Origin of the sequence: Buttiauxella warmboldiae (genome assembly GCF_003818135.1) — a bacterium.
GTDB lineage: Bacteria > Pseudomonadota > Gammaproteobacteria > Enterobacterales > Enterobacteriaceae > Buttiauxella > Buttiauxella warmboldiae.
This window is the reverse complement of the sequence record NZ_RPOH01000063.1, coordinates 1-46237: the sequence shown is the minus strand read 5'-3', so window position 1 is coordinate 46237 and position 46237 is coordinate 1. Positions and strand designations below refer to the sequence as shown.

At 56.6% G+C, this 46237-nt stretch carries 33 protein-coding genes; 7 read left to right on the top strand and 26 right to left on the bottom strand.

Annotation, left to right across the window (positions count from 1 at the left end; translation table 11 throughout):
- From EHN07_RS14695 to EHN07_RS14665, 7 genes are all read right to left on the bottom strand, one after another.
- Window positions 1-495 (bottom strand): flagellin N-terminal helical domain-containing protein (locus EHN07_RS14695; RefSeq protein ID WP_482764106.1); only part of this gene is annotated, 495 nt, incomplete at its 3' end.
- Between the two features lie 683 nt (window positions 496-1178).
- Complete coding sequence (locus tag EHN07_RS14690; RefSeq protein WP_244202412.1) at window positions 1179-3284, bottom strand: site-2 protease family protein; 2106 nt, start codon at window positions 3282-3284, stop codon at window positions 1179-1181.
- Complete coding sequence (locus EHN07_RS14685; protein WP_244202411.1) at window positions 3281-4633, bottom strand: efflux RND transporter periplasmic adaptor subunit; 1353 nt, start codon at window positions 4631-4633, stop codon at window positions 3281-3283. The genes EHN07_RS14690 and EHN07_RS14685 overlap by 4 nt, the downstream gene beginning before the upstream one ends.
- Window positions 4630-5457, bottom strand: coding sequence for an efflux RND transporter periplasmic adaptor subunit (locus tag EHN07_RS14680; RefSeq protein WP_244202410.1), 828 nt, complete (start codon window positions 5455-5457; stop codon window positions 4630-4632). The genes EHN07_RS14685 and EHN07_RS14680 overlap by 4 nt, the downstream gene beginning before the upstream one ends.
- Window positions 5458-5465: 8 nt before the next feature.
- Window positions 5466-7373, bottom strand: a complete 1908-nt coding sequence (locus tag EHN07_RS14675; protein ID WP_124024840.1) for a TolC family protein — start codon at window positions 7371-7373, stop codon at window positions 5466-5468.
- Window positions 7374-7410: 37 nt separating this feature from the next.
- Entirely contained in the window at window positions 7411-19500 is a 12090-nt protein-coding gene (locus EHN07_RS14670) for an Ig-like domain-containing protein (protein ID WP_124024839.1), read from the bottom strand.
- Between the two features lie 477 nt (window positions 19501-19977).
- Window positions 19978-21756 carry a sodium:solute symporter family protein gene (locus EHN07_RS14665; RefSeq protein ID WP_124024838.1) on the bottom strand — a complete coding sequence of 593 codons (1779 nt, stop codon included), beginning with the start codon at window positions 21754-21756 and terminating at the stop codon, window positions 19978-19980.
- 347 nt (window positions 21757-22103) lie between these two features.
- Here EHN07_RS14665 and yjdP point away from each other — a divergent pair, with 347 nt between their 5' ends.
- Complete coding sequence (gene yjdP, locus EHN07_RS14660) at window positions 22104-22448, top strand: DDRRRQL repeat protein YjdP (protein WP_124024837.1); 345 nt, start codon at window positions 22104-22106, stop codon at window positions 22446-22448.
- Between the two features lie 86 nt (window positions 22449-22534).
- On the opposite strand, the gene phnP is transcribed toward yjdP, so the two are convergent.
- The 14 genes from phnP to phnC all read right to left on the bottom strand — a co-directional run bounded on the left by phnP (window position 22535) and on the right by phnC (window position 33277).
- Window positions 22535-23293, bottom strand: coding sequence for a phosphonate metabolism protein PhnP (gene phnP, locus EHN07_RS14655; protein WP_124024836.1), 759 nt, complete (start codon window positions 23291-23293; stop codon window positions 22535-22537).
- Window positions 23271-23738, bottom strand: coding sequence for an aminoalkylphosphonate N-acetyltransferase (gene phnO, locus EHN07_RS14650; protein WP_124024835.1), 468 nt, complete (start codon window positions 23736-23738; stop codon window positions 23271-23273). Before phnO ends, phnP begins: the two co-directional genes overlap by 23 nt.
- The gene (gene phnN / locus EHN07_RS14645) at window positions 23731-24318 is read right to left on the bottom strand and encodes a ribose 1,5-bisphosphokinase (RefSeq protein ID WP_124024834.1); all 588 of its coding nucleotides are present in this window, start codon (window positions 24316-24318) and stop codon (window positions 23731-23733) included. The genes phnO and phnN overlap by 8 nt, the downstream gene beginning before the upstream one ends.
- Window positions 24318-25454 carry an alpha-D-ribose 1-methylphosphonate 5-triphosphate diphosphatase gene (gene phnM / locus EHN07_RS14640; RefSeq protein WP_124024833.1) on the bottom strand — a complete coding sequence of 379 codons (1137 nt, stop codon included), beginning with the start codon at window positions 25452-25454 and terminating at the stop codon, window positions 24318-24320. The genes phnN and phnM overlap by 1 nt, the downstream gene beginning before the upstream one ends.
- Complete coding sequence (gene phnL, locus EHN07_RS14635) at window positions 25444-26145, bottom strand: phosphonate C-P lyase system protein PhnL (protein WP_124024832.1); 702 nt, start codon at window positions 26143-26145, stop codon at window positions 25444-25446. Before phnL ends, phnM begins: the two co-directional genes overlap by 11 nt.
- Before the next feature lie 9 nt (window positions 26146-26154).
- Window positions 26155-26913: a phosphonate C-P lyase system protein PhnK gene (gene phnK / locus EHN07_RS14630; protein WP_124024831.1), complete on the bottom strand. Its 759-nt coding sequence runs from the start codon at window positions 26911-26913 to the stop codon at window positions 26155-26157.
- On the bottom strand, window positions 26910-27758 hold the full coding sequence (locus EHN07_RS14625) for an alpha-D-ribose 1-methylphosphonate 5-phosphate C-P-lyase PhnJ (protein ID WP_124024830.1): 849 nt from the start codon (window positions 27756-27758) through the stop codon (window positions 26910-26912). Before EHN07_RS14625 ends, phnK begins: the two co-directional genes overlap by 4 nt.
- Complete coding sequence (locus EHN07_RS14620; protein WP_124024829.1) at window positions 27751-28815, bottom strand: carbon-phosphorus lyase complex subunit; 1065 nt, start codon at window positions 28813-28815, stop codon at window positions 27751-27753. The genes EHN07_RS14625 and EHN07_RS14620 overlap by 8 nt, the downstream gene beginning before the upstream one ends.
- Complete coding sequence (gene phnH, locus EHN07_RS14615) at window positions 28815-29399, bottom strand: phosphonate C-P lyase system protein PhnH (protein WP_124024828.1); 585 nt, start codon at window positions 29397-29399, stop codon at window positions 28815-28817. Before phnH ends, EHN07_RS14620 begins: the two co-directional genes overlap by 1 nt.
- Entirely contained in the window at window positions 29396-29857 is a 462-nt protein-coding gene (phnG, locus tag EHN07_RS14610; RefSeq protein ID WP_124024827.1) for a phosphonate C-P lyase system protein PhnG, read from the bottom strand. Before phnG ends, phnH begins: the two co-directional genes overlap by 4 nt.
- Window positions 29858-30583 carry a phosphonate metabolism transcriptional regulator PhnF gene (phnF, locus tag EHN07_RS14605; RefSeq protein ID WP_124024826.1) on the bottom strand — a complete coding sequence of 242 codons (726 nt, stop codon included), beginning with the start codon at window positions 30581-30583 and terminating at the stop codon, window positions 29858-29860.
- 16 nt (window positions 30584-30599) lie between these two features.
- Window positions 30600-31382, bottom strand: coding sequence for a phosphonate ABC transporter, permease protein PhnE (gene phnE / locus EHN07_RS14600; RefSeq protein WP_124024825.1), 783 nt, complete (start codon window positions 31380-31382; stop codon window positions 30600-30602).
- Between the two features lie 65 nt (window positions 31383-31447).
- On the bottom strand, window positions 31448-32464 hold the full coding sequence (phnD, locus tag EHN07_RS14595) for a phosphonate ABC transporter substrate-binding protein (protein WP_124024824.1): 1017 nt from the start codon (window positions 32462-32464) through the stop codon (window positions 31448-31450).
- A gap of 30 nt (window positions 32465-32494) precedes the next feature.
- On the bottom strand, window positions 32495-33277 hold the full coding sequence (gene phnC, locus EHN07_RS14590; RefSeq protein ID WP_124024823.1) for a phosphonate ABC transporter ATP-binding protein: 783 nt from the start codon (window positions 33275-33277) through the stop codon (window positions 32495-32497).
- A 332-nt stretch (window positions 33278-33609) separates the two neighbouring features.
- On the opposite strand from phnC, the gene EHN07_RS14585 reads away from it, so the two are divergent.
- Window positions 33610-33945, top strand: coding sequence for a zinc ribbon domain-containing protein YjdM (locus tag EHN07_RS14585; RefSeq protein ID WP_124024822.1), 336 nt, complete (start codon window positions 33610-33612; stop codon window positions 33943-33945).
- Between the two features lie 74 nt (window positions 33946-34019).
- On the opposite strand, the gene soxS is transcribed toward EHN07_RS14585, so the two are convergent.
- Window positions 34020-34343: a superoxide response transcriptional regulator SoxS gene (soxS, locus tag EHN07_RS14580; RefSeq protein WP_124024821.1), complete on the bottom strand. Its 324-nt coding sequence runs from the start codon at window positions 34341-34343 to the stop codon at window positions 34020-34022.
- Window positions 34344-34429: 86 nt separating this feature from the next.
- Between soxS and soxR the strand changes: the two genes are divergently transcribed.
- The 5 genes from soxR to yjdN all read left to right on the top strand — a co-directional run bounded on the left by soxR (window position 34430) and on the right by yjdN (window position 39996).
- The gene (gene soxR, locus EHN07_RS14575; RefSeq protein WP_124024820.1) at window positions 34430-34888 is read left to right on the top strand and encodes a redox-sensitive transcriptional activator SoxR; all 459 of its coding nucleotides are present in this window, start codon (window positions 34430-34432) and stop codon (window positions 34886-34888) included.
- A gap of 270 nt (window positions 34889-35158) precedes the next feature.
- The gene (locus EHN07_RS14570; protein WP_124024819.1) at window positions 35159-35821 is read left to right on the top strand and encodes a glutathione S-transferase family protein; all 663 of its coding nucleotides are present in this window, start codon (window positions 35159-35161) and stop codon (window positions 35819-35821) included.
- A gap of 364 nt (window positions 35822-36185) precedes the next feature.
- Window positions 36186-37535 carry an NCS2 family permease gene (locus tag EHN07_RS14565; protein ID WP_124024818.1) on the top strand — a complete coding sequence of 450 codons (1350 nt, stop codon included), beginning with the start codon at window positions 36186-36188 and terminating at the stop codon, window positions 37533-37535.
- A gap of 198 nt (window positions 37536-37733) precedes the next feature.
- Window positions 37734-39380 carry a Na+/H+ antiporter gene (locus EHN07_RS14560; protein ID WP_124024817.1) on the top strand — a complete coding sequence of 549 codons (1647 nt, stop codon included), beginning with the start codon at window positions 37734-37736 and terminating at the stop codon, window positions 39378-39380.
- 175 nt (window positions 39381-39555) lie between these two features.
- Entirely contained in the window at window positions 39556-39996 is a 441-nt protein-coding gene (gene yjdN / locus EHN07_RS14555; RefSeq protein WP_124024816.1) for a VOC family metalloprotein YjdN, read from the top strand.
- 48 nt (window positions 39997-40044) lie between these two features.
- Here yjdN and EHN07_RS14550 read toward each other — a convergent pair whose 3' ends face one another.
- The 4 genes from EHN07_RS14550 to hflK are packed head-to-tail and all read right to left on the bottom strand — an operon-like array spanning window position 40045 to window position 45839.
- Complete coding sequence (locus EHN07_RS14550; RefSeq protein ID WP_124024815.1) at window positions 40045-41940, bottom strand: heavy metal translocating P-type ATPase; 1896 nt, start codon at window positions 41938-41940, stop codon at window positions 40045-40047.
- On the bottom strand, window positions 41937-42989 hold the full coding sequence (locus EHN07_RS14545) for an SPFH domain-containing protein (protein WP_124024814.1): 1053 nt from the start codon (window positions 42987-42989) through the stop codon (window positions 41937-41939). Before EHN07_RS14545 ends, EHN07_RS14550 begins: the two co-directional genes overlap by 4 nt.
- Window positions 42982-43962, bottom strand: a complete 981-nt coding sequence (gene hflC / locus EHN07_RS14540; protein WP_124024813.1) for a protease modulator HflC — start codon at window positions 43960-43962, stop codon at window positions 42982-42984. Before hflC ends, EHN07_RS14545 begins: the two co-directional genes overlap by 8 nt.
- A complete protein-coding gene (gene hflK / locus EHN07_RS14535; protein WP_244202409.1) occupies window positions 43959-45839 on the bottom strand; it encodes a protease modulator HflK in 1881 nt (626 codons plus the stop codon). The genes hflC and hflK overlap by 4 nt, the downstream gene beginning before the upstream one ends.
- Window positions 45840-46237 lie beyond the last annotated feature (398 nt).

Sequence of the window (46237 nt, the reverse complement as noted above, 5' to 3'; positions counted from 1 at the left end):
GGCATCCATTTTGTTCAGTTTGATACCGATGCTCTGGCCATCATTGGCACCAACCTGAATATCCAGGGTCTGGTCGGAGCTCAGCACCTTCACGCCGTTAAACTCCGTCTGTTCAGAGATACGGTTGATTTCCGCCATGCGCGCGTCAATTTCAGACTGAATGGACTCGCGGTCAGTTGTAGAGTTGGTGCCGTTCTGAGCCTGCACGGTCAGACGACGGATATTCTGCAGGTTGTCGTTGACTTCGTTCAGCGCGCCTTCGGTGGTCTGCGCAATAGAAATCCCGTCGTTGGCGTTACGGGATGACTGAGTCAGGCCGTTAATATTGGCGGTAAAGCGGTTGCTGATGGCCTGGCCCGCCGCATCGTCTTTGGCGCTATTGATACGAACGCCGGATGACAAACGTTGAATTGCCGTTCCCAGGGAAGACTGGGATTTGTTCAGATTATTCTGGGCCAGCAGGCTCAGTGCGTTAGTATTAATAACTTGTGACATGGGAAGTTCCTCAGATATTTATAATGCAACGTCCAGGCTTTTAATAAAGCGCCTGAAACAGAGTGATGTAATATGTTATTCACCTATCTAAATATCGGTGGAACTTAAAATGGCTAAAATATTTTTTATATTTTTTTAAATATTCACGCTTAGTTAATAAAATAGCGTCAGTTCTGTCGCCTTTTCATAGAATACAGGCTCAGAAACATCGTCCTAAGGCGCTACGAGGATAAACGGCGGGATATAAAGTGAGGTCCATAGGTACGTCTGGCACCCTAAGCAATTCTTTTTCGCAGATCATAACCAGCAAACTCAGGTCATATCGGCAGTCCCGAGCCGCTGTAAACGTGCCTGGCCTACAAAAACTGACGCAAATGTTACCTCGTGCACATCATTGGTCATATTTTTGGGCAGGTTTGCAAATCAGTGAAAAGGTCATCGGCAAACAATTGACTCGGCGTACAGAAGCAGACATTAATAGCAAGACCCCTTCCAGTCTCCCGGGAGGAAGTGGGTGGGTTCAGGAATACAACTTAGCCGCCTCATCAATTGATATGCACCTCATTGATCATCCTGTAGCAAGGACTTAGCCCCTCTGCAAAGAGGGGCTAAGATTACTGGCCTATTTTTTTGCGAAAACGTTTTGCGAAAACACCAGCTTTATCATTAGCCAGGCGCTGACCTTACCCCTCTTTCCCCATCCCCGTCTGCTGAATCAACATCAATGAAATGCTATTAAACCAGCGGTGGGCAAAGCTCTGACGCTCGCTGGCAACCGAGATATCCGCAAGATTTTCCCGGCCGACCGTCGCCGCATTGCCTGCACCTTCAATCGATACGCGATACCAGACGCCCTGCGGACGCAGATCTTTGGCCTGCGTCGTCGGGTTGAGCGGCACCGGGCCGCCGTGATCTTTTGCCAGCAGCAAAGATGGCAGGCGCGTAACCACGCTATGGTCGATAGAAACTACGCGTCCGATAAGCGGTTGCCACTTACCGTGCTGATAAATTTTGGCCTGAGCTCCCACGCGTAAACGCGCCAGATCCTCTTCCCCCACCAGCGCTTTCACCCGCCAGCGTTCGCTGTTCACCAGCGTGGCGATGTGCGTAGTGGGCGCGACCCAGCTTCCGGGCTGCAGAGAAACATCGCGATCTTCGATACGCCCGTTAGCGGCAGCCACTAGCCGCAGACGGAGCAGCTCATTATTGCCCGCGCTTTGCTGGAGCGAGTACTGACGCGCCATTTGTTCAGCGAGTATCTGTTTTGCCGGCCCATCTTTATCAAGCCCTAACGCCCCCCGTGCGCTGAACTCCCAGGCGCGACGCATCTCCTGCGCTTTGCGCAGCGATGTTTCAGGCAGCGGCGCAATAAGCTCAAACAGCGGCTGTCCTGCTTTCACTTCCTGCCCGTCGGTGACGAGAGTTTTCTCAAGACGAGCGCCGTATGGCGTATAGATCGGCTGGACAAAACCGGCTTCAATGACCCCAGGCAGGCTCACTTTATTCGACCAGGGCACGAAAATAACCAGCATCCCGGTCATCACCACCAGCAGCACTCTGCGACGGTAAAAAGGCTGACTTTCCTGGCGGCGAGCCCAGCAGGTTTTTATTTCTCCGAGCATGGGTCGCACCACGAAAGTCGCAATCTCTATCAAAAACAGAATTACCCCCAGGGCCTTAAAAAAGGCGTGGTAGATAATGACCGCGATGCCGATAAACAACAGCAGGCGATAGATCCAGGTGGCAAAGGCAAATACCGTCAGAAAACGGGCGAAGGCCGGGGTAATGTTATCGGGTTTGGGATCGTTAATCCCGAACAGGTGCCAGCGCAGCGCGCGTTTCGCCCAGTTTCCCGCGCGTTCATGTAGCCCCGGAAAATCCAGCCAATCGCTCAGAATATAGTAGCCGTCAAAACGCATAAACGGGCTGGCGTTGACTACCACCGTCATAATCCAGGCGGTGGTGGCAAGGAAAAACAACGCGTTTTTGACGCTGCCTTCCGGGGCGAATGACCACAATAATGTCGCCCAGGCCGCCAGCACCAGCTCCGCAGCAATCCCGGCGGCGGCAATCTTTAGCCGCTCGCGCGAACGAATTAGCTTCCAGCTCTCTCCGGTGTCGGTGTAGGCCATCGGCAGCATCACCAGTAACGCGATCCCCATATGGCCGACCCGCACGCCATGCCGTGTTGCGGCAAGCGCATGGCCCATTTCATGCCAGCATTTAGAAAACACCAGTGCGATAGCAAAGGCCAGCGCGCCATGCCAGCTCACCGAATTGTGCAGGGTAGCGACCACCGTATCCCACTGGCGTGCCGCAAGCACTATGCCGGTTATCGCCACAAACAGCGTTAGCCACAGAAAAGTTTTGCTAAACAGCGGCTGCAACCACGGCAGCGCTCTACGCAGCGCTTTTTCCGGGTGAACCAGCGGAATGCGGATAAACAAATAGCTGTGTAACAGCCACTTCCAAACCGATGATGCCGGGTGGTAACGGGTGCTACGCAGCAGCTGCTGCTGTTGTAAAAACAGCACGAAAGCTTTGATATCTTCGGCATCGACGTTTAGCGTGGTTTGCTGGTTGATCGCCTGCGCTATTTTCCCGGCATCCGCCAGCTGCCAGCGTTTGAGGATCTCAATTTCCAGCCAGCCGAGGCGGAAAAACAGGTTGCGCACCGGATCTGCGAGGTGCCAGGCCGGAGATCCGTCTCGGTTGCTGCCCGCGCTATTAAGCCGCAGCTCATCACGTAGCGCAGGCCACGGTGGAGCAGTTGCCGTACCGCTTATCACCAGCCGCTCCCGGCACGTAACGTAGCTATCGGGCGGCGCAGCAGCAGGTAGCCGAGTAATGCCCAGTCCCCCGTCACGCGAGCGGTTCCCTGCAGGCCAATACGGGCGACGCCAGGCTCATCTTCCAGCGTGCCGCGCAGCAAATAGCTGGCCACGCCGTTTGGCGCTTCCACCGTTTGATAACCGGCGTATCCCAGCCTGGCGTTTAATGAATCCAGCGGCGCAACTTTCAAAAAGATTTTCATCGGCGCGCCGCGCTTCAGGTTAGTGGACTCGCTCACCGGCGCCCAGGCTCGAACGCCAAGACGGCCAGGGTCTGCCAGCAAGCCAATGCGCTCGCCGGTTTGTACTGGACGCCCGGCCCAGTCATCCGGGTCGGAATAGACAAAAACGCCGCTTTCCGGGGCACGAATCGTCAGCTTTTCAAGGTCGCGGCTGAGCGACTCAACTTCAACTTTTTTCTCGCGCCATCTGCCTTCCGCCATGGCCAGCTCTGACTTCGCCTGCTGATCTTCAATCGCCTGCTGGGATGCCTGATGCAGCGTGATCTCCGCGGTTTTCAGCTCCGCCTGCGCCACTGCCAGACGGTTATGCAGCGTGGTGTCGTCAAGCGTGGCCAGCACCTGCCCTTTCACCACATTGCTATTGGGCAACACCACCATACGCTTGATAACGCCGGAGTCAGGGGCGGCAATCACCTGGCTGTGCAGCGAGATAATTTCAGCAGGCACCAGCGTGTATTCACGCACCGGGATACACAACACCAGCAGCACGGCCAGCACGATATAGCCAGAACGCCGCCCGATATTGCGTTGCCAGAACTGCCTGAAACGGGAGGGGCGCGCGGTTAACGCCCACCAGGCGTAACCGTATAAACCGCTCAGCTGCAGCAGGGCAAACTCCGCGGAGGCAGGAGCGAGCGACGTTGGCCATGGCTCATCGCGCCCTAAAAACCAGAGCGCATGAATTTCGCCGTCGGCGCCGATTAATGGCAATACCCAGACGTGTGCAGGTAACCATTCACTCCACTGCGGGGCGAGGGCCGCGCTGAGCTGTGTGGGCGAAAGCGCCAGCACGCGCGCCTCCGGCGGTAATGCCCGGCAATCAGGGGCAATCTCTTTGGCCACCTCAGAAAGCCACAGGGCATACGGCGTATTGTTGTCGGTATCGCTTAACCCGGAATGCGCGATCAATTTTGCGCGGTTGTTCGGCGCAAGGGACAACAGCGCCGCCTGACGGTAATCCACCAGCTGGCGTGTTTCATTGCATATCGCGAAGCCCAACTCGGCGGAGTTGCTTATGGCTTCTACCCTTGCAGCTAACTGGTAGAAGGCTGTACTTGAGATCACGAATTGGCAGCTCCGCTTGTCAGGCAGCGGTTTTCATCCGCCGGGCAGATAGCAACGGCCTGGCCACTCATACCCGGCAGTACGTCATCGGTTTTTTCCGGGAAACGGGTTTCGATTTCGATGGTCTGGCTGACGGCATCGACTTTGCCGCTAATGTTGGTCACGGTCAGGGGATATTGCTTCCCGGTTTCACCGACTGACGCATTAAGCTGCGAGCCAATTTTCAGCCATGCCACCCAGCTTGAGGGCACATTTAAGCGCGCACGCAGAGTCCCGTTACCGACCAGGTCAATCACCGGCGCACCGGCGCCTATTCCCTGCCCCTCTTTGACGTAGATTTTTGCCACGCGCCCGTTGAACGGCGCAACAAAACGGCACTGTGCCAGCTGGGCGTCGAAAATCCCCATCTGGCCTTTGGTACGGTTCACCTCTGATGCGGCTAACCCCACTTCCAGCGCGGCTGCCGATTGCAGCCCCTGCAGCTTGGCTTTGGCTTCATAACGCAGCTGAGCGGCCTGAAACTCCGCCTGAGCGGCGTTCTTACGCGCCACCAAATCGCTACAGTCCATGCTGGCCAGCACTTTGCCCTGCGTGACGGGATCGCCCAGTTGCACATTGATTTTCGCCATTCGCCCCGCCACTACGCTGGAAAGCGGGCTTTCACGGTTAGCGAGCACCAGGAAACGCACTCTGGTGCTGCCTTGCGCTGCGGGCGCTTTTACCTCAGCGGGAGCCGCAACAGCAGGGTCCGCGGCAAAGCCCGGCGCGGAAAAACCGATAAGCGTAAATAGCAGCGTAGCGATGCTCTTTTTATGGTTATTCATATACAGCCTCATGGCGTCGCGGTCAGAACGGGCGTTGCCCCAGCAAGCCTTTGTAAATCGCTGGTAATCGAGAGCGTTGCCGCTTCAGCCAGCGCGCTGATGGAGCGCGTGCTGGTTTCGTTTGGTAGGTAGCTGGTGTATCGACGGGTTAACACTTCCGCGCCGGTCGCATCCCTGACGCGCATCGTCCACACGCCTTTACGGGTGCCGTTGCTGGCGCCGATGTTAAAGCTCATTTGCAGGTTGAGGCTGTTCGGCGACGGCTCAAGCGACAGGTGGTTGGCTGCAATCACCCGGCCCACGGACTGCTCAATGCTGGCGCGTGATACGCCGGACGGCAGCCGTGCGATCTGGATTGCAATCGGGTGTTTTTCCACAGCAATACCGGCAGTATGGGCAAATACGCTGCTTTCCTGCTGGCGTAAACTGGCGTTAATTTGTCGTGATAGGCTGGCAACGTCGGTTTGATTAACCCGATCCGGCAGCAAATCGATACCGACGGAGTTCAGCACGCGTCCATAAGCCGCCTGCGCTTCCGCATAGGATGACGCTTCCTGGAAGCGCGAAACGATGGAGCGCGCCTGGGTGCGCAACGTTTCCAGATCGCTGGTCAGGGAGTTATCGGAACCGGCGCGGGAAATACTCGCCAGACGTTGATCAACCAGTGCCGACTGCTCTGCAATCTGGAAGTCATAGGAGGCCAGCTTATAGCGCTCGGTCGCCACGCGAACCTGCGTCAGAACCGCCATGCTTAACGCCATGCGGCGGGCATCTTCGGTTTGGGTACGGGCATCGTTGGCGCGGCTGATGGCCGGGATGCTCAGCAGTTTGAACAGGTTCATCGAAACGCCGATGCCCCCCTCAATCCAGTTGTTATTGTAGAGATAGTCGTTGGAGTCATAATTCAACCCGGCGAACAGGTTGAGGTTCGGGAACAGCGAGGCAATCTGACGTTTGGTTTCATAGCTATCGATACGCGTTTTGTAATCTTCTTCACGCAGCTCCGGGCGGCGTTCCAGCGCCATTTGCTCAAGCTTGTCGATATTGGTCGGTGCAGGAGCCAACGGCGCTGGCGTGTCCTGCAGCACCAGCGGAGTGCCCGGCGGTAAATTGATAAGGGCGGTCAGCTCGCTTTTCGCCAGCTCCATTTGCTGACGTTTCTGATTGAGCAACGTCATGGCGTCAAGCAGGGCGCGCTGATATTCCAGCCCTTCAATGGGCGGCAGGATCCCGGCCTGTTCTGCTTCACGGGTTTTATCCAGCGCCTGGGCAATTTGCTCGGCCAGCGGCTGGGTTTCGTCGAGCAAACGTTGTGCGCCTAAGGCTCGCCAGTAGGCATCACGCACTTCCTGGACAATATTTTGCAGCACTTTGCGGCGGCGCTCTTCGGCGATATTCACCTCATCGGCCTGTTGTTTGGCGCGGAAGTAGCTCATCCCGAAGTCGAGCACGTCCCAGGAGAAGGTGGCGCTGGAAAGATAATGTTCGCGCTCCTCAGAGGTGGAAGGACGCAGGCTTATCACGCCATCGTCGATACCGACACTGGTGCCCCCCGAGTCGTTATCACGCCAGCGATAGCCCGCATCCGCCATCAGTTTGGGCAGCATGTCCTGTTGCGAAACCTCCAGCAAACTGCGCGATAGCGCGGTTTCCATCATTTTCAGACGGTAGTCGAGGTTATATTTTAACGCCCGGGCCATCGCGTCGGATAAGGTCATCGGGCCACGAAGCGCCTCTTGCCCACGGTACATTTCTGCCCTGTCGCGATTCACGCGCGCTGTTATCTCATCCTGAGTTAACGGTTCCGGTTTAATGGTGCCACAGCCTGCCAAAATCAGTACCGCAATCAACCCGGCAATCGGTTTGACTAACGGCACACCACGTTTTTTTTGTCCAGCCACCATGGTTGCGTTCATCGTGATTATTTCCATCTTAAACAGTTGCTCTGAGCCTCTACCGGCGAGTGATTGTCGGGACCGTAATCTGCTTTCCAGACGCCAATATGTGTTTTTCCAGCGCAGCGAGCTGCATGGATAACGGTGGTGCTCCCTGTGCGATAAGCACTGTTGGCTCATCCTGCGGCGTTTCCTGCACCGCTGGGGGTTGCGCAAACGAACTACGCTCATCGGCCTGCCCGATAGCAAACGGGCCAAACGTATTCCCGAGGGAATTTTGCCCAAGCCCGTTGCTCTCTATGCCCGGCAAGCTGCGCTGTTCACGGCTGGCGCTATACCACCGGGTGAACAGCACTGCCTGCTGCATAACCGGCGCATTGGCATGCTCTATACCGTAGCCATAGGCGGCAAATCGGCTGTTCAGCCGGGTCTGCAGACCCGTAGCGTCGCTTTGTAAATCATAGACGAGTGGCAGAATAAACAAGCCCGGCTCATAGCTCTGGCCGTAGGCGGCGAGCAGCGTCTCTTCTTCACGACCAAATAACTGATCGCCATCAGGGCGGTCGGTGTTTGGCATGGCGGTAATGCCATGAATAAAAATGGTCAACCGTGCTTCGCTTACGTCGCCGTCGCTATCGACAATGGTGTAAACAAACACGTCGCTCAGGGTGAGGTTCGCTTCAAGCGCAGCAACGCGCGGATCGCTGCTGTTCACCTGGTATTGCCAGTTGCCCTGACGGTCGAGTAACAAGATGCCGTATTGCCCGCGGGTATTGCCGCCGGGGGTGCCTGTATTGCCGGTATTTTCTGACGCGACTGCGGTGACAGGACCATTAATCGCCGCACCATCGGCACCGATGCGGTCATCGCTAAACACGTTGCCGCTCGCCGACTCCTGACCTTGATCCTGCAAAATTTCCACACTGTTATCGCTGGCGCCAGGACGATCGTTAAATACCGTAATGCGCAACTGGCCGATAGTGACGCCGTTCACCTGCACGTCGTAATCGTTATGGGTGCTGACGAGTCCCGGCTGCGACACGGCTTCACGCAGAGTGAAGCGGTAATCAATACGCGCTTCGCCATCCGCCGGGCTGTAATAGGCCAGCAGCGTGATGGTGCCGGTCGCGGTTTCGATAGTGATTGGCGACAGCGGGTTGAGCTGCAGCAGCTGTTCGCCGGTGATGACCCTCCCCTGGAATGTCAGCGTTTGCAGTTTATCCAGCGACAATATATCCAGCGTGCCGCTCGCCTCCTGCCCGCCCGGATCAAACGGCGTCAGTCCCGACTCCCTGACCTGAATTTCTGCTGACGGAGCCACCAGAATGCGTAACGTGCCGTTAGTTTCGCCGACCGGGTAGCCGTCACTGACGGTATAAGTGACCACAGGTACGAAGCCATGCCAGTTGGTTTGTGGCGTGAAAGTGTAGCGGCCATCGGTTTGTACCGTCAGGCTGCCAATCCCGGCCAGCAGCGCGGTTTCGCCCGCGTTGTAGCGAGTGCCGCCCACCTGGAAAACAGAAATATGCAGCGGGTCACCGTTCGGGTCGCTGTCGTTGGTTAAAACGTTGCCGGAGATCGGCGTGTTTTCGGGGGTGATCACCGCTTCCGGGTTAACAATCGGCACCAGATCGGCAACGCGTACTACGACGGTAGCGGTTTCCAGAATGCCACCGCTCAACACCGTGTAGGTATAACTGTCTGCGCCGACATAACCGAGGTTTGGCGTGTAGGTAATTTGGCCGTTTTCAATGCTGACGGTACCGTGGTTGCCCTGGGTAATGGCGACGATGGCTTTATCACTGTTGCTGAAGGTGTCGTTTGCCAGCACATCGCTGGTGACCGAACTATTGCCATTGACGGAAATCAGGTCGTTAAAGGCATCCTGAACTGGTGTGATAGTGATGCTTAACGAGGCGCTGGAAACGCCACCGGTATTGCCATCGCTGATTTGGTAAGCCACCACCGGCAAGGTACCGTGCCAGTCCGCAACCGGCACAAAATTCCAGCGGCCATCAGCTTGCATGGTCAATACACCCATCCCGGTGAGAGTGAGCGCAGTGCCTGGCGTATACGGTGTGCCGTTGACAGTAAATTCGGTGACGGTGAGAGCATCTTTATCTGCATCATCCGCATCGGTGTCATTGGCCAGCACATTGCCGGAGGCGGTGCGGTCTTCAGGCGTGGTGCTGGTGTCCGGGATCGCCACAGGTGGCGTGTTGGTCATATCCACCGTCACGGTAGCTGTTTCGTTTATGCCACCGCTTGTCACTGTATAGATAAAGCTATCGCGGCCAACATAACCGGCAGCTGGGGTGTAAACCACTTTACCGTTAACAATGGTGGTGGTGCCAAATGAGCCGTTGCTGGTGGCAATAATTTGTCTGTCGCCATTTTCGAAATTATCGTTAGCCAGCACGTCAATGGCTACTGGCACACCCGCGTGGGTGGCGCTGCTATCATCAACAATATCGGCCACCTCGGTCACCTCCAGCGTTAATGTGCTGCTGGCTGTGCCATCGATATGACCGTCGCTGATGGTGTAGGTAATCACGGGGATCGCCCCGTACCAGTCAGCCACTGGCACAAACTCGTAGCTGCCGTCTGCATTCAGCTTTAAGGTGCCAATATCGTCAATAGTGACTTTTTCACCCGCCAGATGCGCCACGGTTTCCCCTGGCAGAGTAAAACTGATGACGCGCAAGCTGTCGCTGGCATCGCTGTCTGAATCATTGGTCAACACATTACCGCTGAGCGTTGTGTCTTCGATATCCGTTTGGGTGTCCGGGGTTGCTGCAGGCACGGTATTAGTGACCGTAACATTCACCGTGGCGGTTTCAGTTTTGCCACCGCTGGTCACGGTGTAAGTGTAGCTATCGGTACCCACATAATCCGATGACGGTGTATAGGTCACCTCGCCGTTGCTGCCAATGGTCACGCTACCGTGTTGTCCTTGCGTAACCGAGGTAATGGTCCTATCGCCATTTTCAAACGAGTCGTTGGTCAGCAGGTTCTCTGAAGAAGAGGTTCCTGCCTGCAGGGAAAGTGAATCATCAGTGATATCAACCACCGGAGTGACCACAATATTTACCGTCCCGCTAGCACTGGCGCCGCCGTTATCGTCGGTGACGACATAAGTGATTTGCGGTACGGTACCATTCCAGTCTGCCACGGGAGTGAAGGTGTAATGGCGGTCGTAGCTTAGCGTAAAGGTGCCGACGCCCGGAATATCTGCCGTGGCAGTACCGAAGTTACCTGGCGTAAATACGCCTGTTATGCCATTGACCTGGAATGAAGTTACGCGCAGTACATCGCCGTCAGCGTCGCCGGTGGTCAGTAAACCCGCCAGCGCTGGGCCGTCCTCATTCATCGTCAGGTTCATCGGCGTGGTGTTCGGTGCTGTGTTTTCCACCACCACCGTCACGGTACTGGTTTCGGTGATGCCGCCGCTGGTAACGGTATAGGTAAAGGTATCGGTGCCCACAAAACCTGGCGGTGGGGTATAGCGAATGGTGTTATCGCTCAGCACCAGAACGCGACCCAGCGTTGTGACATCACGAATAGCCGTAACGGTTTGATTGACGTTGGTAAAGGTATCGTTACCCAACACATTGATAGTAATATCATTATCGGAGTGGGTGCTGGCATTATCCGGGAGAATATCCTCCACCGACTGCACCATAATAACCAGCGTTCTGCTCACCTCACCGCCGATATTGCCGTCGCTGGTGGTAAACGAGATAGGTTCAACGGTACCGTTCCAGTCAGCGACTGGCGTAAAAGTGTAAAGTCCGTTGCCGCTGACAAGTATTGTGCCTTTGCCATTAATAGTGGCTGTTTGTCCCACCTGATACGTCACGCCGTTAATGGTGAAATCAGTCACCGTCAGCCTATCGCCGTCGGCGTCAGTGGCTCCTTCCAGCAAATTGCCATTCACAATGGCAGTATCTTCCGGCGTACGCCGCACCGAGTCGCGGGATTCAGGCACGGTATTGGTCATCGTGACATCTACAGAGGCTGTTTCTGCAATACCGCCGCTGAGCACTGTGTAAGTAAACGCGTCATCACCGACATAGCCAGCATTGGGGGTGTAAACCAGCTGGTTGTTTACAATAACCACGGTGCCGTGCTGTGGCGTGCTCGTTCCAGTAATCAGCAGATCAGAATTGCTGAAACGATCGTTGGCCAATACATCAATAACGATCTCAGTGCCTGCGTGGGTAGAGGCGGTATCGCGGGTAACATCCACAACGGGGCGCACCGTAATATCCAGCGAACTTTGCGTAGGTGGCTGAGCCGTGCCATCTGAAACGTTAAAGGTGATAGTCGGTACCGCGCCGTTCCAGTCAGCAACCGGGGTGAAGGTATATGTGCCGTCGGCATACAGAACAAAGGAGCCGACATTGGTAATCGTCGCGGTGACGCCTGCCGCATAGTTCGTGCCATTAACCTGGTAATCAACGACATCCAGCGCATCGCCATCCGGGTCAAAAATAACACGTAAGGCGTTGCCGCTCACCGGTATGTCTTCATCGGTTGCAACAAACTGGTTACTGGCCGTTGGCTGCGAGTTGGTCATCAGAATAAACACGTTCGCTGTTTCGGTCACGCCGCCGCTGGTAACGGTATAGGTGTAACGGTCGCTGCCAACAAAACCAGCTTGTGGAGTGTAAATCAGCTGGTTATTTACAAGGGTGACCGTACCAAACTCAGGCTGGGTAAAACTTGTCACGGTTCTGTCGCTGTTGACAAAGGTATCGTTCGCCATCACCTCCGTGGTAATCACGGTGCCGGTATGGGCGATTTCAACGTCATCTTTGATATCTTTTACGGCATTAACGTGGATACCCAGGGTTCCGGCAGTATCGCCGCCCATATTGCCGTCGCTGACGATATAAGCCACCGCAATATCACCATGCCAGTCACCGCCGGGCGTATAGGTATAGCTGCCGTCGGCATTAATTTGCAACGTGCCGTGGCTGCCCGCCAGGGTTACGGAAGCTCCCGCCTGATAAGTTTGCCCCTCAACGGTAAAACTTTTCACCGCCAGCGTATCAACCGCGCCATCTGGATCGCTGTCATTACCGATTAGGTTACCTGTAGCGGAGGTATCTTCGTTCAGCGAGACCGCATCGTTTACGGCTACAGGCGCGCGGTTAGTGACGTTAATCGTTACCGTAGCCGTTTCGCTAACGCCGCCGCTGACCACCGTGTAAGTGTAACTGTCGGTGCCGACATAACCCGCATTCGGCGTGTAGGTCAGCACACCGCCGACATCAGTTAATGTGCCGTGGCCCGGCTGTGTGGCGACGATAACGTTTTTATCCGTATTGCTAAACGAATCATTTGCCAGCAGATCGCTGGCGTTTTTCACCAGCGGAACATTGGCGTGAGTAGTGAAGGTATCATTCTGAATATCAGCCACTGTCGTAATAGTGACGGAAAGCGTCGCGGTATTTGACCAGCGCGAGGTGGGATCGCTGCCATTGGCGACATCCAAAAAGTTGACGCGCTGATTAACAACCTGCGCTAGCGCGGGGTCGGCAGTGTCCGAGGCGCGGATCTGCAAGCCGCCGGTCACCGGACCGTGGTAGTCAGGCAGAGGGACAAAGCGGATCAGAGTCGTGCTGGCGAGGACAAACGCGTTATTTTCAGCCACGTCAGAAGGCACGGTGCTCCAGCTGGTTCCATCCGTACTGTATTCCCAGCGGCCTTTGCTCGGGTCAGTGCTATTGCCGTAGATGCCGATAAATCCCAACGCGCCACTGGCGTTGCCACCGCCTGCAATAGCGGTTTGATTATCGGTTGCATCCCCGTATACCGACTGGAACAGCTGCCCGATGGTTTGCGCAGTTGAGGTATCTTCCGCAATGGTCAGCGTCGTGTTGCCAAGCGTCGGGCGGTCGTTAATGTTGGTGACGGCGATACTCAGGGTAATCACGGTTGCACTAAACAAAGAGCTGCCGCCGTGGCCGCCCGTGGCGTTAAGATCCACTTCGCTGCCATTAACCGGAACCGCAGGCGTCGTGGAAACATCGCCGTTGTTATTGGTTTCGATCAGGCGCACGCCAGGGGATGCCGAATTGCCAAAGTAATCGGCAGCCGGAACAAAGCGCAGCATCGCATCGCCGTTCAACACCAGGGCATTGGTGTCGCTACGTGCGCCCACCGCCAGCCATGTCGCGCCATCAAGGGAATATTGCCATTCACCCTGCGCCGGGTCCAGGGCGAGCTGTGTAATAGCGATGCCGTAGAAACTATCAGCGCTGCTGCCGCCTGCACCTCCGGTGCCGGTGTTATCAATGGTATCGCGATCGTCGTTGTAGAATCCGGAAAACAGGCTTTCGACGCTGCTGCCCGCAATGGTACTAGCGGTTTTGTCTTCTTCCAGCGCCGGGAGGCTAGCCGAAGGCGTGCCAACCACCACGGGCGCGTCATTCACCGGGTTGACCGTAAAGGTAAAGGTGCGCGTGGTAATCAGCGCAGAAGAGGTGCCCGTAGGACCATCTTCGTAGGCCACCTGGCCCGGATCGGCCGTCGGGTCGGTAAATCCTGGCAAGACGAGCGGGCGCGAACCGGAGTTACCGCCATCATTGACGGTCACCGTGACAGCAAAACTGCCGTTCCAGTCAGCCGTGGTGGCGCTGCCTGGCGCATCGGGCAGGCTGACTTTCAGCCCGGTTAGCCAGCTGTTTATTTGCGTGTAAGATCCGCTAAAGGTTAGCGTGTCTGTTCCCGCCCCTGTCATAGTGCCACCGTTGCCCGCGGGCGCGACAAAGGTAAACCCGGTCGGAAGTTTTACCGTGGCCGTGAGGGTCTGACTGCCCGCATCCACATCGCTGAGGACAATCGGCGGTAAAGTAACGATGGCGCCGCTTTCATCGGTAGCAAGGAGCGGGCTGCCGCCCAGTTCGATGCGCGCCGGATCGTTAATACTGCTCTGGAAAATAGTGCGGTAAGCCGAGGCTACGTTCTGCTCAAGCCCTGAAGGAATAGCCTGATACGGGCTGACAGCCGCCACCGGCACCGGTATGGTGCCGATGCCATTCGGCCCGATATTGTTACCGCCGTTGGCGGTAGTCGTCAGGTTACCGTTAGCATCACGCACGCGATCGTCAACGATAACTTCGACGCGGAAATAGCGATCCGCATCATCAATCTGGATACCATTGATTCGCACCTGCAGCTGGGCGAGATAAGCATTGATTTGTGCAACTGTCCCGGTGATCACCAGCGGTGCATTCACGCCGTTGGAAGGCGGGTTAACGCCATCCGGGCTGGTAGCCTGCACCGTGACGCCGGTAGTGGTATTGAGCGAAGAAATATTGATGGCGGAGTTTTGTTGATCGCGATACTGCCCTATGGGGAACGGCGTGCCATTTTCATCGGTGATCCGCACGGTGACCTGCACCCAATCCTGCTCGCCTGCCGCAATGCCGCCTGCATCGGTAACATCCACATCGCCAATCACAAAACCGCTGACGCTGTTGCCGCCAGGCGCATTGTTATCAAGCAAAATCGTGTCAGATGGCGCGGTAACGGTTGGCGGATCGTTGACAGGAGTCATCGTTATTACAATCTGCACATCGCGAGGGGCGCTGCCAGTGTTGTCACCGACGGTGGCAGCCGAGGTATCCAGATGAACATTTAGCGTGATATCCCCTGCCGCCGCGCCGTTTTGATCGTGGTTGGCATTCGCCGCGCTGGCGTATGTCAAGCCGCTGGTCGGATCGTTTAGCAACGCCTGAATGGCGCTGGCGGTACCGGTCAGGACCAGGGTCCCTGAATTATCGCCCGCGATCGTGACGTTATTGAATACGGTATCGCCCGTTGCGCCGCCAATGCCCAGACTACCTTGCGCGACGGTTAATGTCACGGTTACCGGTTTACCAAAAGCATTGGACTCCACATCGCTGATGACAAAATTTCCGCCGATATAAGTGGCCTGATCTTCGAAGGTCGTTTTGTTAGTATCGGTGACGATAAGCTCGCCGGGATCGTCGATTTCTGAGGCGTTAATCACCACCTGGCCGGCGGAAATATTGCCGTTATTGGCTGGAACGCTATCCTGATACCAGTTGTAGTTTCGGCTATCAACCATACCGGGCGAGGCACCAAAATCGGGAGTCTCAGGCTGGTTGACCGGCCCACCGTTGGCCCCCGAGGCTAGCTGACCGTTACCGGTACGCAAACGGTCATCGGTAATGACTTGTACCTGGTAGCTGGCGTTGCGGTCGTTCGGGAAAAGCACGGTTAAACCGGCAAGCGCTGCGTTTATCTGTGCGACGCTACCGGTTATCACCAGGTAACCATCGAGCCCGCCGCTGATTAACGCACCGCCGGCGGTATCAGCCCGCATGACGATGCCGTTATATTCGGCCTGGCTAAAAGCGCTGCCGTTGGCGTGCAGCAAACGCACCGTGGTCTGCAGAACGTCGGTTGCGCTTGAGCCGCTGGCGGTATCCGGGTCCGCAATGGTAAAGCCGCTGACATTATGGGAAAGACCAATATCAATCGGCCCGGAAGGGGCTGTCACTAGCGGTTTATCGTTCGCAGGGGTGACGTTAATCGCAAAGCGATTATTGGTTTGTTCTCGATCGCCATCGGACAGCGTGAAGTTAAAACCATCGGTATTGATACCGCTGCCGGCGATCTCATCACCGTTGTGCAGGTAGTAGAGATAACCGTTATTAATATCCGTCTGGGTGAAAGTAGAGCCATTACCGATAAAGCTGAAATTAACCCCGTCACGTGAATAGGCAAGACGCCCGTGGGCGGGAGCAGAGGTTAACGTAAACTGCACTTGTTCGGCGGAGCTGTCCGGGTCGTAAGCCTGCAGCAGAGAACTATCAAGCTGGACATAACTGCCTTCGACCACCGTCGCCGGGTTATTGGCTGGCTGATCACCCACATTATTTGGCGCATCGGGCGGTACCACGATATCCGGGCTGTCCGGCGTCAGCGGAATTTGCGGGCTGTCGTTGACGTTGGTGATAACAATACCCACCGTGGCGTTGCTGGCGGACTGTAACCCCCAGCGATCGACGGCATAAGCGACAAATTCGGTGCTGCGCACCTCCGAGCCGTTGCTGACAAAGCGCAGGCCACTGCTGTTATCGTCGGTTAACAGGCTGGCATCAAGGCGTAATGTGCCAATATCGGCATCCGTTATTGTTACCCAGGCGCTGCCGTTGAAATATTGCAGGACTCCGCCAGCGGGCAATGTGAGGAAGGCAAATTTCAGCGCGCCGGGGCCGGAGGCATCGTGATTAAAGGCGTAGTTATTTTGCCCATTCAGCTGTGAAGCATTCTCCCACGCGCTTGTGCTATTGGCGTCATCCGGGTCGCCAGGCCGCAGCTGCGAGCGGGTGATAACTACGGTATCACCTTCCACTATCACGGTATTAGACGAGCCGCTAATCTCAGGGGCATCGTTAACAGGCGTCACGAAAACTTTCATTTCCGGCTCCCAGGTCACCGCAACCGGGCGGCCCAGGGCGTTCAGCCTCACTTGCCCTGCGGAAACCGAAAAGCGGCCATCAAACTGGAAATGTTCGCCGCCGTCATGGCGCAGGCTGATTAACCCGTTATTCAGGTCCGCCTGGGTAAAAGTGCCAAAAGGGTTCACCACGGTGAAACCGCCATTGCCGTCGCTTTTCAGCACCGTCAGGCCAGTTTGGCCACTGCCGCTGCCCAAAAAGGTATACACAATTTGCTCCGGACCTACGCCCTGAACAACGTAGCTCATGCCCGGCGTGGCAGCGCTAATATTGCCGGTTCCTGAAAGGGTAAATGTCCCCCCTTCCAGAAGAGTGCCGTGCGGGGGATTGCCAGGGTTGGTGACATCGACACCGATATACCCGGAGTTGTTTTCGATTGGCGGAATAGTCAGCGGTGGCGTTTCGTCTGGCGTCGGGTTATTTGTCACCGTCACCAGGTTCAACGTGAAAGCGGTGCGGGTTAGCTGGTCGGTAGCGGCATCGCCATCATAAATCCCGCCCTGGCGAGTAAAGGTGGTGCCATCCGGATTCCAGTGCAGCGCGGTGGAATGGTCGATGACGCGGAAATCAAACTTGTCGACTCCGCCGGGGAATGCGTTCAGAAACTGCACATAGGCAACCCGACCTTTGACGACATCATCCATGGTAAAGGTGTCGCCGGTTTGCATTCGCAAACCATTTAGCGTCAGATAACCGTGGGTTAGCCCGGCAGCGTCAACAATGAAGCTGACCCGGTTCGCGGGGGAGTCATCATCCAGAGCGCCCAGCATTTCAGGTAGCAGCACAACGCTTGCCAGGCCCGGTGTGACTTGTGCCTGCAGCGTGGAGCCCGGAATTAAGAACGGGTTATCATCAACCGGTTGAATATCAAGCCGGATAAGCGCAGGGCTGCTGGCAGGCGTGCCCGTACCGCCCCCCTGGTCAGTCACCTGCACCCCAAACGTATCCTGCGTATTGCCCTCTTCGCCGTTGTTCGCATAGGTCAATAAATGGCGATCGGCATAGTCAATTTGCTGGCCCTGTATCACCGGCACGCCATTAAAATAGAGCGTACCGTGAGTGGGCAGCGAAGTAATCGTCAGCGTCAGAGCGCCATCCTGCGGATCGCCGCCGCTGTCAGCCACAATATATTGCCCGACATTACCGGTATTCACGGCATTGGCAGGCTGCCCCTCATAGACAATCCCACTGCCGCTTACGCTGGGTGCCTGGTTTTGCGGAGTCATCGCCAGCGTTAGCGTCACCTGTGCGGAATCAGCAATAGGCGTTGCGCCATCGTTGACCTGTGCGGAAAAAGTGTCGGCGGTATTTTGTGAGCTGCCGGTTGCGGTGTGGATATATGCCAGCTTGCCATCACGCACATCCTGCTGCGAAAACACGGAACCGACGCCCAGACGAGTGCCGCTTAGCGTCAGATAACCGTATTGCGGTATGGCCGTCAGGCTGTAGATAATCTGCGACGCAATTTGCGAGCCTATCTGTAATTCAGGATCGAGCGCCGCAAGTACGTCCTGCGTGATGATCGTACCGGCGCCGTTATTTTCCGGCACCTCTAACAGGCTGGCGTTGACCACCACCGGATCGTTGGCTGGGGTAATAGTGATATGCGTCTGGACATAATCAATACCCGTGCTGCTATAGACGAAAAAGTCGACATTGGTGGTAGCGGATTGTTGCCCAAGTTCGGTATCGCTGGCGGTAAATCCGAGGGCATTTAACCAGGCTTGCACGCTGGCTACCTCGCCGCTAAACGTCAGAAATTTTCCTGTTTCACTACTGCTGACTAAATCCCCCGCCCCCGGATTGGTTAACCGGACCTCCACCGTGACGTTCGCATCGCTGCTGGTGATGGCAAGGCCGCTAAATTGCCCACTCTCCGCCCCCGGGCGTAAAGATGAGGGCTCTGAAACCACCATCTCTTTTACGTCTGCCGTAATTTCTGTCGCCTCCAGTACGCCTGCGTACCCCAACGACAAAGAGCGCGTTTCAATCACGCCGGTATGAGATTCGAGCGACCAGTCAGCGGCGTTATCCGCACTGCCCGTTTCGTCATTTGAGGCAGCCACATCAGCATGGGTGTAATCCGCCATGCGGGTAATCAGCAGCGTATCTTTTGCCGTGACGTTGCAGCCGTACAGCAAAATATCGCCGTCGGCGGTGAGCTTCTCGCCAAGATGCGCTAATTGTTGTTGATACTGGGCAATATTTTGAGCGTTAAGCTTGTCGCGACCCAGCGTGATTTCATCGTTAGCGCCGTGGCTGATGATATGCATCGCGCTGATATTGTTATCATTTTTGAGCTCGTCATTAATCTGCTCAAGCCCGGGCTGCGCTGAGTCGAGCACCAGCACGCGGCTGCCTGCGGGCAATTGATTCACCAGCGATTGCCAGTTCTGTACGTGGCTATCAACCACATAAACTTCGTGCGGCGCAGTATTGCCAGCTGGTGCGGTGATTGACGCAGGCGCAGGCGGCACCAATACCGCCGTGGCGACCTCTGGTGCCTTATCATGATGCGTGGTATCGAGCGGATTATCCGCATGATTTGCCGCCTCAGCGACAGCCGCGCCATCAAACAGCTGGCGCGATTCCAGGGCGAAACGGTGATGGCGTGGACGGATAGGATTGTCGTTTCTTGATCTGGACATAGCGCATCACTCTGTTAGCGGCTTCGATAGCATTAACGATAATGATACATCTGATTTACATCATTCGACGTGTATTAGTGCACTTATTACATAATTTTTACGAATGTATCTGAGATTATTCCTGGTGAATTTTTCAGACTAGCCAATGGATTTGCTCTCGACGACGAAACTGCGCCTACAGAATGAACCGCTGAATTAATGTCGCAGTTAACAATAAATAACCGCCACCTTGCTCTTTCTGGTTACTTATCAGCATCAAGGGATGATTCTCAAGCGGCACAGCACTGTAAACAGGGTTAGCCAGTGCACAGGAGTCAGGAGATAACTCATTGCTTAAACAGCAGTCAATTCATTCAGGGATTTGAAGTATGAGGGATAAAAGAAATCGTTGGTGACTTATTTATGTTAACAAGGCCGATCTTCGCAATAAAAAAAGCCATCGAATATTCGATGGCTAGTTTCATAGGCTATCAATCTTTAACGATTGGTTTGCGCCGACGGCTTGAGTACCAGCGTCTCGCTATCAATCTTCGCACTGCGTTTTAAGGCGTATCCAACAACGAACACCACCGCAGCACAGGCGAGGAACAGCAACCGGCCCCAGAGTGGGTTTGGAATCAGCATCATCGCAGACAGCCCAATCGCCATATAGATGGTCAGGTCGCCCAGCTTGTTACGCTGCATGCGGTCAACGATGTCCTGCGCGTCATCTTCAACACACTCGGTTTCCACATCTTTAAAGAACGCGTCAGTTGCGGCAACGTTTTTGTCTGTCTGCGGCTTATAGAACAGCGCGCTCAGGCAGAAGAAGCCACCGGTCAGCACAAGGTGCGCAACGATTGGAATGATGGTTTTCAGCTCGCTGACTTCGCGGCCCGTCAGTTTCTCAACGCCGAACCAGGACATCACATACTGCGGAGTGAACACATCCACCACCATCCAGGAGACGCCCAGGCCGAAGACAACGGTCGCCCACGGTGCCCATGAAGGGGTTTTGCGAATCAGCATACCGAAGAACAGCGGCACCAGAATCGGTGATTGCAGCAGGGTAGCCACCTGCATCATCAGGTCAAACAGGCTGAGGTGCTTGAGCGAGTTAAAGAACTGCGCCATAAAGATAACCAGCAGGCCGTTAACCAGGCAGGCGATTTGACCCGCGCGCAGCTGCTCTTTATCGGTCGCTTTGCCTTTACGCACGATCGTGGCGTAGAAGCTACGCACGAAGATACCGGAGTTACGGTTCAGCGCGGAGTCCATCGAGGACATGGTAGCGGCGAACAGGCCCGCCATCAGCAGCCCTACCGTACCCAGCGGCATTGCTTCACGAGCAAACACCAGGTAAACCGCATCGCGTGCTTTAGCACCCAGTTCCGGGTATTGCGCGCCAGCATTCGGGTACAGAATCGCCGTTGCCCACGGTGGGATAAACCAGATCACCGCGCCCACCAGCATCATCAGCAGCGCCATCAGCGCCGCTTTGCTGGCGTTTTTGGAGTCTTTCGCATTCAGGAAGCGATAGGATTCCTGCATGTTGTTGATACTTTGCAACTGCTTGACCACGAAGAACAGGAAGGTGCCCACCATCAGTAACGGATAGTTCATGTCCGGGCCGGTAAAGAAGCCAGACGGGAACTCGGTTACGATATTTGCCGGACCGCCGACGGCCCACAGGGCAACCACAGCACAGGCGACGGAAATCACCGCAATAACCAGCGTCTGAATAAAGTCGGATGCCACCACGCCCCATGCGCCACTGAGCATAGAAATGGCCAGCACCGCAAGGCCGGTAATCCAGATAGTGGTGATGATATCTGCGTTAAAGACCGCAGAGGCGAATACGCCAAGGCCATTGAGCCACACGCCAGCGTTAATCACGCTCAGCGGGATAATCACCCAGGTAAAGAACTGCTCGTTGACCGGGCCAAAACGGCGACGCACCGCTTCAGTTGGGGTATCAACGCGCATTTGACGGAAGCGGCGAGCGAAGTAAGCCCACGCCAGAAGATAAGCAAACATGTTGCCGATAAATACCGCCAGCACGGCGAATCCATCGGTAAAGGCCTTGCCCGCAGCGCCTGTGAAGGTCCAGGCGGAGAACTGCGTCATAAACGCGGTTGCCCCAACCATCCACCACAGCATCTTGCCGCCGCCGCGGAAGTAGTCGCTGGTGCTGTTATTGGCCATTTTTTTGAACAGGAGGCTAATCGCCACCATCAGTAAGAAATAACCCGCTATTACAATGTAATCGTAAGACATTGTAGTTCCCTATGAGTTATGCCCTTCATACTTCAAGCTGCATCCTTGCCGCTGCGATGTAACCAGAATTATTTTGGGGAAAGTTTGAATTGGAAACATTAAAACACGCAACCCCATAACTTGAAATATCGTTTCAGTATTTCTTTTTAAATAGCCGATAACGATCATATTTTTTAAATTTTTTTGTTAACGCGGGCGAGATGTTTCTTAGCGAATATTTTAAGTTAATGGTTAAAAAGGAAGAATATTTGTAATTATTTTGTTGCTTGAAAAATTGGGATTTCTCCGCTATTGCGCTGTAGCCCTTTTTCTTATCGTTCAGAGACTCCCTTTCATGAGACTGGCTTATGAATCGTTATTCCACTGTACTGCTGCTCGGCTCCCTGACCGTGGCAACCGCCGCCCGGGCCGACGCGCTCGACGGCCTGTTTGAGAGTTCGATTGTAGGATCTATTTCGCAGGCGATTAACGACGCTTATCAGCCGAATAACAGCCGCAGCGATGATAACGAGGAGAGGCGCTGGAACGATGACAGCCAACGCAGAAATGATGAAAGTCGTCGCCAGTATGAAGAGCGCCTGCGCCAGCTTGAAGAGCGTCACCGCCAGCTCGATGACCAGCAGCGCCAGCTGGATAATCAACGCCGTCAGCTTGAAGAAGAACAACGCCGTCTGGACGATGATTTTCGGTAACGGATGCGGGAGCCTTTCCAGTTTGTGCTGACGCCTGCGGCAAAATCACCCGCTAAACGTAGCCTGTACAGCAGCGCCGTCCGGTATTAATCCACCCGAATAACCATCCCATCAACCGCCGCCTCAAACCCTTTCGGTAAGGGGTTTTCCATCAGCCAGCGGTCAAACTGGTGGCTGATATGCGTCAGGATCACTCTTGGGCAACCTATCTGCTTATTCAGCTCGATAACCGTATTTAAATCGCAGTGATTTTTGGGCGTTTCGGCGCTGGGTTCGTGGCTGCAATCAATCACCACGACCTGCGGTTTATTGTTCGCCAGAAACCTCAGCGTCTTGTCCGGCAGGCCTGCGGTATCGCATAGCCACGCCACGCGGCTATGTGGCGTTTCAAACAGATAGCCCAGCGTCAGTTTTGAATGGTTGAGCGGCACAGGCGTAACGCGCAGCGCTTGCAGGGTAAAGCCGACGAAAGGCTCCAGCCGGTGGCTGAAATCCAGAATGCCGGGATGTTTAAACAAGTCGTCACAGCCTTGTTCATCGGCGGGGCCGTAAACCGGGATCTTATCGCCCACGCCCCAGCGTAGCGGGAACAAGCCCTGAACGTGGTCCATATGGTAATGAGTCAGCAAAAACTGCTGAAACTCCCCTGGCTGCCAGTGGTCGATTAAATCGGGAATGCCCGCATCCAGCAGCGTGACCGCATCGTTAAACTTCACCACTGCGCTACACGGCTTGCGGCGATATTGTGGATGATTGCGGGCGCGCTCGCAGGCGGCACAAAAACAGCCAAAAGCGGGAACCAGCTGCGCGCCGCCCGTACCGCTAAGAGTTAACGTCAGGCTCATGAAGGATCTCCACGGCTTTGGTAAAACGGAAATGGGTATGCTGATACCCTTCGCGCTGATAGAACCGGTGAGCATCAAGCCGTTTAGCGCTGGTGGAAAGCTCCGTCAGCTCGGCTCCGGCAATGCGCGCCTGCTCTTCGGCCCACGCCAGTAATTTACTGCCCACGCCGTGGCCGCGTGCCTGCGGCATCACCACCAGCTCCTGAATTTCCCCCACCCAGTTCACATGGTGCAGATGAAACTGCATATGCAAACCGACCATTCCCACCGTTTCACCGTTGAGTACCGCCAGCTGGTAGCACAGGTTATGGTCTTCGAGATTTGCCGCAAACCCCACGTTAAATGCCTGACGGTTAAACTCCGCCTGTTTCAGTTCGCAAATCAAAGCATAAACATCATTGCTGTCGGCAAGGGTGGCACGGCGAAATTCAAGGGTGTCAGACATGGCGGGGTTCCTGCGGGCGAAAGTGGACGATATTGGCGTTGCGCTGGCTTTCGATCAGCCGCATAAACAATATGACAGACTCCGCCAGACTGCCATCATTGTTCAGTATCAGACACTCGTCCAAACCCGGGGCATACAGGGCCGCGCGCTGCAGCCGCTGTTCAATCTGCTGCGCGCTTTCACGCCCGCGCTGCTGCAGGCGCTGACGCAGCACCTCGGTGGAAACATGCAGGCAAACGGGCACCAGCGCGTCGCCGTAACGCGCCCGCGCCTGGGGCAGATGCTGGCGCGAACCGTTGACCACCACATCTAACCCGCTATCAAGCCAGATATCCAGCTCTATCCCTACGCCATAACGCTGGTGGTGTGCCTGCCAGCACAGAGCGAACAGCCCCTGCTGCTGGCGCTGCGTGAACTCTTTTGCACTCAGGGCGATATGATTTTCACAGCCTGCGTCGGCTGCGCGCGTGATGTAGCGATGCGCCACCAGCAGCTGATTATTTTCCTGCTGGCGCAGCGCGCCGAGCAGGCTGTCTTTCCCGGAGCCAGACGGCCCCATCAACCAGACGATTTTGCTCATCAGAACACCCGTGTTCCCTGACGCCAGACATGGCCGATGTGAATGTGGTCGCCGTGCCGATGCGCCAGCACCATATCGGCCCGTTTGCCTTCTGCCAGCACGCCACGATCGTCCAGATTCAGCGCTCGTGCCGGGTTGCGAGTCACCAACGCCACGGCCTGTGGCAGAGTGAAGCTGTTTGCCTCGTCGTTGGCGATACGGAATGCGGCGTCCAGCAGACTCGCCGGATAATAATCAGAGGAGAGAATATCCAGCAGGCCGGCTTGCGCGAGCTGATGCGCCGCCACGTTGCCGGAATGCGAGCCGCCGCGCACAATGTTTGGCGCCCCCATCAACACGCTTAAACCATGCTGGCGCGAAGCCTGTGCCGCTTCAAGCGTGGTAGGAAATTCAGCGATCGCACTACCCAGCTGGTGAGATTCCTCCACGTGCGCCTTTGTGGCGTCGTCGTGACTGGCGAGCGCAATATTGCGCGCGCGGCACTCGGCGGCAATCACCAGACGATTTGGCTGCGACCAGCGCTGCGCCAGCGCCAGCTGTTCGGTTTCGTAGCTGTCCATTTCGGCGTCGTTAAGCTGGTATTTCCCCTGGTAATATTCGCGATATTTTACCAGGTTCGCGAACTGGCGCTGGCCCGGGGAGTGGTCCATCAACGACACCAGCGACACGCCGCCGCGCTCAATCAGCTGCTGAAACAGCGGCAGCGTGGAGTGATGCGGCAATTCGCAGCGCAAATGCAGGCGGTGCTCGGCACGGTTGACGCCACGCGCCTGGCTATCCATCACCGCGTTAATCATCTTTTCAAGATTTTCCAGGCGGTCGCCGCCGTCGCGCACATCGCCCAGCGCCACGGCGTCCAGCACGGTGGTGATCCCGCTGGCCACCATTAATGCGTCGTGGCTGCTCATTGCCGAATGGGCGGGCCAGTCCACCTTTGGCCGCGGGGTGAAGAATTTATCGAGGTTATCGGTATGCAGCTCGATAAGCCCCGGCAGCAGCCAGCCACCTTCGCCATCCAGCGCCTGCGGCAGCTGGCTTGGGCTATCGGCAAAGTTACGAATCACCCCGTCGGCCACTTCCAGCGAGCCGCTCACCACTTCGTTTTCCAGCACCAGTTTGACGTTATTAACGATCATTTTCGGCCTCGACGGTTGCCATAGCATGCAGCCTGTCTGCCACCAGGCTGCGCACGCTTTCATCGTGAAAAATGCCTACTACCGCAGCGCCTCGCGCTTTGGCCTCCAGAATTAACTCCACCACCGCGGCGCTGTTTTTCGCATCCAGCGAAGCGGTCGGCTCATCAAGCAGCAGGATGGGATAATCGACAATAAACCCGCGGGCAATGTTGACACGCTGCTGCTCACCGCCGGAAAACGTTGACGGCGCCAGGCTCCACAGGCGCTCCGGTACATTCAGCCGCGTCAGTAACATTGACGCTTTGTCTTCACAGACCTCACGCGAGACGCCCAAATCCAGCAGCGGCTGCATCACCACTTCCAGCGCACAAATTCGCGGGATAACGCGCAAAAACTGGCTCACCCAGCCGATGGTCTGGCGGCGCACCGCCAGCACGTCACGCGCCGGAGCCTGCACAATGTCGAGCCAGTCGTCGTTATGCTTTACCCAAATATGCCCTTCGTCCGGCAAATAGTTGGCGTACAGCGAGCGCAAAAGCGTGGACTTCCCGCTGCCGGAGTGCCCGTGCAGCACCACGCACTCGCCGGATTTCACTTCAAGCGAAGCGTTTGTCAGCACCGGCAAACGGATGCCGTGCTGATGGTGTAACACAAAGGTTTTGCTCAGGTTTTCAACCCGTAATCTGGTCATCGTGCGCACCTAATTCTGAAGGACGGAGGAAACAAGCAGTTGGGTGTACGGGTGGTGAGGATCGTCCAGCACGCGGTCGGTCAGGCCGCTTTCTACCACCTGCCCCTGCTTCATCACCAGCAGGCGGTCGGCCAGCAGGCGCGCAACGCCTAAATCGTGGGTGACAATCACCACCGCGAGGTTAAGCTCGCGCACCAAGCCGCGCAGCAAATCAAGCAAGCGCGCCTGAACGGAAACGTCCAGCCCGCCGGTGGGCTCATCCATAAACACCAGTTTCGGGTGCGTCACCAGGTTGCGGGCTATTTGCAGGCGCTGCTGCATGCCACCGGAAAACGTGGTCGGCAGGTCGTCGATACGCGAGGCGGGGATCTCCACTTCTTCTAACCAACGCTCGGCGGTCGCGCGGATCTCGCCATAATGACGTGCGCCGGTTGCCATTAAGCGCTCGCCGATGTTGCCGCCGGCCGAAACGTGGCGGCGCAAGCCGTCCATCGCGTGTTGGTGAACCACGCCCCATTCGGTGCGCAGCAGGCGGCGGCGCTCGCCTTCGCTCATGTCGTAAAGCGAGGAGTCCAGGTAAACCACTTCCCCGTTTTGCGGCGCCAGGCGCGCGGAAATAGATTTCAGCAGCGTGGTTTTACCGGAGCCGGATTCGCCGACAATTCCCAGCACTTCGCCTGGGTACAGCTCGAATGATACATCGCTGAAGCCTTTGCCCGGTGCGTACAGGTGGGTCAGGTTATTGACCGAAAGTAACGGTTGAGTCATGAGCTTGCGGCCTCGCTGTTCTGGCGGCAGAAATCGGTATCGGAGCAGACGAACATGCGGTTGCCCGCATCGTCGAGCACCACTTCATCGAGGTAACTGTGGCGCGAGCCGCAAATCGCGCACGGTTCGTCCCACTGCTGGACGGTAAACGGATGGTCGTCAAAATCGAGGCTTTCGACGCGGGTGTACGGTGGCACCGCGTAAATACGTTTTTCGCGCCCGGCGCCAAACAGCTGGAGCGCGGGCATCATGTCCATTTTCGGGTTATCGAATTTCGGAATCGGCGACGGGTCCATCACGTAGCGCTCGTTCACTTTCACCGGGTAGGCGTAAGTGGTGGCGATATGGCCGAAGCGGGCGATGTCTTCATACAGTTTTACCTGCATCACGCCGTACTCTTCGAGCGCGTGCATGGTGCGGGTTTCGGTTTCACGCGGTTCGATAAAACGCAGTGGTTCAGGGATTGGCACCTGGTAAATCAGGATTTGATCCTCACGAAGCGGCATTTCGGGGATGCGGTGGCGCGTCTGAATCAGCGTGGCGTCAGCGGTGGATTCCGTGGTAGCCACATCCGTAACGCGTTTGAAGAAGTTGCGAATCGACACGGCGTTAGTGGTGTCATCCGCCCCCTGGTCAATCACTTTCAGTACGTCATTCTCGCCAATCACGCTGGCGGTAATTTGAATGCCGCCCGTACCCCAGCCGTACGGCATCGGCATTTCACGCCCGCCAAACGGCACCTGGAAACCGGGGATCGCCACGGCTTTGAGGATCGCGCGCCGCAGCGTGCGCTTGGTTTGCTCATCCAGATAAGCAAAGTTGTAGCCGGTGAGTGCCTTAGTCACGATTGCGTTCCTTTTGCAGACGTTTAAGCAGTTCCAGTTCGGCCTGGAAATCGACGTAGTGCGGCAGTTTCAGATGCGAGACAAAGCCCGCAGCCTCAACGTTATCGGCATGCGCCAGCACAAACTCTTCATCCTGCGCCGGGCCGGTTATGGTTTCGTCGTAGTCCGGCGCCTGCAGCGCGCGGTCAACCAGCGCCATCGCCATCGCTTTGCGTTCGCTCATGCCGAACACCAGCCCGTAGCCGCGGGTAAAGTACGGATCTTCATCGGCGGGGGCCACAAAGCCGTTGACCATTTCGCACTCGGTTATCAGCAGTTCACCGATGTTCACCGCAAAACCCAGCTCTTCGGGGATGATTTCCAGATCGACATAGCCGCTGCGAATTTCACCGGCAAACGGGTGGTTGCGCCCGTAGCCGCGCTGAGTGGAGTAAGCGAGCGCCAGTAAATAGCCTTCGTCGCCGCGCACCAGCTGTTGCAGGCGCGAGGAGCGGGAACATGGATAAACCGGCGGCTGGCGCGTGATGTCATCGGGCTTTTCGCCGTTATCTTCTTCGGCTTTTGCCAGCCCCTGTTTCGCCAGCAGGCTGAAAACGTGCGGAGCGGCCTCGGCGTGGTCATCCGCAGCTTTAAGCTGCGGCGCTTCGCCATTGGCCAGCAGCGTGAAATCCAGCAGGCGGTGGGTGTAGTCGTATGTCGGGCCAAGCAGCTGGCCGCCCGGCACGTCTTTATAAACCGCAGAGATTCGGCGCTCGATACGCATTTCAGCGGTTTCCAGCGGCTCGCTCACCGCCAGACGCGGCAGCGTGGTGCGGTAGGCGCGCAGCAGGAAGATGGCTTCCACCATATCGCCGCTGGCCTGTTTGATGGCGAGTGCGGCGAGTTCACGATCGGCAATGCCCCCTTCGGTCATCACCCGGTCAACCGCCAGCCCAAGCTGCTGCTCGATTTGCGCCACGCTAAGCTCTGCCAGGTTGCGATCGCCGCGGCGATTGTGCTCCTGAAGCTGATGGGCGGCGGCAATCGCCTTCTCGCCCCCTTTGACGGCTACGTACATCAGCACACCTCCACATGAGTGGTGCGCGGGATCGCCAGCAGGCGGTCACCGCAGGTCAGAATCAGGTCGATGCCCAGCGGGAACGGATGCGGGCGCTCGGTTAACTCGTGGATCACGCAGTCCGGCAGCTGTGGCGCAATCATGCGCTCTTCACGAATACCGGCGCCGGTCAGGCGCAGCATGCGGCCACCGCTCAGGCTCGGCACCTGCAAAATCAGGGTGGCGCTGGTATCAGGTGCGACGTCGGTTCCCTGCGCCAGCGCGTTGAGCTGCTGTGCGCTAATCGCGCTGTCGGCTACCGCGAACTGCGCGCGCTCAGGCGCTGTAGCAACCGGGGCGTTGGTATGAAAACGCACGTTTTGCTGCGTGACATCGTTGCTCAGCTCTTCGCTAATCCACACCGGCGTGTCGTTATCAGCAAGGGTCAGCAGCACGCTGGTGGTGGCGATATTCAGCGGCTTCCAGCCATGCTGTAGCGAATGCAGGGCGACGATCGCGCCCGGCTCGCTCATCGCTTTGAGCAGGCGACGGAAGCTCTGTTGGGCATCCTGCACGGGCAGGTTAAAAGCGGTCATCAGGGTCATGCGTTATCTCCGCGCACCAGAGTGAAGAAATCGACTCGGCTGCTGTTAATTTGCGTGCGGCGGGCAGCGAGACGCTGCTCCCGGTTGGCGGCCAGTGGCGCAATGATGGTTTCTTGTAAGGTCTGGAACTGAAGGCTTTCCTGCATCAGCGCGTCAATCACCGCACAGCGTTCGGCATGGGCTTTATCGCGCCCTGATAAGTAGCTGTAGCCGTAAGTTCCGTTGGCAAGCTGCACCACGGCGCGAGTTAGCGTGGCGTCGCCAGCAAAAAAGCGTTGCCCGGTTGCGCCCATGCGCGCCTGGATTTGTACCAGCCCGGTTTCCGGGGCGCGGATCGCCTGATAGTCAGGATTGAGTTTTTGTTCTGCCCACAGTGCGGCCAGCTCATCAGGCTGGCTGTGAGCGAGCACGGCCATCCACTGCTGGCGCTGTGCGGTATTAAAATGCGTTGCGTCCATCTAGTGCTCCATGGTGAATTCAATCATGTCGGCGCGCGTCAGGCTGACGGAGTATTCCGCAGGCGAAGCGTCACCTTCACGGTGGTTGAGAGTGCGCACACACAGCAGCGGAGCCATATTCGGGATCTCCAGCAGGCGACTTTCTTTGGCCTGAGCGCGGCGCGCGCTGATGCGTGTTTGTGTACGTTTAAGGCCGATGCCGAGCTGCGTTTCAATCACGTTGTGCAGCGAACCGCTACTGAACTGTCGTAGCGCAGGCCACCAGTCGAGGTCGGCAAAGTAGTGGTCGATAAGGCACACCGCGATACCGTTGACACGGCGCAGGGTGCGCAAATGAATAATGTTTTCGCCCTCATTCAAACCGAGTGCGTCTGCCACGTGGCAGGAGGTCGGGCGCAGCACCGCGAGTAAGCGCTCGCTGGTGGGGTGGCTTCCCTGGTCAAGCAGGTTCTGGCTAAAGCGGGCCTGTGAATTTAACGGGTAGTCGAACGGGCGCATCAGCACTAACACACCAATTCCCTGGCGGCGCTGCACCCAGCCTTTTTCCACCAGCTGGTCGATGGCGCGGCGTAACGTATGGCGATTGACTTCGAATCGTGCCGCCAGCTGGCTTTCGGCCGGCAGGTAGTCGCCACTGCGGTAGTTTTTACGCAGCTCCACTTCGAGCAGGGCGGCGATTTCCTGGTAACGCGTCGGGTAACTGGTCGGATGTCTGGATAAGTGCATTTTCAACAAAGCCTCGTTAAATGAAATGCTTACGTAACCGTTGCGACAGGAAATCCAACAGGCTGACGGTGATGATGATGACAATCATCAGGGCGCAGGTTTGCTGGAACTGGAATCCACGAATCGCTTCCCACAGCGTTACGCCAATCCCGCCGGCGCCCACCATGCCCACCACCGTTGCCGAACGCACGTTCGACTCAAAGCGATACAGCGAGTAGGAGATCAGCAGTGGCATCACCTGCGGCAGCACGCCGTAGATAATCTCTTCAAGTTTGTTAGCACCCGTGGCGCGAATGCCTTCTACCGGGCCGGGCTCGATGGCTTCCACCGCTTCAGAAAGCAGCTTGGAGAGCACGCCGGTGGTGTGAATAAACAGGGCTAATACGCCTGCAAAAGGACCGAGGCCGACGGCGACCACGAATAGCATCGCAAACACCATTTCGTTAATCGCGCGGCAGGCGTCCATCAGACGGCGCATCGGCTGGTAAATCCACCATGGCACCAGGTTGTCGGCGCACATCAGGCCGCAGGGGATGGAAAGCACGATGGCCAGCGCGGTGCCCCAGACGGCGATTTGCAGCGTAACGCCCATTTCACCGAGGTATTGCTGCCACTGGCTGAAATCAGGCGGGAAGAAGTCGGCGGCGAAGGTCGCCATATTGCCCGCATCGCGGAACAGGGTCAGCGGAGCCATTTCCGCGCCTTGCCACGAGGCCACGAGGACCGCTAACAAAATCGCCCAGGCGAGTAGCGAAAACCAGCTGCGTTTGGGGGCGGCGACCTGAATGGTTTGTTGCATTGAGAGCTCCGTGTTTGGGGTTTTCACCCTAACCCTCTCCCTGAGGCAGAGGGTTAGGGCTGTTTTTACTGAACCGCTTTATTCACGCTGCTCATCGCAGAGAGGGCGGCGGTCAGGCGGTCCAGATCGCTGAGCTGGTTTTGCAGCGCGCTGATTTTGGAGGTTTTTTCCGGCTCGGCTAACCCTTTGTTGTCCTTCACGCCTTGCATCTGTTTAAACAGCGCGAGCTGGCGAATCGGCACCAGTTGCAGGTCGCTTGAGGCACGGAACGGCGCCCAGCCCAGGCGGCTCAGCACGCTTTTCTCTTCCGTGGTTTTGCCGTAGCTCATAAAGAAGTCATAGAGTTTGTCTTTCGTGGCTTCGGAGAGGTTTTTACGCCAGACGATTGGGTCGCCGGGGATCAGCGGTGACTTCCAGATAACCTTCAGCTCTTTGAACTTGTCCGGTGCCGAATTTTTGATCTTTTCGAGGTTTTCGGTGTTGTTGGTCGCGGCATCCACCTGCTTGTTCGCTACCGCCAGCGCGTTAGTTTCATGGTTGGCGTTCACCGTACGCTTGAATTCATTAGGGGCCACGCTGTTCTTAGCGAAAACGTAGTATCCCGGGACGAGATAGCCGGAAGTCGAGTTAGGGTCGCCGTTGCCAAACGTCAGCTCTTTGCGTTTTGCCAACAGTTCTTGCAGATTATTGATTGGACTGTCTTTGTTAACGATCAGCACGCTCCAGTAACCCGGTGAGCCGTCTGCCGCTACCGTCTGGGCAAAGACCTGGCCGTTGGCGCGATCCACCGCTTCCATGGCCGAAAGGTTGCCGTACCAGGCGAGATCCACTTTATTAAAACGCATGCCCTGAATGATCCCGGCGTAGTCCGGGGCGAAGAAAGCATTCACCTTCACGCCCAGCTGCTTCTCCATATCCTTCAGGAACGGTTCCCACTGTGGCTTCAGGTTTTGCTGCGATTCAGTAGAGATAATGCCGAAGTTGAGGGACTTTTCCGCTTCATCCGCATGGGCCGTGCTGAACAACGTGCTGACGCTTAACAGGCCGGTAAAAGCGAGGGCGGCAACTTTTTTGTAGCTCATAACGATTCCTTGAAATAAATAGCAAAGTTGTTAAGCAGCCACCGCATCAACGCGATTAATGCTGCGATAAAGATTTCCCAGCCGTTCGCTGTCGAACGCCGAGCGGCTTCCGTCGTAAAACACATGACCCTGGCGCAGTGCGACAATGCGCTCGCAGTAGCGCAGGGCGTAATCCACCTGATGCAGCGTCACCACCACGGTGATGCCGTCCAGGCGGTTAATGTCGTGCAGCGTTTCCATCACGATGCGTGCGGATTCCGGGTCGAGTGAGGCAATCGGCTCATCGGCGAGGATCACTTTCGCCTGCTGCATCAGCGCACGGGCAATCGCCACGCGCTGCTGCTGCCCACCGGACAGGGTGGAGACGCGTTGCCAGGCAAATTGCGCCATGCCGACGCGGGTCAGCGCCTGCAACGCACGCTGCTTTTGTTCGCGGGAAAACCAGTTAAAACAGGTGCGCCAGAACGGCGTGGTGCCGAGTGCGCCAATCAGCACGTTTTCCAGCACCGTCAGGCGATTGACCAGGTTGAACTGCTGGAAGATGTAGCCGGTATGCGCGCGGCTCTTGCGGATATCGCTCGCCAGACGCCCTGCCCGTTGTACGGTGCGGCCAAGCAATGCAACGTGGCAATCTGCTGATTTGTCGGAGGTAATCAGGCCGCTCAGATGGCGTAAGAGGGTAGATTTCCCTGAGCCAGACGGCCCCAGCAGAGCGACCATCTCCCCTTCATTGACTTCTAAATCAACGGCATTTAACGCCTGATGCTGGTTGAAGGTTTTGCTCAGTTTGTTGACGCGAATAATGGTTTGCATCACTCAGGCTCCTTAAAAAGTTGCCTCATGGTGCCGATGAAATGTGACGATTTTGTTAAAGATAAATTTCGATATCATGAAGAGTGAGTGATTTGCGGCAGGACAGCAGGCTAATCAAACGCTTGTTATATTGCGACACGCTTCGTTTTTGCCTTTGCTTACCGCCATCTACCCGTGCAGGCAGGGAATGAGGGGAGCTTAACTTTCGAACTGACTGGCAGGACGAAATACCGCCCGGACGACGAATCAATCATATTCAAAGTTTTAATGTATAATTGCGCCACTTTTGGCGGATAACCGCTATTTTTCAGCTTATTTTTGAGGATATGACAATGACCCTCCCTCATTGCCCGCAGTGCAATTCCGAGTACACCTACGAAGACAGCGGCATGTTTATCTGCCCGGAGTGTGCGCACGAGTGGAATAACGCCGAACCGGCCCAGCAGATCGATGTGCTGGTGGTGAAGGATGCCAACGGCAATCTGCTGGCCGATGGCGATAACGTTACCGTTATCAAAGACTTGAAGGTGAAAGGCAGCTCTTCAATGTTGAAGATTGGTACCAAAGTCAAAGGGATACGGCTGGTTGAAGGCGACCATAACATCGATTGCAAAATCGATGGGTTTGGCCCGATGAAGCTGAAATCTGAGTTTGTGAAAAAGAACTAGCCAGGCTTGCTGACAAAGAAGGAAAAGCGTGGCTTATCCTTCTTTGTCGCTTTGCCGCCATCCCCTGCATCACGTCAGGCGTGGTGACGGTAGTCGGTTGGCGTGCGGTCAAACTCACGGCGGAAAACACGTGAAAAAGTTTGCTGGGAAACGTAACCGTAATCCATAGCGATATCAAAAATCGGCCGCTGGGTGCTGCGCAACTCTTTTGCCGCCATCAGCAGACGGCGCTGGCGAATGTATTCGCCCAACGTCTGACGCTTCACGGTACGGAACATCCGCTGAAGATACCATTTTGAATAACCAGATTTTTTTGCCACCACGTCAATGTTCAGCGGCTGATCGATATGATCGTCAATCCATTGGGTCAAAGTGTGAATAATGTCCTGATGCGCCATAAACCATCCTCAAGCCTGGTTGTTGATTAGCAGGTTCTGTTGGCTGCGAGTATAATTCCTCAAGTTAACTTGAGGTAAAGAGCATTATGGAAAAGAAATTACCGCGCTTTAAACCGTTACTCACTCCGGGCGAAGTGGCGAAGCGCAGCGGCGTGGCCGTTTCGGCTTTGCACTTTTACGAAAGCAAGGGGCTGATCAAAAGCAGGCGAAACAGCGGAAACCAGCGCCGCTACACGCGTGATGTTCTGCGCAACGTCGCCATTATTAAAATTGCCCAGCGAATCGGGATCCCGCTGTCGACCATTGGCGAAGAGTTTGGCGTGCTGCCGGACGGGCATACAATCAATAAAAACGACTGGAAAAAGATGTCCTCGCAGTGGCGCGAGGAGCTTGACCGGCGCATTAATACGCTGACGGCGCTGCGTGATGAACTTGACGGCTGCATCGGCTGCGGGTGTTTATCCGGTGCCGACTGCCCGCTGCGCAATCCCGGCGACAAACTCGGTGAACAGGGGACGGGGGCGCGTCTTCTTGAGGACGACTAAAAACTAAAGCGCCCGACTTCGGCGCTTTAGTTTATTCCCGGTCTTTGTCTTTCGATCTATCCCGCTTTTCGCAAGGAGGGTTTCCCCCGACATCAGCGTCCCTCAATCACACATTCTCAGGAGGTTCCGGATTGCGCTGACAACTTAAGTGTAGTCCCGCCCGGGCCAGTTTCAAGGCGGAGCTGAACATTTTTTATCCAATGCAACGCCCCACTCTGTCCAGCGTTTCCTCCTATAGTTAACGCATCCTGCTCAACTGAAGGTTAACTCATGCTTATCGTCCATCACCTCAATCATTCCCGCTCGCAGCGTATTTTATGGCTGCTCGAAGAACTCCAGCTGCCGTATCAGATTGTGCGCTACCAGCGCGAATCCACCATGCTGGCACCCGAGTCATTAAAAGCCGTGCACCCGTTAGGGAAGTCACCGGTGGTGGAAGATAATGGCCATATTCTCGCGGAGTCGGGGGCCATCATTGAATATCTGCAAGAAACTTACGATAGCGAAAGCCGCCTTAAACCGATTAGCACGCAAGACAAGCTGCGCTATCGCTTTTGGCTGCATTACGCCGAAGGATCGCTGATGCCATTGCTAATGATGAAACTGGTATTTGGTCGCCTTGGGAAAGCGCCGGTGCCCTGGCTGCTGCGCCCGGTGGGCAATGCGTTGGGACAGGGCGTGCAAAAGGCGTATCTGAACAAACAGATTTCGACGCATGCGCGTTATCTCGAAGATTCACTGCAAAAAAATCCGTGGTTTGCCGGGCAGACCTTTAGCGCCGCAGATATTCAGATGAGTTTCCCGGTCATCGCCCTACTGTCGCGCGGTGGCTTCCACGATCTGCCAAATTTGCAGCGCTGGCACCAGCAAATCCAAATGCGACCAGCCTGGCAGCGCGCCATTGAGCAAGGCGGGCCTTTCGCGATCCCATGAGTTCCTCGATTTAAAAATCCTCTGAGTGGGGAAACCGTGACCCGCATCTTGCAGCATTGTTGCTAAATTGCGCATCGACGATAACGTTTGCGCATCGGTCGACGATAATTTGACCGGGCAAACCCTTTTTCGCAAAAAAGCGGCAAAGTTCGGTTGAAAACCGGGGTAAGAAGGCCGGATAATCGTTTGCCTTAATTTTGACGCCCGGTTGGTGTGCGCGGAGTTAAACGTTTGCTTTTTTTGTGGCGCTCTTTTTGCCATAAACGCAGCACAGGGATAAATTCGATTTAAAACGTTTAGCTGGCAGTGGATTGTCCACCACGCATACCAACGTAATCATAAAAATCTCAGGGGATTTTTCACTATGTCTAATCATTCTCCGCGTGCAACCAGCGGCATCGACGCCTGGTTCAAAATATCTGCACGTGGCAGTACCGTTCGCCAGGAAGTGGTCGCCGGTTTAACCACCTTCCTCGCAATGGTCTACTCCGTGATCGTCGTACCGGGTATGCTCGGTAAAGCAGGCTTCCCACCTGCCGCGGTCTTTGTGGCGACCTGCCTGGTTGCCGGTGTGGGTTCTCTGGTGATGGGCCTGTGGGCGAACCTGCCGCTGGCCATTGGTTGTGCTATTTCGCTGACGGCATTTACCGCCTTCAGCCTGGTGCTTGGCCAGCACATCAGCGTACCTGTCGCGTTGGGTGCCGTGTTCCTGATGGGCGTGCTGTTCACCATTATCTCCGCAACCGGCATTCGTAGCTGGATTTTGCGTAACTTGCCGATGGGCGTTGCGCACGGCACCGGTATCGGTATCGGCTTGTTCCTGCTGCTGATTGCGGCAAACGGTGTCGGCCTGGTGATCAAAAACCCACTCGATGGCCTGCCGGTTGCGCTCGGCCACTTTGCCAGCTTCCCGGTTATCATGTCGCTGATTGGCCTTGCGGTGATCATCGGTCTGGAAAAACTGAAAGTCCCCGGCGGCATTCTGCTGACCATCATCGGAATTTCAGTCTTCGGCCTGATCTTTGACCCTGCGGTGCATTTCTCCGGCATCTTCGCGATGCCTTCGCTCAAGGATGAAGCGGGTCATTCGCTGATTGGTAGCCTGGACATCATGGGCGCGCTGAACCCGGTAGTGTTGCCAAGCGTTCTGGCGCTGGTGATGACCGCGGTCTTTGATGCCACCGGCACCATCCGCGCCGTGGCGGGCCAGGCTAATCTGCTGGATAAAGACGGCCAAATTATTGACGGCGGCAAAGCGCTGACCACCGACTCCCTGAGCTCGGTGTTCTCAGGCCTGGTGGGTGCAGCACCGGCCGCGGTTTACATCGAATCGGCGGCAGGTACTGCGGCGGGTGGCAAAACCGGCCTGACGGCTATCACCGTTGGCGTATTGTTCCTGCTGATCCTGTTCCTTTCCCCGCTCTCTTATCTGGTTCCGGCCTACGCCACCGCTCCGGCGCTGATGTATGTGGGCCTGCTGATGCTGAGCAACGTGGCAAAAATCGACTTCGCTGATTTCGTGGATGCCATGGCGGGCCTGATTACCGCGGTATTCATCGTGCTGACCTGCAACATCGTGACCGGCATCATGATCGGTTTTGCCTCGCTGGTGATTGGCCGCATCGTCTCTGGCGAGTGGCGCAAGCTGAACCTCGGCACCGTGATTATCGCCATCGCGCTGGTTGCGTTTTATGCGGGCGGCTGGGCTATCTAATCTTTAAGCAGCAGGGTGGTTTAGCGTCAGCGGCCGCCCTCTCTTCTGGCGCCTGCCGTAAGCCTGCCCGTCCTCCTCTCCTTTACCGCACGACATCCACTCTTTTCCTGTTTCCTTCCGGTGTAAAAAGTTGTTTTACTATTGGGTATAACAACATCCTGCAAAAAGGGTTTCACCCCCATCGTTCTCAAGGAAAGCATGGAAATTTTCTTTACCATTCTCATCATGACCCTGGTGGTTTCGCTTTCTGGCGTGGCAACGCGCATGCTGCCTTTCCAGATCCCCCTGCCGTTAATGCAGATTGCCATTGGCGCGCTGCTTGCCTGGCCGCATTTTGGTTTGCATGTCGACTTCAACCCGGAACTGTTTCTGGTGCTGTTTATTCCACCGCTGCTGTTTGCCGATGGCTGGAAAACGCCGACCCATGAGTTTCTCAACCACGGGCGGGAGATTATTGGTCTGGCGCTGGTACTGGTGCTGGTTACCGTGGTGGGCATTGGCTTCCTGATTGACTTCCTGGTGCCGGGCATTCCGCTGATCCCGGCGTTTGCGCTGGCGGCGGTGCTCTCACCGACCGATGCGGTGGCGCTTTCCGGCATCGTTGGCGAAGGGCGCATTCCAAAGAAGATCATGGGCATCCTGCAGGGCGAAGCGTTGATGAACGACGCCTCCGGCCTGGTATCGTTAAAAATGGCGGTCGCGGTGGCGGTTGGCACCATGGTGTTTAGCGTCGGTGGTGCGACTGTCGAATTCTTTAAAGTGGCCATTGGCGGCCTGCTGGCGGGGATTGCGGTTAGCTGGCTGTACGGCAAATCATTACGCCTGATGAGCCGCTGGAGTGGCGATGAGCCCGCCACGCAAATCCTGCTGCTGCTGCTGCTGCCATTCGCCTCTTATCTGATTGCTGAACATATTGGCGTTTCGGGTATTCTGGCGGCGGTCGCGGCGGGGATGACTATCACCCGTTCCGGCGTGTTGCGCAGCGCGCCGCTGGCGATGCGCCTGCGTGCTAACAGCGTGTGGGCAATGCTTGAGTTTGTGTTTAACGGCATGGTGTTTTTGCTGTTAGGGCTGCAATTGCCCGGCATTCTGACCACTTCCATCGCGGCGGCCAACGCCGATCCTAACGTCGAACTGTGGATGCTGTTCCTTGATATCGGGCTTATCTATTTTGCCCTTATCGGCGTGCGATTCCTGTGGCTGTGGACCATGAAACGCATCAGCCTGCGCTTTATGAAAAAGCGCCCGCTGGAGTTTGGCAACTACTCAACGCGCGAGCTGTGCATTGCTTCCTTCGCGGGCGTGCGCGGGGCGATTACCCTTGCCGGCGTGCTCTCCATTCCCCTGCTATTAGGTGATGGAACGCCGTTCCCGGCCCGTTACGAGCTTATCTTTTTATCGGCGGGCGTGATTCTGTTCTCGCTGTTTGTGGGCGTGATTATGCTGCCAATTTTGCTGCGTAACGTGGAAGTGCCCGACAAAGCAATGGCGCGTCGGGAGGAGCGTATCGCCCGTGCCGCAACCGCTGAAGTGGCGATTGTCGCAATTGAGAAAATGGAGGAACGCCTGCATTCTGACGTTAACGAAAACATCGACGACCAGCTGCTAAAAGAGGTGAGTTCGCGGGTGATCGGCAATTTACGCCGCCGTGCCGATGGGCGCAACGATGTGGAAAGTAGCGAGCAGGAAGAGAACCTTGAGCGCCGTTTCCGCCTCGCCGCGTTACGTTCTGAACGTGCCGAGCTTTATCACTTGCGCGCCACGCAGAAAATCAGCAACGAAACGCTGATGAAACTGCTGCACGATCTCGATTTGCTCGAAGCGCTGTTGGTGGAACAGCAGTAGCATAACTCCCCCTCACTCTGGCAATCTGCCAGAGTGAGATTTCGCAGCTCTTCAGCCCAACTCAGGGATAGCGCTGGCGACAGAAGCTACTTCAGGAAAAAGTGAAAAGCCCCCGCCTGGCTTACCCCACTCCCCACAGCTACACTTCTTCTACACTCTCCCGGAGGAATCAGCTATGTCTGTAAGCCCCTACATCTTTTTTGACGGCACCTGCGAAGAAGCCATCGCTTTTTATAAACAGGCTATTGGTGCCGAACTGCTGTTTAAAATGACGTTTGGCGAAATGCCAAAAGAGGAAGCCAACAGCGCACCTGAAGGTTGCGGCAGTGGATTTAACTGGTCTGACGATAAGATCATGCACGCCAATGTGCGCATTGGCGATAGCGAAGTGATGATGAGCGACGGCAATATGTGCGCCGATAAAGTGAAACACACGGGCTATTCGCTCAGTCTTTCCAGCAAAGATGTGGCCGAAGGCAAACGCTGGTTTGATAACCTGGCGGCCGGTGGCGATGTCACCATGCCCTGGGGGGAAACCTTCTGGGCGCAGGGATTTGGCATGCTGACCGATAAATACGGCATTCCGTGGATGGTGAATGTCGAAAAACCGATGTAAACCGCTGCCGGGCGGCTACCGTCTGATTCACCCCGGCGGTAGCTAACGTCAACTGAGCTTTTCCTCAAAGCGTAACAGGCGTCCGGCATTGCCTAACACCAGCAGGGTGCTCATGTTATGCAATAGCGCGGCAATCACCGCACCCGATGCCCCGAGCCAGCCAAAAGCTGCGGCGGCAACCATCACCAGCGTCCAGCCGAGGCCAATCATCACGTTCACCTGGAGGGTGCGGCGGCAGAGGCGGCTTAAACGCACGCAGGTTCCCAGGCGGCGCAAGTCCCCGCCGATTAATACGATATCGGCCGATGCCATGGCGATATCCGAGCCGCCTGCGCCCATTGCCACCCCCACCACGCCCGCTTTGAGCGCTAACGAATCGTTGATACCATCGCCCACCACCATTGGCCGGAAGCCATTGTCGATCTGCACGCTGACCTGATGCAGCTTGTCGGCAGGCAGCGCCCCGGCGATAACATCATGGATGCCGACGTTTTTCGCGATACGTTGCGCCACCGCATCGCGGTCACCGGTCAGTAAAAGCTGCTGCTTAAGCCCGAGATCGCGTAGCTCAGCCATCACGCTTGCCGCTTCGCTACGCAGGCTATCGGCCAGCAAAATCCAGCCACGGAAGCGCCCCGCCAGCGCCAGCCCCACTATCGGGCCGTCATGCGGCGGCTCGTCCGGTAAATCAGCGACCTGCGCTTTGAGAAGCTCATAGCGCCCAAGGAACGCCTCACCCGCGCGGGTAGTGGCGGAAACGCCCAGCCCCTGGTGTTCATGCACGTTTTCAAGCTGCGGCCACGCGCTTTGCGGGGCGATAGTCGCCAGCGCGCAGCTGACGGGATGGTTACTGGTAGAACCGAGACTTGCCGCCAGAGCCGACAGCGCTTCAGGAGATTCCCCCGCTTCAGACTGAAGCTCATAAAGCTGCAGTTTGCCGTGGGTAAGCGTGCCGGTTTTATCAATAATCACCGCGTTAAGTTCGGCTAACTCTTCAAGGAAAGCCGCACCGCGGATCAAAATGCCATGACGTGCGGCAACGGTTAACCCGGCGATAGAGGTGGCAGGCGCGGAGAGCACCAGCGCACAAGGACAGGCGGCAACCAGCACCGCTAACATAGCCTGGCCATTTTGCGTTAAAAACCAGGTGCTGGCGGCAATCAGTAACACCAGCAGCAGATAACGCCCCGCATAGCGCTCAAGCAAACGGGTAATCGGGGGACTGGCCTGCTCGGCGCTTTGCATTAACGCCACCACGCGCCCAAGGGTCGAGGTTTCACCGGTATGGGTGACTTCAATACGCAGGCGCCCATCGAGATTAATCGCCCCGCCATAAACGTTCATACCCGCTTTGACTTCCAGCGGCACGGATTCGCCAGTAATGGGTGCAGTGTCGAGACTCGCCTGTCCTTCAAGCACGCGCCCGTCGGCAGGTAGCCGGTCGCCAGCCCGTACTTCAACGATATCGCCAGCGACCAGTTCGTGATTGTCGATATCATGCAGGTTACCCTCAGCGTCAAAACGCCGTGCCCGGCTGCGGGTGAGTTTACCCAGCGCTTCAATTGCCTCCTGCGAGCCAATCACGCTACGCTCTTCAAGAATATGACCGACGATCATGATCAGCGGCAGCAACGCGGCGGTCAGCAGATCGCCCGTCGCCCATGCCCCCAGCAGAGCCAGAGCAATCAGCCGATCGGCGATCCCGTGCAGGCTTGGGTAGCGCAGGCTGTATAACGCGTGGCGCAACACCGGAATAGCAACCATCAGCGAGGCGCTGCCCAGCAGAATATCGGCAACGGCGACCTGTTCCGGCGCCAGCCAGCGCCAGAGCAAGCCAAGAACTAAGGTGCCGCTTGCGACCAGCGCCAGTATCAGCCGGCGAGTAATCTGCCGCTGCTCCTGCGGGCTCAGCGCGCCGCCGGGGTTAACTGTATGCGTGCTCATGGTTTAGGGGATTCCTTTTGTCCGGCAGCTTGCAGGATCAAGTTCGCATCATCTTTTGGAGAAACGGTAATCACGGATCCCGCCTGCGCCAGAATTGCGGCAATGCGTTCCCGATAAATACGGGCCAGCAGGTCAGGGTCGTGATGGCTGTTTGCCAGACGAGCCACCATCGCGGTATCGGACTGCGCTTTTGCCACCCTTTCACGCGCCTGCGCCTGTGCGGTCTGGCGAATCTGGTCGGCAAGCTGGGTGGCTTTCTGGCGTATTAATGAGGCGTCGGTATTCGCCGTCGCAATGGCCTGCGAGGCTTTCTGGCTGGCGGTTAACACGGCGTTGAAGGCGGTGACGGTAGTGGATGGCAGCGTTGACTGCACGGTCACCCGCTCAAGCGCGATCCCCAAACCACTGCCCGATTGCGCGAGGCGTTGCAGATTCTGCGCCACGTTGTGCTGCACATCAGCACGCAGGCGCTCACGCTGCTGGGCGACATTTAAATCGCCGCTGACCATTTCAGGGCGCGCAACCAGAATGGTATCCAGATCGCGTGCGGCGCAAACCGCAACGGCGGCACGTTCCACCAGCCGGTCGAGTGACGGTATCACATGTTCACCCTGCAACACATACGCCATTGGCGCCACCACGCGGTAAAACACGCTGATATCCAGCTGCACCACGCCAGCATCACCCGTCAGCAGGTAGCCGGACCCCGCCAGCGCATCGCTGCTGTCATCGTCGCGCATATCCGCATGCAGCGCGTCGGCCGAGCGCAACAGCGCTGTCACATGATGTTCAATCACGCGGTCGGGTGCGGGCACCATCACCACATCATCAACCGGCGCAGGCCAGGCCAGCAATAGCCCCGCTTCGGTAACGCGCTGCTGGGCACCAAAATGGAGCACCACGGCGCGACTGTCAGCAGGGATCTGGCGGATATTTGAAAACAGCCAACCTGCCGCCGCCAGCAGCGTCAGCGCATACAGCGCGTAAAAAGCCAGGCGTATCGACTGCGTCCACGGGCCTGCGGACTGCGTTGTTTGCTGCTCACTCATGCGTTTTGTCCAGCGTCGGCCCTTCTACCAGCAAACGGAACGGCGCGGCATCGGTGCGTAACACCAGGCGAGTGCTGGCATTCACCACGCCGCTAAGCGCATCAAGCTGGCGCAACAGGCTGTAAAGCTGAGGCGAGCTGGCGTATGCCTTGCCATAAATTTCCGCCGCCTGCGCCTGGGATTGCGCTTCAATATCGGCGGCCTGTACCTGCGCCTGGGCTTCCACAATACGCGCATCGCGCTCTGCCGCCGAGCGAATCTCTGCGGCGGCACGTTTGCCTTCAGCGGTGCGTTCAGTGGCAATGGTTTCACGCTCGGCGCGCATCCGGTCTACCGTGGCGTTGAGTGTCACCGCCGGGAGCGTCAGACGTTCGGTTCCTACCTGCACCAGGCGAATACCGTAGCTTTCCAGCAGCGGCTGGCTGATTTGCGCCTGCAAATGGGCTTCAAACTGGTTGAGCTGCACCTGCTTGCTGTCGGTATTGACCAGTTGTGAGAGGGTAAACCCGCTGGCGGTCGTTTCCAGCGCCGAACCTAAATAAGCGCGAATTTGCCGCGCCGCTTCATCGGGCTGGTTTTGCACCGCACGCATAAAGCGCTGCACATGCTCCGACGTGTTATCCACCTGCCAGACCGCATAAGACTGTACAATTATCCGCAGCCCGTCACGCGTGCCCACATCCTGCAAGCCGCTCGAGGTAGTACGCAGGCGCAAATCGACGGCGGTCGACATTTCAAACGGTGCGGGTATTCGCCAGGCAAGGCCTGGGTTTAGCAGCACGCGCACCGGATTACCAAAACGGGTGATAATCAGTGATTCGCCGGATCGCACCTGCACCAGGCTTGCGGCAGCGGCGAGAATAACCAGCAGCAAACCGGCAGCGGCAAGGCGCTTCCAGACTTTTGTGGCCGGAGCGTCAGAATCAGGGTGATGGCAACCACTGCTGCAACCATGGGAGTGTGAATGGCTCAACGGGAGGGCTCCTGTGTCGGTTTGGACGGGGCATCGCTACCTGCGGCCTGGCTTAACGAAGGGAACTCGCGCAGGTCGATAGTCGGCTGCGCGGTGGCGCCAATGCGGTGGTCGATAATTAATAGCGGGCTTTTGCCTAACGTCTGGCGCAGCTGGCTAAACCATAATTCGTCGACAAATACCTGGCCGGATTGCGCCACCGCCTGTTTCTGCGCGGCAAAACGCCGCGCCGTTGACTGCGCTTTACTGGTCACATCGGTGGCGTTGATCTTAGCCTGATTCTGGCGCGTGCTGGCGCTGGTTTGCGCGCTGGCAGCCAGTTCGGCAGCGTGCCCACGTTCGCGCGATATCAGGGCCTGAGCGGAAATTTGCGCCGCCTGTACGCCGTGGAAGGCGTTCGCCGCGCCTGCCGGTGGGTGAATGGCTTCCACCACGGTAGCAAGCAGCTCCACGCCGCTGTGCAGCCCATCGAGCTTTTGCTGCACCGCCTGCTTAATCTGCCGGGCTAAGTCATGACGCTGCTCGCCCAGCAGCTGTTCGAGCGTCATGGAGGAAAACTGGTGCACCAGCACCTGATTGGCGGTGCTGCGGATCAGCTCAGGCAGATTAATGCTGTGATAAACCGCGGCCAGCGCAGCGTTATCGGTTAAGCCAATACGCCACATAAAACGCACATCGCTATTAATGATTTGCAGGCTCTGCTGATTACCGCTTTGACCGGCAATCATCTGCGCTTTATCAAAGCTGTGCATCGCATCCCACAGGCGGTCAGCGTTCGGCGGTGCCTCTCCTTCAGCGCTCGCCAGCGGTTCAGCGCCAACGCTGGCTTCCTCACCGGCAGCTAACTCATGTACCTGGCCATTTTCCGTCAGCATCATCTGGCCAAAAGGCCACGGCAGCCCGTAATGCAGGCCCGGCGGCAGCACGGCGACGGGGTTGCCAAAGCGTTCATAAATGCCGCGCTGGGTTGGGGAAACCTGCTGCATTCCGGTTAACAGCCAGCCGCACAGCAGCATCAACGACAGCACCGGCAAGCATGCCCGCCGCAGTACCGTAAAGGCCCACAGCTGGCGCAAATCAATGCCAAAATGACGGTGCAGATTATGCTGTAACAGCAGCAGCGGCCGGGGCGGCCAGACAAGCTGGGTCGCGAGCTGGCTTTTAGCAAGAAACGCCGGCTCGATCTCTTCCGCCTGCGGCGGCGTAAACAGGGAAAACAGCCCGCGCAGCAAAAACTCAATCGCCACCGGCACCACAAGTATGGCGGGCAGGTTGATTAATAATGAGATGTTCGCCGTTGGGAAAATCAGCGCGGGTAAAGAGAGGAACTGTACCGCGAGAACCAGCCGCAGGATCGGCGCTATCGCGCAGGCTTCTGGCCACGCCTCGTTCACCGTAACGGCCAGATGGCGCTCCGCCACCAGCGCAGCAAACATCGCCGCCGCAATCATAGCTATCGCTACCCAGCGCAGGCTTCCCTCATCCAGCGCGAGGAACTGATTTCCCCACCCCTTCAGGGCGACAAACAGCACCAGTGCCGCCATAGAGGCCAGCCAGACGCCGTCACTTTTTAGAAAATCATTGATACGGCTAAGGTTGACGGGCATCAGGGCCCCGAGACGCTGATAAACCGTGGCGGATGGTTCAACCTCCGTGAGCACGGCCTCGGGCTCTATCGATGGCGCAAACTTCCCGGCACGCCACTGGCAAATGCGCTGCGCATTATAGAAGGAGACGGCGAGCAACGTGAGTACGGCAGCGTTAGCGCTTAATAAAGGTATCCAGCGTGATGATGGCTCGAAAATGCCTGTCAGCAGCGCCGTCACAATCAGCAAAAATATCGCAGCGCTTAACCCGAAAACGACTCTTGCAGCCAATATGGCCTGCGCGGGCGCTAAAGCGTAACAAGCCTGAGAGGTTAACGGCGAGGGATCTGCCGGTTGAGAATATTGGGAGGGCTGCATGGCATCATTACTTTCAGGCGCCCGGATTCGGCGTCACCAGGATTAATTGTTATCGTATAACATATCACAGGCGTGATTTATCCGTAAACGCAGCGCGGGTAACCGTTTGTACAGTTTGTGATAAACAGCAGATGGGCGGATAGCCAGAACGGCCACCCGCTGGAGTAAAAGGGATTAACTTTCAGGCTGATGACAAATCCCATGAGTTTCGCCAAACGAACTGAGACCATCCAAAAAACAAGCAAAATCAATTTGTTGATTTTCGGTCGATCGCCACAATGTAGGAAAAACCACGCTTTTTCCTGCGTTGT

Coding starts and splice junctions, on each gene's coding strand:
- EHN07_RS14680 (WP_244202410.1), bottom strand. CDS start 5,457: ATGAATAACCATAAAAAGAGCATCGCTACGCTGCTATTTACGCTTATC.
- EHN07_RS14675 (WP_124024840.1), bottom strand. CDS start 7,373: ATGAACGCAACCATGGTGGCTGGACAAAAAAAACGTGGTGTGCCGTTA.
- EHN07_RS14670 (WP_124024839.1), bottom strand. CDS start 19,500: ATGTCCAGATCAAGAAACGACAATCCTATCCGTCCACGCCATCACCGT.
- EHN07_RS14665 (WP_124024838.1), bottom strand. CDS start 21,756: ATGTCTTACGATTACATTGTAATAGCGGGTTATTTCTTACTGATGGTG.
- yjdP (WP_124024837.1), top strand. CDS start 22,104: ATGAATCGTTATTCCACTGTACTGCTGCTCGGCTCCCTGACCGTGGCA.
- phnP (WP_124024836.1), bottom strand. CDS start 23,293: ATGAGCCTGACGTTAACTCTTAGCGGTACGGGCGGCGCGCAGCTGGTT.
- phnO (WP_124024835.1), bottom strand. CDS start 23,738: ATGTCTGACACCCTTGAATTTCGCCGTGCCACCCTTGCCGACAGCAAT.
- phnN (WP_124024834.1), bottom strand. CDS start 24,318: ATGAGCAAAATCGTCTGGTTGATGGGGCCGTCTGGCTCCGGGAAAGAC.
- phnM (WP_124024833.1), bottom strand. CDS start 25,454: ATGATCGTTAATAACGTCAAACTGGTGCTGGAAAACGAAGTGGTGAGC.
- phnL (WP_124024832.1), bottom strand. CDS start 26,145: ATGACCAGATTACGGGTTGAAAACCTGAGCAAAACCTTTGTGTTACAC.
- phnK (WP_124024831.1), bottom strand. CDS start 26,913: ATGACTCAACCGTTACTTTCGGTCAATAACCTGACCCACCTGTACGCA.
- EHN07_RS14620 (WP_124024829.1), bottom strand. CDS start 28,815: ATGTACGTAGCCGTCAAAGGGGGCGAGAAGGCGATTGCCGCCGCCCAT.
- phnH (WP_124024828.1), bottom strand. CDS start 29,399: ATGACCCTGATGACCGCTTTTAACCTGCCCGTGCAGGATGCCCAACAG.
- phnG (WP_124024827.1), bottom strand. CDS start 29,857: ATGGACGCAACGCATTTTAATACCGCACAGCGCCAGCAGTGGATGGCC.
- phnF (WP_124024826.1), bottom strand. CDS start 30,583: ATGCACTTATCCAGACATCCGACCAGTTACCCGACGCGTTACCAGGAA.
- phnE (WP_124024825.1), bottom strand. CDS start 31,382: ATGCAACAAACCATTCAGGTCGCCGCCCCCAAACGCAGCTGGTTTTCG.
- phnD (WP_124024824.1), bottom strand. CDS start 32,464: ATGAGCTACAAAAAAGTTGCCGCCCTCGCTTTTACCGGCCTGTTAAGC.
- phnC (WP_124024823.1), bottom strand. CDS start 33,277: ATGCAAACCATTATTCGCGTCAACAAACTGAGCAAAACCTTCAACCAG.
- EHN07_RS14585 (WP_124024822.1), top strand. CDS start 33,610: ATGACCCTCCCTCATTGCCCGCAGTGCAATTCCGAGTACACCTACGAA.
- soxS (WP_124024821.1), bottom strand. CDS start 34,343: ATGGCGCATCAGGACATTATTCACACTTTGACCCAATGGATTGACGAT.
- soxR (WP_124024820.1), top strand. CDS start 34,430: ATGGAAAAGAAATTACCGCGCTTTAAACCGTTACTCACTCCGGGCGAA.
- EHN07_RS14570 (WP_124024819.1), top strand. CDS start 35,159: ATGCTTATCGTCCATCACCTCAATCATTCCCGCTCGCAGCGTATTTTA.
- EHN07_RS14565 (WP_124024818.1), top strand. CDS start 36,186: ATGTCTAATCATTCTCCGCGTGCAACCAGCGGCATCGACGCCTGGTTC.
- EHN07_RS14560 (WP_124024817.1), top strand. CDS start 37,734: ATGGAAATTTTCTTTACCATTCTCATCATGACCCTGGTGGTTTCGCTT.
- yjdN (WP_124024816.1), top strand. CDS start 39,556: ATGTCTGTAAGCCCCTACATCTTTTTTGACGGCACCTGCGAAGAAGCC.
- EHN07_RS14550 (WP_124024815.1), bottom strand. CDS start 41,940: ATGAGCACGCATACAGTTAACCCCGGCGGCGCGCTGAGCCCGCAGGAG.
- EHN07_RS14545 (WP_124024814.1), bottom strand. CDS start 42,989: ATGAGTGAGCAGCAAACAACGCAGTCCGCAGGCCCGTGGACGCAGTCG.